Consider the following 57180-nt stretch of genomic DNA (forward strand, 5'->3'; position numbering starts at 1 on the left):
GAACGACAAAAGGTGCGCGGTTGGATTAAGGCTTGTATAGAACGTGGCGTATCAAATGGTGAGTTGCCTGATTCTGTTGATATCCAGATGCTTGTAACCTTATTTAATACATTTCTTCAAGGAATTTCGATACAAGCCCGAGACGGTGTTCCATACGAGATAATTGACGCTGCCATAACTCAATTGATGAGTATATGGGATACGTTGTCTGTTAGCTAAGCCAAGCGTTTAGAGGATAAACAGCAAAAAAAGGGATCTTCAATCGAAGATCCCTTTTTCAGTACCGATAATAAGCTTTATGGTGCGACAAGAAGTCGCTTTTATATAGTGTGGCCGATGCCCCTAACTTACCCAACTTAACTAGTGTAAGTATATGGCATAACGTATATAAAGGTGAATTACTTTTGAGACGTATATAAAGGTTTATTTTTTATGTTTAAATAGACGGTTTTTTATTCGATTCTACACCGTCCATAAAGGTGTACCTTTTTGGAGAAGTTAAGTAAAAAATAAACCATTTTACCATTTGCTTATATATAATTAATTTTGATAAAGAACGTAACGTTAAAGATACTTATATATGGTTAGTAACCAAAATACTAAACATAGATTTCATCATTTGAATTGGACGATTTATAGATAAATTCATTTTATTTCTTTTTTATATTTTTTATTGAAATTGGAAGAATTATTATTGTTCAGTTCATTGAATGTTAGGTTTAATCGAGTTTTCACGGCATATAGATTGAGTTGTTCGAACTTTTAAATATGTAATTTGTAGTTTAAATTTACTCTTTTCTATATCAAGCCTCAATTAATTTTAAGATTTTGCGATATACGTTTTAAGAGAAAGTTTGTTAGTCCTAATGAGACATATAGATCAATTATTTTTTAAAAAATGGTAAATAAGTTGCAAAAGTAGTAAAAACCCAACTTTTGTTATAAATAAATTATACTATATACATTTTACTTATTAAACCAGTAAACTTTTTACAATTATAATAGATAATATTCAGAAGTGGTAAATATTTTTCATATATTGTACAATATTTATAAAAGATCGAAAAAGAGGTGAGAACATGAACGAATTTAATTTTTTTGAGGAGTTAGAGTTCCTAACAAAACTTAAGGTTGGGATAGGAGAAACATCTGAAATAACTGGTATTCCTCAAAGACAATTAAGATATTGGGAAAATAAAGGTATTATCTCAAGTCTACCTCATGAAAAAGGAAATGTTAGAAGATATGACTATACAACTATAAAAAAGATCCTTCTAATTAAAGAGCAATTAGATGAAGGTTATACTTTAGAAGGGGCCATAAAAAAAGTCAATAAACGTATAGAATATGTAGAGGAGATGTTTGAAAAGATTAAGGAAAAAGAAAACCAGGATGATAACCAATTTATGTAAGCGTTTTACTCATTTTTCACATAAAAGGTTTGTATTCACTACCTTTTATGTAGGAGATGCATTTATCTAATTCCTTCTCAAATTTACTATTTGAGGAGGTTTTTTATTATAAAAATCATTCTAATAATAGATATGTCTAGATAGATTTATAGAATTCTGGTTAGCTTAGTGCCCTTTTTGCTTCTATAAATCTACGCAAACTCTCGTATAAATATGTATTTCTCTTTTCCACTATTTCTACAGCTTCAGTTAACTCATATCCATCTTTTAAAGCTTCTTGTATAAGTAATACCTTCTTTACATTTATATAATCATATCCAGGAACGTTATCCTCACGTAATGTAGATAAGATAAAACCCTTTTTTTCCCAATTTTCTAATGTACTTTGTGGAATACCTGTTATTTCTGATAGTTCACTTATATGAAGATGGATTCTTTTAAAAAATTCAATCTTTTCAACATTGCTATTTTCATTATCTTTTCTAACTTTTTCTTTTATTTTCATAAATTTATCCCCCTTTAATACAATTATATAACTTTAGTATTATTTTTACAATAAATATAGTTTACTTTAAATAAATGAACTTTATTTTCATAAATTGACGATTATATATAATGATTACGAATAAAAAAGAAAATATTTAAATTTATTTAAATTTACCTCTATATTTTAAAGATAAATTAAAAAAAATAAAATATATTTAAATATATTGAAAAATATCTACTTTGATTGTAGAATATTTACAAGAAAGCTAGGAGGTGTATTATGGGAGTTAAAATTACATCCATTGGTCGATATCTTCCAGAAAAAGTATTAACCAATGATGATCTATCTAAGTTCATTGATACTTCGGATGAATGGATTAGTTCAAGAACTGGTATTAAAGAAAGAAGAATTGCTTCTGAGGAAGAAACTACGTCCCATTTAGCAATCAAAGCTGCTAAAAAAGTTCTTAATAAAAGAAGGCTGGATTCTAAGGAGATTGATTTAATTATTGTTTCTACTATGATGGGGGACTCCCCCTTTCCTTCAGTAGCATGTAAAGTTCAAGAAGCAATAGGAGCTACTAACGCAGGAGCTTTTGATATCTCTGCGGCTTGTTCAGGTTTCGTATATGCTATTGAAACCGCATCCCAGTTCGTACAAACAGGTTATATAAAAAAATGTTTAGTTATTGGGGCAGAGGTTTTTTCAAAGTTTCTAGATTGGGAAGAGCGATCTACTTGTGTTTTATTTGGAGATGGAGCAGGAGCTATATTATTAGAACACAGTGATGAGAACACTTTTTATGGAGGAGTTCTAAGAGCTGATGGCTCTGGAGAAAATCTTTTACATATGGTAGCAGGTGGAACATATAAACCTGCTTCAATAGAGACTGTAAATAATAGAGAGCATTTTTTAAGAATGAAAGGTCTTGAACTATTCCAAGCCGTTGTACCTATTATATGTGATGTGGCGTTAGAAACTTGTGAAAAAACAGGAATGGAGCTTAACGATATTGATTTAATTATTCCACATCAAGCTAATGTTCATATCATTGAACAAGTGGCCATGACTTTAGATATACCTTTTGAAAGATTTTTCATTAATATCGAAAAATATGGTAACACTTCTGCGGCATCTATTCCTATTGCTTTATACGACGCGTTACGAAAAGGGAAAATAAAACCTGGATACAAGATTATGATGATTGGATTCGGAGCTGGATTAACATGTGCTGCAAATATTATTGAGTGGACAGACAATTGTGTTTACTAAAGATATCCAATATAACACACTAAAAAAATGTGTAAGTGCAAAAAATAATATTGGAATCGATATCGTATGTATAGAAGATATAAAGTCCTTCTTAGTCGATCCCGTTGGCATTATAGTTACTCAAGATGAGTGGGAAGAGATAGAAACGTCAGTAAATGTCTTAGAGAGATTAGCTGGAAAATTTGCAGCTAAAGAGGCTGTAATGAAAGCTCTCGAAACAGGTATGGATTATTTACAATTTACAGAGATTGAAATTTTAAATAGCTCGTCCGGAAGACCCTATGTTTATCTTAGTGATAAGGCATTAGAACTATGGGGTAAAACTGAATACCAAAAGTTAAATGTAAGTATAAGTCATCACAAATCATATGCAGTTGCAGTTGCAGTTGCAGATTAAAGGAGATTTTCAAATGAATTTAGAGGCACTGGTATTTCAAAATAAACGTGGACAAAATTTAGTCGGAATTATGCATCATGCCCAAGGAGAGGGACCACATCCATGCTTAATTGTATGTCATGGGTTTGCAGGTACCAAAACAGGGGGAAGCAGAAGGTTTATAGAGTTTGCTCAATATGCGGTTGAAAGAGGTATTTCAGTGTTTAGATTTGACTTTGCTGGATCAGGAGATAGTGAAGGTGATTTAGTAGATTTAACTTTAGATAACGAACTAGAAGACTTAGAAGTAGCTTTTTCAACAATTCAAGGTATGGACAAAGTAGACAGTGAGCAATTAGGTATTTTAGGCCATTGTATGGGAGCTGTTACTGCAATTCGTGCTGCTAGTAGAAATAAGCATGTATACAAAACTATTGCTTGGGCACCGTTCTCTGATATAGATGGGGCAATTTGTCGTTTGATTGGAGAGGACGCATACAGTATTTTACTAGAAGGAGAAGAAGCTGATTTCTTATATAATAATCAACTCTTTCAATGCGGACCAAGTATTGTCGAAACTTCAAAAGGTATAAATATGTTTAAAGAAATTCAACAAGTAAATAATCCATTGTTAGTTATTCATGGAACAGAGGACGCTACTGTCCCTTTGAGTGAAGTTGATACTTTGATGAATTCTGTAAAGGAAAATCCAAATTACACATACGAGGTAATTGAGGGAGCTCATCATTCTTTCCCATACCACAAAGAAGAATTATTTGAAATTACTACGAACTGGTTTATTAATAATAAAGGAGGTTTTCAAAATGAAAACAAAAGAGAAAGTTTCGTTTGAAGAATTTAAAAAAGTAGTAGCAGAGCGATTAAAGATTTCCGAGGAGAATATCTCGAGGGATGCTTTATGGGTTAAAGATATTGGAATTAGTTCGGTAGACTTGGTTAAAATTATCATGCTTGTCAGACAAAAATTTGGAGTCAAGATACCAGCATCGAAAATAGGCACTATTAAAACTGTAAATGATATCTATATCTTAGTTGATGGAGAGTGATTAAATGTCTGCTACCTCTTCAATATTAAATAAGACTACCCTCCATAACAAGAAGTTAACTGACTACAAGCTTGTAGCTATCGACATGGATGGAACAGCATTAAATGAAAAATATCAATTGAATAGACGAACTATAGAAACTATTCAGAAAGTAGAAGATAATGGGTTAGTTATTCTTTTAGCAACCGGAAGAATGTTAAGTGCAGTAACTGAACATCTGAACTTATTAGGAACCTCGGGGCTTGTAGTATCTCATAATGGAGCTTTAGTTAAAGACGTTCATAAAAATCAAACATATTTACACAATAAAGTTTTGCCTGAGGTGGTTAAAACTACTCTTCTACTTTATGAACAATTTAAATTTGTACTACATTTTAATATTCAAGATGAGGTGTTTGTGAAACACCCTAGTACTGTAAGTAAAAGGTATGCAGAAGAATTAGGTATTACTTTAAACTACAGTTCCCCTTCTTACTTAGATATTATTGAAAATTCAACTTCAATATTACTTATGGAAAGGAAGAAAGTCCTTGAACATGTTTTAATGCAAGTTCAGGCTACCCATCCTAATGAGTTTGATCATGTTTTAATACAGGATCGGAAGATGTTTGGATGTTACAATTCCTACCTAATAATACTTCTAAAGGAAAAGCTGTTTTAGAAGTTGCAGATCAACTTAACATAGATAAAAGTGAAATTATTAGTTTTGGAGACAGCTATAATGATTTAGAGATGATTAGTTCTACTGGATTAGGTGTAGCGATGGGAAATGCTTGTGACCAGTTAAAAGAAGTAGCTAATTATATCACTAAGTCTAACAAAGATGACGGGGTTGCATATGTTTTAGAGGAGCTTATTAAAAATGAACAAGACTGAATATGTCATTATGTTTCCAGGTCAAGGTTCTCAACATATTGGGATGGGGCAAGACGCTTATAAAAATAGTGAGATTGTTAAATATATATATGAAACAGCTGAATCTATTGTGAACTTCCCTTTGAAAAAGTATATGTTTGAAGGACCAGAAGAAAAATTAAAGCAAACAAATATTACGCAGCCGTGTTTACTTACTAGTAATATATCTCTTTATGAAACTTTGATGCATAAAGTTAGTGATGAACCCTCATATATTTGCGGACATAGTGCAGGAGAATATGCAGCATTATACGCAGCTGGAGTACTGTCTTTAGAGGATTCTTTAAAATTAATTATGCATCGAGGAAAACTAATGCATTTAGCTACTAAAGGATCTATGTTGGCAGTTTTGAACGCTACAGATGAGGAAGTAACTATGTTATGTGAGAAATCATTAGTTACCGGAGGCACATTATCTCCAGCTAATTGGAATTCAAAACATCAAACGGTAATATCAGGTGATATTCATTCAATAGAAAAAGCCTTAGATTTAGCATTTGAAATGGATATAACTGTTATACCTTTAAGTGTATCTGGAGCTTTTCATTCTAACTTAATGAGCTCTGTAGTTAGTCAATTTTCTGAATATGTAGAGGAGGTTGAATTTAAAAGTTCGAAAATTCCTATTATACCAAACGTTACAGCTCAACCTATGGAAAATTCAGAAACGTGGGAGTCACTTATCTTAAAACAATTAGTATCACCAGTTAAATGGAAACAGACGATTAAGTACTTATACGAAAAAGGAATAAGAACCTTTGTAGAGGTAGGGCCAGGAAATGTACTGTCAAAATTAGTTTCAAAAGATTATCCAGATGTGTCCGTGCTAAATGTCAACGATATAAATACAGCTAATAATGCAGCATTATTCTTAAACGAAAAGAAATTTCAAATATCCTGAAAGGAATGAAAATATGCCGTTTTTCACTGTAAATTTATGTTCAAATGTATCTTCTATTTTCAAACAAAAAACTATTTATCATGTTACGAATGTCACCTCAACCTTTTTGAACATACCGCCTGATAAAATTCAAGTCTTAATCCAAGAATTTCCTAGAGAAAATTGGGGAAGAGCTGGTACATCATTAACAGAAGAAAATTTCTCAAAAGAAAGCAGAGCAATTAATTGGGAAACAAAACAATCTTATTACTCAGGTGATAGTAGTAAAGAAGAAAATATGACTATTGTCACAATTGATGTGTGGGACATGTACACTCAAGAACAAAAAAATTCATGGGTTGAACATCTAACTGAAGTATTTGTTAATTTACTAGAGATTCCTAAAGATAATATTTTAATACTCATAAGGGATATGCCGGCGGGTAATTGGGGACAAAACGGTGTTACTGGTGCACATGCGAATTTTCTAGAGGAAAGTCGATTAATCTTTGGAAAATAACAACCATCAAATTACTTTATAAAAGTTAAAACTAAAATAGGGAACTTAAGGTAATACCTTTAATGCTTTTCGGATTATAAATAGTAAGCCTAGGTGTATACCTGGGCTGTTTTTATGAATATGGAGGAGACATAAGATGTTAAACAACACTAATTTAGAGAAAAAAGCATATGTAATAATTTCAATGACTGCTAATCCAGCCCAACAGGATGCATTATTAGAATACAAAAATGTTGCTAAAAAGGTCAGAGATGAAAATGGAGCCCGGGTTTTACTAAAAAAAGATGTTCATAAAGATGTTATAGGTAATTTTAATGGTGAGTCTATTCGTATCTTAGAGTTTCCCTCAGAAAATAATATTCATAATTGGCTTAACGATCCAAGATATATTAAAGTCAAACCTCTTAGAGATAAAGCATTTTCATATCTTTCGCTTACTATACTTAGCAATACTTAATAAAGCAGAAATTTCTTTTCATAATAAATTGAAACTTAACTACTAGAAGGGAAGAGAATCATGGAGACAAAAGATATACAAGAATTAGTCAAAGTTTTTGATCAATCTTCTATTGATGAATTAGCATATAAAACCGATAACACATCAATTACTTTAAAAAAAATAAAACAAGAAGTTCAACCTAGTGGCACTGAAGCAACGAATAATATTTTGCCTCAGCCAGTTTTAGAAACAAAAGATTCACCTAAAGAATTATCTCTAGAATCCAAAACTGTTAGTCCAACTAATAGAGAAAATTACCATGAGATACTTTCACCTATGGTCGGTACTGTTTATATATCCGCTTCTCCAGAAGCAGATCCTTATGTGAAAGTAGGAACAAAAGTAAGTGAAAAAACAATTGTATGTATAGTAGAAGCTATGAAATTATTTAATGAAATTGAAGCTGAGGTTGCTGGAGAAATTATTGAAATTTTAGTGGAAGATGGACAGTTAGTAGAATACGGACAACCACTATTTTTAGTAAATATAAAATAGGGAGAGAGTTTAATTGATTAAAAAGTTGCTTGTAGCTAATCGTGGCGAAATTGCTGTGCGAATCATTCGTTCTGCTAAAGAAATGGGCATTGAAACTGTAGCTATCTTCTCTGAAGAGGATAGAAAAGCTTTACATGTCCAATTGGCAGATGAATCTTATTGTATTGGTCCGGCTTTAGCTAAAGATAGTTATTTAAATACGGTTAATATAATGAGCATAGCTAAATTATCAGGTTGTGAAGCTATCCATCCCGGTTATGGTTTCTTATCGGAAAATGCTGATTTTGCTGAAATGTGTAGGGAATGTAATATTATATTTATCGGCCCAACCCCTGATACAATTAAGAAAATGGGTGTAAAAGATATAGCTCGAAAGACAATGATTGATGCAGGCCTCCCCGTTACATTAGGGTCTGTTGGAACAATTAGTGACACTAATGAAGCATTAGAAATAGCTAATGATATAGGATACCCGGTAATTATTAAAGCTACGGCTGGGGGCGGTGGAAAAGGCATCAGAGTTGCTTATAATAAGGAAGAACTAATTAGTGGGATTCAGGTTACTCAACAAGAAGCTGAGGCTGCCTTTGGAAATCCGAATGTATATATAGAAAAATATATTACAGATTTTAGACATGTAGAGGTTCAGGTATTGGCTGATAATCACGGTAATGTCATTCATTTAGGAGAAAGGGATTGTACTATTCAGAGAAGGCTTCAAAAACTAATTGAGGAAACCCCTTCACCTGAAATAAATGATGAAACTAGAGAAAAAATGTGTGAAGCTGCTGTAAAAGCTGCTATGTCAGTTAATTATTCTGGAGCAGGCACTATAGAATTTATTTATGATTTACAAGAAAATAAGTTTTATTTTATGGAAATGAATACTCGTATACAAGTAGAGCATGCTATTACCGAAGCTGTTACTAATATAGATCTTATTAAGGAACAAATACTTATTGCTTCAAACGAAAAATTAAGATACAAACAATCGGATGTGTTAAATAAGGGATGGTCTATAGAATGCCGAATTAATGCTGAAAACCCCGAAAAGAAATTTATGCCATCAGCTGGAACAATAAAAGAATATTTTGCTCCAGGTGGATTTGGAGTGCGCATAGACTCTGCTGTATATCCCGGTTGCACCATTTCTCCTTACTATGATTCTATGATAGCTAAAGTTATAACACATGGTGAGAATAGAAAAGAAGCTATTGATCGTATGAAGAGAGCGTTAGAAGAATTCATCATCACAGGTGTAAAAACTACTATCCCTTTTTATTTAAAAATACTAAATAATGAAAAATTTGTTTCAGGGAAGTTTAATACAAAATTCTTAACCATAAATGAGTTAGAACTGAAATAAGCAATTTCTTTTACTATTTAGGTGTTAAAAGGGAGTGAATATTTTGATTAAAAATATGTTTATAAATAAAGATAAGTCTAAGATAAAATCTCTGTTAAAAGATCAGACGGATGTCCCTGATGGAATAATTACTAAGTGTCCCAAATGTAAAAAGATTACTTATCATAAAGAGTTAATTAGAAATTTGAAAGTGTGTAATGGATGTGGATATTATTTTCCAATGACTTCTACAGAAAGGATAGAATTCATTTTAGATCAAAATAGTTTTATAGAATTCGATGCAACAATGGTATCTGATAATCCTCTTAACTTTCCACAATATACAAAGAAATTAAAAGAAGATCAGAAGAAAACTAATCTTAATGAGGCGATAATCACAGGAGAAGGTGAAATTCAAGGAATTAGTGTAGTAATAGCTGTGATGGATTACCGTTTTCGTATGGGAAGTATGGGTTCAGTTGTAGGAGAGAAAATAGCACGAGCTATGGAAGCAGCAATTGAAAAAAAAGTTCCTTTTATTATATTTACAGCTAGTGGTGGAGCTAGGATGCAAGAGGGATTTGTTAGTCTAATGCAAATGGCCAAAACTAGTTCAGCAGCAAAATTATTAGACGTATATAAAAACTTATCCATCTCGATTATGACTTCTCCTACTACGGGAGGGGTTTCAGCAAGCTTTGCATCTCTAGGAGATTACAACTTTGCAGAACCAGGATCTCTAATTGGATTTGCTGGAAGAAGAATTATCGAACAAACTATTAGAGAAAAGTTACCTGAAGACTTTCAAACTGCTGAATTTTTGTTACAACATGGACAATTAGATCGGATAATTAGTAGAGATGAAATGCGCAATACGTTAGCGTCTATTTTAAGTCTACATCAGGGAGGAAATATCTAATGGATTTTTTCTTTGACTTTGAACGTCCTTTAATGGAGTTAAAAAGCAAAATTGTTGATTTAAAAGAGTTAATGCAAGTAAAGAACATTGATGTTTCTAAAGAAATAAAAACACTTGAACAAAAATTAGTTGCATTTGAGAAGGATATATATAATAAAATGACTCCATGGGATAGGATTCAGGTGTCTCGTCACTTTAATAGACCCACAACATTGGACTATATTAATGAGATATTTACTGACTTTTATGAAATGCATGGGGATCGTACTTATGGTGATGATCCAGCTATCGTGGGGGGGATTGGAAGATTTGAAAATTATCCTGTTACCATTATAGGCCATCAACGTGGGAAAGACACAAAAGATAACATTTATAGGAATTTTGGTATGCCTCATCCAGAAGGATATAGAAAAGCAATTCGATTAATGAAACAAGCTGAAAAATTTAAAAGACCAATTATTACTTTTATTGACACAAAAGGAGCATATCCTGGTCGTGAAGCAGAAGAAAGGGGACAAAGTCAAGCAATAGCAAATAGCTTATTTGAGATGTCAGCTCTAACTGTTCCTATCATTAGTATAGTAATTGGCGAAGGTGGAAGTGGTGGAGCTCTCGGAATAGGCCTTTGTGATCATTTATATATGCTTGAAAACTCTACATACTCTGTCATATCACCTGAAGGAGCTGCAGCTCTCTTATGGAAAGACTCTACTAAAGCTAAACGTGCGGCAGAATCATTAAAAATAACAGCATATGATTTGGAGAAATTAGGATTGATTGAGGGTGTAATTAAAGAGGTTCAAGGAGGAGCTCATAAAGATTTAAAAAAGCAATCTTTAGAAATCAAAAATAGCATTAAACTTTCAATAGAAGAATTGAAAAATTCAAATGAACAAGATTTGATTAAAAATAGGTATTTTAAATATAAAAGTATTGGATATTATAGTTTTAGAAAAGATGTGAAAAAAAGCTCTAAAGTATTAGTTATGAGCTAGTTTGAATAAATCTAGTGTCTTATTAAGAATTTTAATAAAAAGTATGTGTCTTCTGTTTAATTATTATGTTTTATAGAGAAAAAGGAGAATATAATGAATAGTGAGAGATATCAAAACGGGTGGAGAAATCTAAGTTCTATTGATGGAGAAAGTGGAACTAAGGTTATTGAAGGTCTTAAGGACATAGCCCCTGATCTAGGTAGATATATAATAGAATTTACTTTTGGCGATATATATTCAAGAGGTAACTTATCTTTAAAAGAACGTGAAATGATTACTATATCATCCTTAACAACACAAGGGGGATGTGAAGATCAACTTAAAGTTCATATTAATGCTGCATTAAATGTTGGAGTGGAACCTGCACAAATAACAGAAACTATTATACAATGCATTCCGTATGTGGGGTTCCCTCGTGTTATTAATGCTATAAATGTTACTAAGAAGGTTTTCCAAGAACGAAGCTTAATTTAATGAGACGCTACTTAAAAAAGTTGCCCAAATAGCAACTTTTTTGGGTGGCGTTTTATTATGTGAATAGTTTGTATAGATATTTTAAGTTAAAATACAGTCATTTCTGTAATATGGTTACAAATGAAAGGGCGTTTCTAATGTTAGTAGTTTTAGTATCAAGAAAAAAGAAGTCAACGTTAGCCGACTTCTTTCTTCTATACAGGGATCAAATTATAAGTTTATTGTTCGGATCCATTTTCTAATAACCAGGTATCATGTAACCATTTTTCTGTTACACGACCACCATTCCAAATTATTTCTTGCTCAAAAGTAATAATTTGGTTATGAGGTCCAACGATTACCCAAGCATAAGTGTCATCATCCTTCTTGTAACACTTATATTTCATACCAATAACTTTAATTTCTTTTCCATTTTCATCAAAAATAATCTCCTCGTGGGGTTTAATCCATAAATTTTCAAGTTTATTAAATAAACCAGGTTCAATTTTATTTAGAAAATCCTTTGATACTTCTTTTGTTTGGCGTGGTGATGGTAGGGAGCCTTCTGAAAGAGATTTATCCATCCATGTAAAGCCTAAGATTTTTTCGGTATCTTTATCAACTGTGATAGAGTAGTGTTCCCCATTCAATCTATTATTTTGTCCATCACTTTTTTCAAAGCGAAAAATTAGAACATTACTATTATTTTGCTTTTTATTTTGAACATTTTTTAATTCGTAATTCTTAGGAATTGATAAGGATTTTAAAGTATGATCTAACGTACTTTGATAATCGGATACACTTAAAACGCTATTTTTTTCTGTTTGTTTCACAGTTTTCACCTCATGAGATTGAGTTTTTAAATTAGGGTTGTTCCTATAGTTTTCTATAAAATATATAGATATGCCTAAAACTGAAAAAAGAAAAATTAAACATATAATTCTTTTCATTTTTTCAACTATTCAGCGCTTTCCTTTTTTATTAAGAATGATACAATTAAGCCTATTCCTAATAGCATAGCTAATACTTCAAATGTTAAAGTATAGCTTCCTGTTTTTAATAGGTTAACGCTTATAACTGGACCAATAGTAGCACCTATAAACAGAATAAACATATAAAGTGAGACAGCTACTCCACGTGCTGCTCCACCTAGTTGTCCTACCAAGGAGATAAGAGTTGGAACACTAATAGCAATTCCAGCGACAAAAACCACACTCATAATAATAAGGAATATTAGGTTTGAACTAAAACCTAACAAAGATAGGCCTATCACGGCTAGGGCGAGCCCTCCATGAAGTACTTTTTTTACGCTGAATTTTGCTACTAATCTGCCGGCAAAAGGAGCAAGTAACATACCAAAGATTCCAACAGAACGAACGTATAGGATATCCTGGCTGTCTAGACCAAATTCTGAACTGCTCAAGTAATTTCCTAAAGCTGTATACATACCTACAAAAGAAAGTAAAAGCATAATTGTAATAATGTAACATAAAACCAATGATTTCTGAGTAATTACTTTCCCCATAGTTTTAAAGGGAGCAAGAATATTTCCTTTATTTTCAGTAACAGCGCTTCTTGGGATAAAAAATATTACCAAAAGTGTAGTTACTAAATAAATTGCTCCTAACAAATAAAAGACATAGTTCCATCCAAATGATTGACTAACTAAGCTACTAATGACTTGACCTACAATACCAGCCATTAGAAATCCTGAACTTATAAAACCAATTGTTGTTACTCTCTTTTCTATTGGAAACATTTCAGCTACATAAGCAAGTACAGAAGGAGCAAAAGTTGCTGCAGCAATCCCTTGAATTCCACGAAGCGTAATAACAAAGTTCAAATTATCAAAGGCACCTATAATGGGAGTAATTATTGTTAAACTAATTAGACCTGTTAAAATGATTTGTTTACGACCATATTGTTCAGATAAAGCTCCGAAAAATAGAAATCCAATGGCATAACAAAAAGAAAAGGAACTACTAACCCAAGTAGCTTGTGCTGAGGATACGTTAAAAGTATGTGAAAATATTGAAACTAAAGGAATTGTAATATACAAGCTTGATACAACAACCAGACCACACCAGAAAAGAATTATAGTCATCATAGAATAGTTCTTTTCTGAAGCAGCATGATTTATTTTATTGGCTATTTCCGCCATATGGAGAGTCCTCCTTATAAGTTTAATTCATCTTTCATATCTGGTAATACAGCAAGAAAATTGCATAATCCGCTGGCGGGAATCGCCAGCATCATTGCTTCTTTTATTTCTTCTTTAGTTGCCCCTGCTTCCAGAGCTTTTTGGATATGTACCTTAATTGCTGGTCCATAACGGGTAGATGTAAGAATGCCAAGATATACTAGTTGCTTTGTTTTTTCATCAAGAGCTTTTCCACTAACTGAGTTATATAATTCTCCAAAAATTTTAGCTGTTTCGGGAAAATCTTCTTTGAATTCTTCAAATGCAGGATTTTTTGACATTATTTAAATTCCTTTTGAGGAATAACTGTATTTCGGCTCTTCCCTAAAAACTCTGGATCAGTTGCAATTGTTCCAGCTTGAGCCCAGTTGTACTGAGGAACATCATGCAAAATAACAGTTACCTTATCAGGAGGCATATTTAATAAATCCACTGTCAAATCTGTTAAACCTTTCACCCATTTTTGTTTTGTTTCTTCACTAAATCCTTCCCAAACATTAATATTCATTACTGGCATAACGACACTCCATTCTACTTGTATTTAATTCACGTTAATTATAACAAAGTTACAAACTAAGTCAATGAGTTACACTTAAAATTTGTAATTATGTTTAAAATGTTGTAAAATGGTTACAATCAGAAGTGCAAAGAAGGTGAAAAAATGAATAATGAAAACACAGCAGAAAATGTTTTACTAGACTTTGATTTATTGAGTAAATTGGTAGTAGGAATTGGGGAAGTGTCAGATATGACAGGAGTTCCTACAAGAAAAATTCGTTATTGGGAAGAAAAAGGTATTATTGCTTCAGAGAAAGATACAGAAGGTTCTACACGCAGGTATAATTATGTTAATATAAAAAAAATCTTGCTTATTAATGAATTATTAGAAGATGGTTATACATTAGATGCTGCAGCTAAGAAAGTAGAAGTACGTATGAACAGTATAAATGAAACTTTTACTAAGCTAGCTAAATACTTGGAATCAGAAGAGTAGTTAACCCCTGTACTTTAAAAGAATATAAGAGTAAATGAAGAAGCCACCCAGATCTGGATGGCTTCTTCATTTATACGTTAAATTTTATAAATTATAGCGATTGTTATATATGATCCTAAATCTAGAACACTAATTCTAGTCCAAAAAGAAGAGGTGACGGAAATTTTCCGTTCTCACTTAGAGAATGTGGTTAATACGCTCTTGGCGAGCGAATTGACAGCTTTGTTGGACTACGAAAAATATAATCGTATTGGATTTAATACAGGGAATTCACGAAATGTTTCGTACGAACGGACGCTGCACACAGAGTTTGGAGAACTTCATCTCGTTATTCCTTGTGATCGGAATGGCGACTTTAAGAAAGAGACTGTGGCTCCTTATAAAAGAGCCGTGGAAGTCTAAGTATCCAAAAGTGACAAAGCCATTGCTCAATAACCCTTATTTGTTCACGTTTTATAGCTTTCCTAAGTCTATTTGGCGTAGTATTTATTCTAACAATCTCATTGAGTCGTTTAATAAACAAATCAAGAAATATAGTACACGTAAGGAACAGTTCCCCAACGAAGAGTCACTTGAACGCCTCCTCGTTTCTCAGTTTGACCAGTATAATCAGCGCTTTGCAACAAGATGTCATATTGGTTTCGATCAAGCTCGCGCAGAGCTACAAATGATGTTTAAAACAAGCTAGTGGATAATGTCTATAAGAAAAGAAAATTCGTATTTACACAAAATTATTAACGGTCCCAATTAGATATTTAAAATATTGGGATACATATCACATTTTTTGTTACTCACTACGTTTTTTTTGATCTCATAAATCTAAAAAAGAGAAGAGCATAAGGGGTTTTTGCCCCCACAGACTGTGTGGGGCTAGGCAAAGCCTAGCAAAACGATGGGGTCAAGAAAACCGTCTTGCTGTGGACCTGCTGTGAACCTAAAACCACTCATGTTAACCTGCTGTGAACCCCAAAAAGCGCGAAATTCGGAAGAAAAATAGGGCATGTGAACCTACTGTGAACATGCCTTTTTTCAATTCATGACCAAATCATGTTCTTTTTTATTCAACTTTTTCAGCTTTTCTTGCAAATTTTTTTGTTCATCTTCATAGAGCTGAATGCTTTTACCACTGGACTGAATTGTATCTTTTTGATCGTAATTTTTGATTCTGTCTCGACTTTTCTATAGCTTTTCATTTTCTTTTTTATAAAATCTTTTTCTAACTCATGTGAACATAAAAAAATAAATATCGACGTCTTGTGAACGTGTACTTTTTTAGAACTGTAATCTCTTATAGAATAAAATGGATTCATAAATCATAAAAAAGCACGCATAAATCACTTGTATAGTAATCAAAAAGAAATGGCCGTTTTGACCATGAATGTACGAAAAAAACAAAAAAAGTTTGCTTGCTTCTGTCTTGTTTTTTTCAAAAAACACTTAAAAATGAAGGGGCCCTTGAGGGGACATTTATCAACTATGAAGGGACGGTGAAGGGGTTCCTAGCACAAATATTGTAATCGCTGAGGGGTCCGTGAAGGGACTACCCCTTAATTTGAGGGTACGTTGAGGGGGTTCCTTGAAGATTTTGCATGATATCATGTTTTTGCTAGGCTCTGCCTAGCCTATCACACTCTGTGATAGCAAAAACCCCTTATGCTCTTCTCTCTATTTTTAAAAGGGCACCACTATTTTGGGAATTTCAAATAAAATATGGAACTTAAAGAAACCTGATCAATCATGACAGCAATTTTCAAAGAATTAGGTTCACACATGAGCTATTTTTAATAAACAATTCGACCGAGAAAGACCTCTTAAAAATTCAATTAAAGTCCAAAGTAATACGATGGAACGTTGTGTAATTTCTATGGAAAACTTAAATGATATGTTAAAAGAATTGATGAGGAGGTATGGGGATGATGAATAGAAAGGCCGGATGATTTCACTCGATATCGTCACATATTAATACATTCAGGGTTACATGCTTAAAAACAAAATTAAATATCCTGGCGACGCTATATCTGACATTTGTAATCGATTCAAATATAAACAAAAAAAGAATGGAACTGCACTAATTTTCTCATAAGTAAGCTCACCACTTGAGGGTCCTAATTTTCCAATAGGACCATTTCCCCCTCACACATTAATAAAAAAGCAGCTTCTACATTTATAAGTGGAAGCTGCCTTTATCATATTTTTGGAATTTTGCATAGTGTCATTTTTTATAGTCTCTTTTTAGAAAAAGGACTATAAAAAATGGCACTACCCAGAATGCCCATTTACCCTTAACATTGAAATTGTACTAATTCACTAAATTTCCAAAAATAACAAAAACTAAACATCATAACATACTTTAGAATACTTGAGGAGGGGGAACTTTTTTCCCCTCCCCTACTCTCAAAGACTCATATATGATAAAGGTGATTCCTACAACAATATAGGATTTTTCGTAGCTAAAAATACTTGTTTTGATATATTTTGCTAATTTTTATTGAATTATGAGACTAGTTAACGCTATAATAAAACTAACAAAAACGTGCGGATAGAAAAAAGACTTCAACTGTTTAAGTAGTGTGGTACCACTCTTAAACCGTTCCCCCTAATAGAGGTAGGGAAAACACTTGTCGAAGTCTCTTGTTAATAGAGTTAGTTTTGTACAAAATAAAACTTATGGTTTTATTTTATACGAAATTGACATCTATTTCAAGGGCTTCGTTCATCTAAATCAAGGCATTGTTTTCCTTTCATCAGGGAGACAGTGTCTTTTTTGTGTTCCTTAAAGGAGAAGATGAACAAATGACAAAGCTCTTTACCTGCTATTTACAAGATATAAATACCTTCAACGGACGATTCAAATGGTTATGGAAAGAAAAACCGACCCTTCGTAAAAGGAAAGAAGCGTTTTTAGAAACACTTCGTACGTACTTTAAACAACAACAAGTAGCCTTACATAAAGTATTCCCTAAAAAACGGATGGAAATGTTAGATTACGTGATTTATAACCTTGTTGCTACAGGTATTCAAGCCATTCACTCAAAAACACTTATGCAAAAATTTGATGTATCCCAAAGTACCGTTTCTCGCTTTGTAAAATCATTAAAGGAAACACCGTTTATGATCGTGGCACGTTATATCAAAGAAGATACAACAGGTGCTCATCCTGATAGCTATGTGTTTATCCTTAAAAGCCATACAAATTTTGATCAAATTTGTGATGAAATCTTTTTTGCTCATGACACAACAGGTGTACAAACACTTCAACAAGAAGAAATGACAACTCCTGTGACAACTCCTGTGACAAGTCCAGAACGTGCTGAAAACGTTGATACATCAAGCTTGGAGGACGAAAAAGCATCGTCCCCCTTTATTAACCTTGATTTACCTAAAAATCATTTAAATAATCATTTAATATCTGCTTCACAGTCATTTACTTATATCAAAGGTGTGCCTAAAAAAGTAAATCATGTGTACGCAGGTAAATATGGTCATCAACTAAAAGACTTTTATGCGCGTATTCAAAATGCTGCAAAAGCCGTAAAACGAGATACACAGATTGAGATTGTGAAAGAACAAGTTCATGAAGTCGCTTATACAGCCATTGTAGGCTTAGATAAATATGTTCATGAGGCGAATCATAAGGGTACTACCCTATCACTGGATGACATGTGCCGTCTTGTTTATCAAATTGCTTACAATCAATTTACTAATCTACTTAAAGGCAATACAGAAGAACAATCATCTGAGTCAGACATACATACTGAAGCTGAAACAGCAGCGTTATTTACGCCTAAACATATCATCCGTAAGGAATTGGTTCCTGCTTGGTTACAAGCTGAACAGGAGCAAAATCAGTGTACACGAGAAACAACTATTCCTCTGGATCAACAGCTTGAAATGATTCAATTAAAGCAAGATTTAGGGCAAGAACTAACGCCAGAAGAAGAAACCTTACTCCAAGAACACAGTACTACGTACAGTTCGTTCGAAATGGCGCAATTGAAGCAAGATTTAGGACAAGCCTTAACACCAGAAGAACAAGCACTACTGCACCAACATGACCAGTTAAAAGGCTCGATTTCTTAATCGAAGAATGTAGAAATCCCTTAGAAGCTGATATTTTAATAGAGTATGTTTATTTAGATATATGTTCTAAATAAACAATAACTATACATCTACGTAGGAGGAGATTACGATGCCCCATAAAATGACCCTAACAGGATCTGCGACAGGACCCTTACGAGAATACGATCGCTACGTTGCCTTTGATATGCGAGAAAAAGGTTCACCTTCTGCGCCTAAAGGCCTGAAGAAGAGTACCTTTATTTCGTATACCGTGTTTGTTGCCAAGAAAGCCTTTAATAAAACCGGACTGACAAAAAAGAGTATTATGCATGAAAAAATCTTAATTCAAGGGGAACCGACGTTAGATATTCCAATCGACGAGTGCCCTGGGGAAATTGGTATCATCTGCTTTCAAATTACCGTTCTTCCGAATAAAAACGATAAAGAAACTAATGAGCCAAAAAATAAAAAAGAAGCGAACCAAGAGGGTTCTGCGCCTTCTGAGGTACAAAAGAACAGTGAATATAACAAGCAGGAAGAAAAACAAGATCCTGTTTCTCAGCCTGTAGCAAAAGAAGCGAAAAATGTACAGCCAGAAGTGAAAGAAACGCCTATTCAGGAGAAAAAGGCTGCGCCAAAACAGAAGCAGCTAGCCACCCAACCAAAAGGTACACAGGATGTCGTGAGCTTTGATGAGATTATCGTTCCTGAAGCCTTCTTAAAGACACGACCAAACCCTGAAAAAACACAAAAGGTCATTGATTTTGTGAAGCGTACAGGATACTTAGATGAGCCGTTAACGATTGAGAAAGGCTCTAAGGTCCTAAAAGATGGCTATCGTCGTTATATTGTGGCCAAAACCGTTAAAATGGACAAAGTTCCGGTGATATATGAGTACCAAAAACAAGAAGGTTAAGACTTGATTGAAGAGTCTTTTAATACGAAAAATAAGTAAGGGTAGGAAGTTTAATGAATAAGCCTACTACTTTAATAGATATTGGAATAACAAGAACATCTCTAAAATGTTGTTAAGAAATGGTTTAGAGTTCTGAAAACATGGGGTAAAGTTAAACATATCTTTTTGTGATCACCTGTTCAATATGTTCGATCTCTCCGTGAAAGCCAGTTATCTTTATGGTGACTGGCTTGTCTTTCTGTAATTAAGTCATACGGGTAATTATAGCGGTGTATATGGCTAAGACCCTTATTCCCCCAAGGGTTTAGCTAATACACCGTTATTTTTCGTTGAGATACTTACCATTGATTCTCTCAGCCATTACCCTTGCAATTTGGGCAATGCGCGTTAGAGCATGAACAACCCCTGTAGGCTTGATGCCAATGTAACTGTCACTATGCCCATAAAGGCTTTTTTAAAATAAGCCAAAACGCTTTTTCCTTTTTGATTCCGGTTTTTGTTCCAAAATTCTTTTGTTTTGTTCTTGAATTTGCTTGTAGCTTTCAATCAACAACCTGTCGCGTGCCTCGGCTCGTTCATTTTGTTCATCTAATTTCTTTTCTAACTGACTTATATCTGAATTAGGATCACTTAGCAATTCAATTTTTTCTTCCATTATACGATTTCGCTCTTCACTTGCTGCTAACTGTGCTTTTGTCGATTTTAATTCTTTCATAACTTCGTCCAAGGTCCGTGCTAAAACCATATTAAATTGTTCTTGTCTTTCGTTGAAGCTTTCTTGGTTTTCTTCTTTTTCTAACAATCTATCAATTTTCTTTTCTAATCTGCTTTTTTCTTCTATTTTAACAAAGACTTCTTCATCTCCGTTTTTCCACGATAGAACTTGATCCCATGAGAAGTTCTCTTCTCTTACTAGTCTTAATATTTCTCTTAGTTCTTCAATATTTTCCTTTGTGTACTTTCTATAGCCTGTACCATCGTCTTTTGAGCGTTCGGTTTGAATATTAAAATGGTCTGTATATTTTCGAAGAAGATCTGTACTTACATCTAAAATTTTAGCAACTTCGCCGGGTTTGAAATATTTTTTTTCATGTTTTTGTTCCAAGAAAATCTCCTCCTGTTTTTGAAAACGGAAATGCTGCATCCGTTGGTAGAGTAAGAAAAAATGAAACGGAATAGAACTTATTTCGGAAATCATTCCTGTTATTTTCTTCTCATTGTTACCAGAATTGTTTATGTATTAAATTTCTTATTTCGTTCAGTTTGTCTTCTTTAAACGAAATAAGAAAGGAACGTTGTTTTCTTTTTTTTGTAGGGGTAATCTTAATAACTCTTTATTAAATAATAATAAAATGATTATGAAGAAAAGTTCTACTAGCAAAAAAAAGTTTTCCTGCTCTATTCCAAGAAAATCGTTTCCAGTTTTTAAAAACGGAAATGCTGCATCCGTTGGTAGAGTAAGGAAAAATAAAAACGGAATAGAACTTATTTCGGAAATCATTCCTGTTGTTTTCTTCTCATTGTTAATGGAATTGTTCATATAATGTATTCCTTATTTCATATAGTTTATCTTTTTTAAACGGAAAAAGAAAGGAACGTTGTTGTCTTTTTTTGTAGGAGTAATCTTAATAACTCTTTGTTAAATAATAACAAAATGATTATGAAGAAAAGTTCTACTAGCAAGAAAAAGGTTTCCTGCTCTATTCCAAGAAAATCACCTACTGTTTTTAAAAACGGAAATGCTGCATCTGTTGGTAGAGTAAGGAAAAATAAAAACGGAATAGAACTTATTTCGGAAATTATTCCTTTTTTTTCATTTTTTTATTCCGGAAATGTTTACGGAATATATTCTTTATTGCGTTCCGTTTATCCTTTTAAAACGGAAAAAGAAAGGAACGTTATTCCTTTTTTATGTAGAATTATTAATCTAGTTGAACCTATAGTTCAACTTAATCTTTCGGTTTTTTTCTTCAATTAATTAAGTCTATCTTAAGTTTAACTTAATTAATGGAGAAGAGGGTGAATGGCAAAATAAATAGAGAGTTTAGAATAAAAGAGGTGAAAAGCCATTTATCAATTGAAAAGAGAGGGAAGATTATTTGCAACAAAATGATATAGAACTTTAAGTTTTGGCACCAAAACTTAAAGTTGGCCGTAATTAATCTCCTAAAATTGGACATACTGATACTATAAAATGTTAAACATTTTATAGTATCAGTATGTCTATTTCTGAATTTTTTATGTAAAATGATTGAAACCATATCATACCCATAACAAAGACCGCCCATTACTTATCAGTGTATAAGGCGGTCTTAACTGTATTCATGCTATATGATTATGACAAAAATATCGACATTATTCTAAATAACATTCCACTTTGTTTTATTATCTATTGCATAGCCATCATAAGAGTCAGAGATTCCTTGTTAACTAACAGCTTTTATAACATCTTAATATAGTCTATGAATCTTTACCTGTCCAATATGTGTATTTTATTCTTCAAAATGAGTATTTTTCTTCTCATTTTAGGCAAATATACTTTTAGGAGGGTGATTTAAATGTTCGGACTGGGTAAAAAGAGAAGTAAGTTAGGTAAATTTCTTGATAAACATAGTATTACTACTACAGAATTTTCTAAGGCCTGTGGAGTTAGTCGAAAGACAATAGGTATAGTTTGTAATGACAAAAATTATATTCCTCGACAAGATATAATAAAGAAGATCTTAAAAACAGTCCGTAGAATAGATAGTAGTGCTAAAATAAATGATTTTTGGGATGTATAAATAGATAGTGATAATGTTAATTACATATTGGTTATTATTTATCTATTAAATAATTCAAAACCTAACTAATTAAGTTAGGCTTTGAATAGCAGCTTAATTTAAAGACATAGGGTTATGTTAAATTGATTGTTATTCCACTAGAAGAAGTGCTGGATTTTGTTTTTGCATCATGCTGCTTATTGGGACTTTTATATTTCTTCATCAATTCATGAATACTTGCCACTTGAATAATTCGGAAATGATCTGAAGACACTGCATAGCGAATAGGCGTAACCAGGATAACGGAAGGGAATATGGCTGCTCGATTCCCTGGCTGCCAATGCAACGTTTTCCACTCATCTGAAAAGAAATACGCCTCATATAAATTAATCTTCGCTTGCATTTTCTGTTCTGAATACTGATTTCGTTGAATTTCAATCCAAAACGGAGATCCTTTAAAGATACAAAAAAGATCGGGTTCAATGCCTCCTTTTCGTCCTGTGGGCTTATCCTCGACAATCACCTGTTTAGGTGCACTATACGTACACATTTGTTTATAGATATCTAGAATTGAAAGGAAATGTAATATCTTTTGAGAGTTCTTTTTAATCTTCGCATCCACAGGTAAATACACCGTTGGAGAATACTGCTGTGTGCGTTCAATCAGCCCTAACCGATATAAACGTACCATCACACTATTACACGCATTGACAGGCGATTTCTGCTGTTTAAAGAACAGCTCTACTAATGAGTCGCGATCCACAGCTCGAAACTGATTGATAAACCTAATGATGTCTTTATCACGCTGAGATAACCGAAAGCTCATCGCTGTTCCTCCTTTTCTAATAATCCAAAGATAGGCTGTGATACGACCTCCAGTTGAGGTTCAGGATCTTTTACCCGTGTTTTATAAGGAGAAAGCATTTCCTTACAAGCCTCTTCATGTAAGAAATACGCTTGAAACTCTTTTACGTCATCAATTTTAATTTTCATCCGGCCTCTGGCTGCAGCATCGATTTCTTCTGCACCTATCACTCCGGCTACTTTTGCATTGGTTGCATCGGCCTGCCTTCCAGAAATTCGTACCCGTAAGTTGGCTTTTAATGCTGAGTTTAATAAATCCGCATCTGGTCGCTGCATGGCAATAATCGTATGAACGCCTAGTGCACGCCCTTGGCTCGCAAACTGTTGAATCATCTCTACAAGCTCCGTTTCTCTCTTCACTATGGACATTTCATCAATTACCACAACGATACGAGGCAGCTTAAATGGAAGCCTGCTGATGTGAGTCACGCCGTGCTCTAATAGTAAGTCGCCTCGTCGATACATTTCAGCTCGTAATAACGCAAAAGGTTTTCTCATATCTTTCGCTTCAAAACAAAGCGCATCAACGTGATCAATTCCATGAAATAACCCTAAATCAGCTCGTTTAAGGTCCACTAAGACTAAACGTAAGTCTTCAGGAGAGGCATACTTCACCCATGTGGTCAGAATCACGCGCATTAAGCTGCTTTTTCCAGCCCCAATTTCGCCAGAAATTAATAAGGTTTCTAACTCCGCAAAGTCCCATGAGACGGGGTTTCCATAGATATCTTGACCAATGCAGACTGGAAGCTCCATTTTTTTAATATGATGATGGATGGCTCCATAGCTGTATTCAAGCATCTTAGGCAGTTTTTTGTGATGGACCGTGATACTAAAATTCTTCAGACTGCCGGTTATTTCGATATTGCTGCCTAATACTTGCCGTAAGACCCACCTTTTTTTGTTTAAAAGCTCAGGATCAATGCCATTTAGTAAGGAAAAAGTGTACCGAGTGTACGTATGATAGTTATCGATTTGATGAATTTTCGGAAACAGATAGGAAGTACGGTCTCCACGTTTAACCATCCGGTAAATCTCTGCCGTACGAAACGCTTTAATCAATTGGCCACGTAATTTGAGTTTTTCAAACATGAACATTCCTCCTCAAAACATAAAAGTCGCAAAAAAATAAATCAAGGCGCTATAGAAGGTGACAGGAAAGATAAAGCGCATCACCTTTGCGAACTGATCAACAAGATCAATGACACCCCATCGTTCTAATATTCGTTCGATAATGGCCATTCCTAAGACAATGCCTCCTATGGTCAAAATAGTGGGGTCAAGCATGGCTAGTGGACTAAATGGAACAAAGGAATAAGCCTTGAAGGGACGAGGTCTCGCAAGAGATGATTGGAGGGTTAAAGGAAATATCTTTCGAAAAGAAAACCTTTGTGTTTTTCTCATGTTGATACCTTCTTTCATTCATTCAATTTTTGGCCTTTGATTTAGGCATAATTTCAGCTCAATGCATCCGGTCGCCCCCTTCGCCTCTTCGGCTCAGCTCCCTTACAGGTTCCATGAAGGGCGTTACTAGGCGTATACAGCTTGTATTAACGTACTAACGTTACTGAACTAGATACTGATTAGGTAATGAAGTCGTAATTCTTTAGATACTATGTAGCTACTGCAGGAAGCTTGCCTGTCCACTCAAAAAATAAAAAAGAACCCTTACTGCAGTAGGTAAGGGGTAGATGGTTATGTAAGAGGTGCTGGGTTTTTATGTGTTAATGGTTGTCTCAAAGTTCTATTTTTTCATAACATGATGTAGAAAATTATTCATAGAAAAAGGGAGAATGGATTTCCATTCTCCCTTCAGCCATCAATTATAAAGTTGTATTAGAAACGTCCTCCGCCAAGTTGTTGCTCAGCCATTTGTACAAGACGCTTTGTGATTTCGCCACCTACTGATCCGTTTGCACGTGAAGTCGTATCAGCACCAAGGTTTACACCAAATTCGCTAGCGATTTCGTATTTTAATTGGTCGATTGCTTGTTCAGCACCACGTACTAATAATTCGTTGTTGTTGCTGCTTTTGTTGTTTGCCATGTTGTGTCACCTCCTTGTTTCTTTTAAGTTTCCTAATTATAGTAGGGGTGTATACATGGTAAATAGTGGATGGATAGTTCCTCATCTGATTAACATACTAAACCTTAGAAGCAAATTGCACTGTAAAAGTGGAATATCTGTTTCACTTCCTTGTGATAAAGATTAAGCACTTGCCATGTATAAGAAAAAGGATGACAAACAAGAATGTCATCCTTTTTCTTATTTTAAAACCCATTTTAATAAATTATTTTTTTAAAGTACTCATATAAGCTACAAACAAGATGTTTAGTTAAGAAAACAAGGATATCAAATGAGAAGGAGGGATACTGTAGATTACCAGCCCTTTATTTTCAACCGTAGTAAGATGAGAATATAGTAAACAGATAGATAAGTTATGCTATAATAGTGATGGGAATAATACGTGAATCATCTAATGTATTCAACGTAGCAAAAAGCCACTTGTAATATACAAGTGGCTTTTACTTATTGGAAATCTATATACTTTTATTTACATTGATTAATTCAAGATAGAAAAAAATACATATAGACGAGGTGTGAAAAATGATTAATCTATATACGACAACCAGCTGCGTTTCTTGCCGAAAAGCAAAAGCTTGGCTTGAGGAACATCAAATTGATTATATTGAGAGAAATCTATCGTATGAACCTATTACAGAAGATGAAATTAAAAATATTCTTAGTATGACAGAAAAGGGTACAGATGAAATTATTTCTACAAGGTCAAAAATCCCTCAAAAGTTAAATATAGAGATTGATGCACTGTCGTTACAGGGTCTGTATGATTTGATAAAGAGCCATCCTTTTATACTTAAACGCCCTATTATCATACAAGATCGTAAAATACTTCAAATCGGATATAAAGAAGAAGAGATAAGAGCTTTTATTCCTCGGAAACTTCGTACTTTCACGATGACAGAATAGGCAGTAATAGGTGATCATTAGAGGATAATAGAAGAGCAATCAACGGCTGCCTTAACTTCTAAAGTAGATTGTAATAAAAGGCATCGGCAGTGTAGTAAGGTATATATTTCAGATTCTAAAAATGAGTAAACACAACTACATCTACATAAAAAAGAGAAGGGTAAAAGCCCTTCTCCTTTCACTATATATTCATCTATGCTTACATATTCTTTTTCATGCCACTTGGAGAAATGGATAGTTCCAGCTCTTGTTTAACTATATCAATTAATGCTTTCACAACTTGTTTAGTTAACATACCAACTTTACTTTATGAGTTCTTTATTTTTTAACATTTCATTCCATTCCATCGTTTTTCTTCTGCCTCAGGCAAATGTATGTTGAACTGATCTAGTGTTCGAAATACAATATGATTGATTATATCATCTAGGGATTGGGGATGGTTATAAAACGCAGGCATTGGAGGAAGTATAACGGTCCCCATACGGGATAAAGCCAACATATTTTCTAGATGAATATCGTTGAGTGGTGTTTCCCGCGTCACTAATACTAGCTTTTTACGTTCTTTTAAAATTACATCTGCGGCGCGAGTAATTAGATTATCACCAAGACCTATACGAATTGAAGCTAATGTTTTCATTGTACAAGGGACAACAATCATACCATCAACTTGAAAGGAACCACTGGAAATCTTGGCTCCTAAATCTTTATTTGAATACGAGTAATTTGCTAGCTGTGAAACTTCTTTGGCTGTATAAGGTGTTTCCTCTTGAATAGTTGCAGCCGCCCATGAAGATAAAACCAGATGTGTTTCAATATCTGTATCTTTAAGAAGCTGTAAAAGACGAACACCAAACATAGCTCCTGTTGCTCCAGTTATTGCTACAATTAATTTCATCTTATTTATCCTCCTTTTTATTAAAAAATCTTTTTGTGATTCCTATAAAGGTATAGCTATTTTTATGAGAAACAATCAAAATCCGTATTTATCCCAATTCTTAATGATACGATCACGTAACTCTTCAGGATAACTTCTGAATGATGCTTCAATGGGTTGCTCACCTTTAGAGCAATTGTTTAAAGGTAATAAACAATTATAAATGACCTTCGTAGTAAGCCCATCACTCTTTTCTTTTTCATCTAGGTATGCAACAAGAGGTAAGACGTTCTGATCAACCATAGCTTGTCTTTTCTCTGGATGATGACGAGTAGCCATAGCCCACACGACTTGATTAATATCACTTGGATTTATATCATCATCTAGAACAATTATTTTGGGCACGTAAGAACCAGCTCTAGTTGCAAAAACTGTTTTTCCAATTTCATGAGCCAATATTTCATTATCATTCCTTTGTTGACTACGATCTACAGTAACAACAAGCCAATGTACGGCAGACTCTAATGGTATAAAGCATTCCTTAATAGGTAAGCCTTGTTTTCGTAGCGCATTTTGAATGCTTGCAGCAATAGCAATGCCCCAATTGGTGTGATTTTCTTCAGGTGGAATACCGGCTGCGGTTACTGGCATTATTGGATTATGTCGATGTGTCATTGCAGTCACATGAAATCGTGGTACTGGTTTTTCATGACCAACCCATGTATAACCAGCGTATTCACCCATTGGACCTTCTGGAGTCATCTCTTTTAGGGAAGCAGTTCCTTCAATAACAATCTCACTTGAAGCAGGTACTTCTAAATCACTAGTTTCACATTTGACAACATCGATTGGTTTCCCATACCATCCACCAATCATTTCACCTTCGTTAACATTATCAGGAAGAGGATACCCTGCTATCATGGCGATACCAGGATCTACACCTAGACATAAGGCAAACGGCATCTCTTTACCTATCTCTTTCCACTGTTTGTATATCTTTCCGATATGTTGAGATGCTATAACAACGCCAGCCATTGTACGAGGACCCTCAAGCATAACACGTGAAATAGACCAGTTAACCCAAGAGCCATCAGGTGTACGGACGATAAGAATACCGTAAGTATTAATGTAACGACCTCCATCTCCAACATGAATAAATGGTACAGGCAGTTTGGTAAGGTCAATTTCATCATTAAATAATTTATTTTCCTTACACTCACCGTTTGTAACTAAGCGAGGGGGAATAGGATTAACGTCGGGAAGATGAGACCAGGCTTCGACTAGCTCAGGGCCAGGAGTATTTATTGATAACCCAAGAGAGAGAGCTGCTCGTATAAATGGATGTTCCTTATTTGGGCTCATACCTACTGGTGCACCTAATACTTCAAATCCTGGTGTACTGTCTTTAATGTTTTTGAAAAGTGGTGCCGGAGAAGGCAGTTCATAAGCTCGTCGAATTATAGCGCTCATTTCTAAGTTCCAATCTATCTCCTGATTAATAGGAACTATTTCGTTATATTCTTTCAAAACTTCTAGATATTCGCGAAAACTTTTTAATGGTTTCATGCACAGTGTCCTCCTTAAAAAATAACGATTATTTGCTAACCCTTTACCTTACCTATTCATTCTAATCCTGTGTATAAATATATGTAAAATATATATAATGATAGGCGTGCATATAAAAAATATATGGGTAGTAAAGGACGCTGAAAGCATGGATTTAAAGAAACTAATTTATTTTGTAACAATTGTAGATGAAGGACAAATTACGCGCGCAGCTAACCGTTTACACATGGGGCAGCCACCATTAAGCATGCAATTAAAAGGATTAGAAGATGAGTTGGGAGTAATACTCATTAATCGTAATAACAAACAATTTGAATTAACCCCTGCAGGAAAGACATTTTATAAAAGAGCGAAAGAAGTTTTAAATTCAATTGATGGAATGGTTACAGAAGTAAAGGAGCAGCGAGATGGAAAAAGAGGGAAACTTTCTATAGGGACAGTAATGTCATGCGTACCTTACCTTCCGCCGGTTTTAAAGAAATTTAAGGATAAGTATCCTCTTATCTCATTTCAACTTTTGGAGGACGATTCACAGAGAATTGAAGAGCTTCTACAAAACAAAGACATTGAATTAGGCATTGTTCGATTGCCATTACAATCTAAAGAAATGGCTGATATGAGGAACCTTTCAATCCACCATATACAATCAGAACCTCTTGTAGCTCTTCAACCTTCTAGTGGCGCTTTTTTTAAGGGGAAAATGATATCTATAAAAGAATTAGAGAATCAGCCTCTTTTAATCTTACGAGGCCAAGGTGATTACAATGTTTTTCACAGATTTGTTGAGATATGTAACAGCTTTGGATTTAATCCAAAAATTGTTTGTGAAAGCCCTGATGTGACAACCTTGATGACTTTAGCAGATTCAGGATTAGGAATTGCAATTGTTCCTAAAATAGCTCTACAGATAAAAATGTCTGAAAGCTTATCTTCGGCGGAAATAATTCCAAACATAAACTCTGAAACTGCCCTTATATGGATAGAACATCGATATTTATCCAAAGCCGCACAAAATTTTAAAGACATTTTAATCAATCATATAAAATAAAGGGTGTTTCCTAAATAATAACCAATAACTTTAGAATAAAGTTTGTCCAGTTAAGAATTACTGGCTTCACAACCTAATTAGATAAATAATCATATTAAGAAGAGAATGGTTTAAAAATAATTTATTAAACCATTCTGTTAACACATGTTAGTACATGAAGGCTATATAAAGCGAACATCAATTAGCTCACTTAACCTCATTTTATTTTTTAAATCAAATAATTCATCTATAAAAATAAAGAGGTACCCCAGAAACGCTTCATCGGATGCATGTACCATATCTTAAAGTGAGTATCAATGTGTTGAATAGTAGTTAGGTTTTCTGTGCTCAATAAACGGGAAAGATAAAGTTATCTATCACCAAAGGGGAAAACACTATGGATAAAATGACTCAAGAATTACATGATTTTTTATTACAACATGTGAATGAAATGGCTCAAGAGTGGTTAGATTCTCGAGAGATAGAAGAGAATTCTGTTTATACAGCTGATGCTTCTTCAGAGGTAACTGAATACCTTCGAGAACAAAATCACTATTTTACCCGTACGATAGTGAAGGTTCTAAAGGATGGATCTTTTAAAAATCTTAGTGGTTGGGCCCAAGAGATTGCAACCAAACGAGCTCGCTTAGGGAATCCTCTTTACCAGAGTATCCGTCATTTTAAAACGTTTCGTTCTATTTTTCTTAACAAGGTTGAAGCATTTGTCAGCCTCCATCAGTCTAGTATTACACAACAAGATATTATTTTATGGAACAGAACTTTAAACGAAGCCTTTGATCGGATGATTGAACTCTTTACCATGTATTATGGGCAAGTAGCAGAGGCGCAAGTACATGCTCAAAAAATGCTAATTTCAGAACTTAGTACACCAGTTATCAGTATTTCAGATACAGTTGGTGTCCTTCCCATAATTGGTCAGATTGATGACTATAAGAGCAATGACTTTGTAGAAAGAATTATGGTGCAGGCTAAAGATCTTGAATTGTCTTGCCTAATCATTGATTTATCAGGCGTACCTTCCATTGATACAATGATGACCAATGAATTGTTTCAAGTGGTAAACATGTTAGAATTGCTAGGAATCGATACAACGATCACAGGTATCCGTCCAGAGATCGCTTTAACAGCTGTTCAATTGGGTATAGACTTCAGTAAAATAAGAACCTATGGAAAACTAAAGGACGCAGTAAGTAACCTTTTGGATGTAAGTTAAAAGAATTATAGTAGCAGGAAGACTACCAATGGAAGGTAGTCTTCTTGTTGTTGGATAGAAAGCAGAATGTTTAACATATCACAGCACCACTAACTTTTGAAAGACCTTCGTGTAAGGAATTGATTATAGATGGCTATTCTGTACGAACATAAATGAAATTTGATTCATAAAGACTTAGCCTTGCCGTGGATAGGCTTGCGATTGAATACGATGGAAAATAGTATCACTCTTTAATAGCGAAAAAAGCACATGATTGAAAGAAAGATGCTTTTTTGAGGAAACAATAATATAAATTAATGCGAATCAGTGGCAGCAATAGTGCAAATTGTATACCTCAGGTTTTAAAAATACACCTTTGTAATAACCATAATCTCTCAGCCTGTGCTAGTCGCAAACCTAGTGCTAATTCATTTGTACCATTCATTAATATAAAACTTAAATTTTTAAGGAGAGAGAAGATGGGAACATTATTTAATCCAACACCACGAAAAGATTATTTTGATAATGATGCTGTTAAATTTCTTGATCCAGTAAAAACTCTTGCAAGGATCATGGCCTGACAGTTGAAGAGACCTGCCGTATTTTAGAACTATCTATGAAAATTGATGATTATGATCGCAAAGGTGAGCAATTAGCAGGATTGGGACCATTAATAAAAGATTTAATTGATGAAATTTCTATGCTAAGAGAAAAGTTATAATATGATAAATTAGAAAAAAGGTTAAAGCACAGTTAAACTAAAAAAGAGAAGGTTTTTAACCTTCTCTTTTCCTACAACATCAATGATTAAGCTTTTCTAGTGTCATTAATAATAGTTATTAATGACAATTTATATATAATTATCGATTCTTAAGCATCTTATCGTTATAACCAAACAGCCATGTCAGAATAAATGATACAGCAAAGGCAATCAAATTAACGAAAATATAGATAAAAATCTGATTATTCAAGTACAATAATAATCCTGGAATAGCTGTAACAGACATTCCTGTTGCTTTTAGATGAAAAATTGAGGCTAAGAATCCCCCTACTGCTCCTCCTATAAGGCCCATTATAAAGGGTTTAAAGAACCTTAGGTTTACTCCAAATATAGCCGGTTCTGTAATTCCTAAAAAGGCTGAAAATGCTGATGGGAATGCTAATGCTTTCACTTTTTTATTTTTAGATTTCAATCCAACTGCTAGCGTTGCAGCCCCCTGAGCTACGATTGCGCTAGTAATTAATGGATTGAATGGATTAAATTTTGTATCAGCTAATAATTGAATTTCAAGTAAATTAAATATATGATGAACGCCAGTAATTACAACAACTTGTTGTAGGCCACCAATAATAATACCAGCTAAACCAAACGGTAAGTCTAAAATTGCTTTTGTGCCTGTTAGAATTATGTTTTCTAATGAATGAAAGACTGGTCCGATAGCGAAGAGACCTAATGTAATCATGATCAATAATGTTAGAAATGGCGTGAGTATTAAATCAATTGAATCGGGCACTTTTTTACGAATCCAACGCTCTAATTTTGCCCCTATAAGACCTACAAAGAAAGCTGGTAAAACAGAACCCTGATACCCTACAACTGGAATAAATCCAAAGAAGTGAATAGGATGTGCGGCTCCTGAACCTACTGCATATGCGTTTGGAAGTGCTGGATTTACTAACATTAATCCCAAGACAATTCCTAGAACAGGACTTCCACCAAATACTTTAAAGGCTGACCATGCAATTAATGCTGGTAAGAATGCAAAAGCTGTATCTGTGACAACTTGTGTAAACATTATAAAGTTTTCAGGGATATCATTGGGTGTATAACCCAACCAATTTAACACTGCTTCTTGCGTTAGTACCCCACGTAAACCCATAAATAATCCGGTTGCAACAAGAACTGGAATAATCGGAACGAAAACGTCACCAAAGGTTCGGATAGCTCGTTGAAAAGCGTTGCCTTGTTTCTTAGCTTCTGCTTTTACTTCGGATGTAGACGTGCCTTTAATACCCAACTCATTCACTGCTTCATATACTTTATTAACAGTTCCTGTACCAAAGATAATTTGGTATTGTCCTGAATTATAAAATGCACCTTTTACTTTCTCTATATTTTCGACTGTTTCTTGATTTACTTTTGTTTGATCATGTACCATAATACGCAATCTTGTTGCACAGTGAGCAAATGATGAAATATTTTCTCTTCCACCTATTGCCTCAACTACTTTGCTAGCTATGTCTTTGTAACCCTTTTCCACTTGATGATAACACCCCTTTGGTGATGATAATATAATGAAATTGTAATAAGAAAAAAACTAATATTCCTGATTCGATCGTGACTATATTTCTTGCTATCTATAAAAGATATAGCCTGAACAAATAGGAACCGGTTCCAAAAAATTTAAAAACAACATATACATAATTAAATGTTTCCTTTCATAGGAGCCCATTTCGTTAAATAAGAAGTCAACTTGGAACCGGTTTCTTTCGCTTATTATAGTTTATGAAATAAGAAAATGTCAACGCTTTCTTTTGTTAGTCAGGGATTCTAAATTCCAGATTTTCAAAAACAAACATAGCTATATAAAAAAGAAGGTACTTGAAGGGCGTCATAACGCATGTAGAGCTTGTATTAACGCGGTAGCGATACTGAACTAGATACTAATTAGGGAATGGAGTTACAATTCTTTAGATACTATGTAGCTACTTCAGTAAGCTTGCCTGTCCAATCAAAAAATAACAAAGAACCCTTACCGCAGTAGGTAAGTGGTAGCTGATTATGTAAGAAGTAATGGATTTTTATATGCTGTGGATTGTCCTAGTTGCTTTCCTTCTTAAAAGATATCGAGCGACATTTAAACATCGTCGTTAGCAAAAAGAGTAAGAGCTGTTTGGATAAAAGCATCTGTCGCTTTGGATATATCTTTCATATCTAGCACTGCTATATTGATATCTCTAAACGTATCTGGTTTTAATTCACGAAAAACAACTTGGTCTGGCAACCACCAAATATTTTGTTTCGTTGTAATGGTAATTCCTAACCCTTCTTGTATCATACTTAATCTTGTCTCTATATAATCCATTTCAAACCGTACTTTAGGAGTCAAGTTATACTCTTTGAATAAGGCATGAATCTGTACTTCATAACCGCATTTTCCAATCAGTAGATCTTCACCTTGTAAGTCAGGAATACCTATTGTTTCTTTCTGAGATAAAGGATGGCTTGAGTGCATAAGTATAATCAGTTGATCTTTCATTAAAGGTACGGTATCAAAATCTTCATCAGGAGGAATAATAATTCCTACATCAATGCATTATGCTTGAATTAAACCATATGAATGAAATGATAAATACGCGTAATACTATGCGTGAAAATATGATGAATATGACACGATATAGATAAATAAAAGGAGAGCAACCAAATGGCTGCTCCCTCTTAGCAAAACAAACACGTAATGTCTGTATGTGTGAACTCATTATAGATAACGCGGCGATTAATGTTAATCTTGATGAATAATTGACATCGAAAAACCTTCTACTCCTGTCAGGTGGAAGGTCATTCGTGTGATTGAAATGTCATTGTAGACCCTGCGAGAAAGGTAACACATTTATTCATTGCCAATAAGCCCATAATTTTAACAGGTTACATAGGAAAACCCTCTATCTTATAGATAGAAGGCAAGATAGAAACATACTATAAACAAAGGTAGATGACTTAGATAACTTTACATTTATTTTTATACCCAAAAGGAAAGAACTTAAACAAAAAAACCCTTCTACTCATAGAAAGTAGAAGGTCACATGGATCACATACTGCTAAAAAAAGTTAGTCGATTATAGATTTTAACCAAAAAAATGAAATTCAAACACCTTACATAAAAAAACAAATATCAGTATGTAAAATACATTGTATTTTCGTTAAATTTATAGTTCTATCATTTACCTATAACGTAGGCAAACGGGGTCTTTAACTACATAAAAATTATTGTGATGCAAAGAATTCTGCAATCTATTTTAATGTGTTATCTTGGAGATTTGGAATAAGCTATATCGTATTAGCTTTAAATTTCTAATCGTTTTTTAAGAACCTTCTAAAAAGATGTTAATTTTCGACTGATATATTACAACAATAATAGATGATGTCTCAAACAAATGTTTAATGAAAAGCGTAATTACACTGTCTGTATTTAAAGAATACATAGATATTGAAGAGTAGGCTAAAAAGAGAAAAACTTATATCATTTTTGTCTATTTTGTAGCATTAAAGTTTAGAGGATTTATGATAAAGATATGGTGTTGCTCAGAATTGATATGGCACAATTAACGTTTATTTTACGGGACTTACCTTATTAGTTGTAAATTTCAGCATTTTTCATAATAAGTAATAGGAAGGAAAATGAAGAATGAAATCAAAAGGTATTGTACGAAGAGTAGATGAGTTAGGGCGTGTAGTTATTCCAATTGAGATACGACGTATTTATGATATTAAAGAGAAAGCTCCTGTGAAAATTCACATAAATGAAAATGCCGACAAAATTATTTTAAAGAAAAATAGGCATTTACTAGAATATATGGTAACTGGTAAAATATCTCTGCAAAACAGATTGTATTCAGGTGGAATAGTGTTAAGTACAAGAGGAGCAGAAATTTTATTTGCTGTATTAAAGAAGAAATATCGAAATACTTTTCAACGAACATAAAAATTAGCTAACTAAATTAGAAAAGGCAAATAAATGATTATCTATTAGAGCTTTAATTTTCATAAAAATATACGAGTGAAAATATATTCACTCGTATTTCTTTAAAACAATAGCTGCATTATGACCTCCAAATCCAAATGAATTAGATAAACCAGTATTTATTTTCACCTGGCGAGTAATAGCTGGTACATAATCTAAATCACATAATGGATCGGGATTTTCTAAGTTAATTGTTGGAGGAACTATACCCTCCTTAAGACTCATTGCCAAAGCAATTGCTTCAACTCCACCAGCTGCTCCTAACATGTGACCAATCATAGATTTATTAGCTGTTATTGGAATCCGATAAGCTTGTTTCCCAAACAGTTCCTTAATAGCCTTTGTTTCAGAGATGTCACCCACCTTTGTACTTGTTGCATGGGCACTAATAACATCAATCTCTTCAAGGGATATGTTTGCATTTCTTAAAGCTGCCCTCATCGCAAGATAAGCACCCTTACCCTCTGGATGTGTAGCAACCATATGGTATGCATCTGAACTTGCACCATATCCAATGACTTCTGCATGAATTTTTGCTCCTCTACGCAAAGCGTGAGATAAAGATTCTAAGATTAGAATTCCAGCTCCTTCTGACATGACAAACCCATCGCGGCCTTCATCAAATGGGCGACTAGCTTGAGTAGGATTGTCATTTCTTGTTGATAATGCTGTTGCATTGCCAAAACTGGCTACTGATAAGTCTGTTATAGCTGCCTCTGTTCCACCCGCAAACACAGCGTCAACTTCCCCAGAACGAATGAGTCTAAAGGCTTCCCCAATAGCTGTATTCCCAATGGCACAGGCAGAAACAGGCGACATAGAAGGGCCCATTGCATTCCACTTGATGCTAATTTGTGCTGCAGCAGCATTAGAAATCATACCTGGTACGAGAGTTGGGCTGACTCTCTTTGGCCCCTTCTGTCTAAGTGCATCAATATTTTCAATTAAGGTTTCAATGCCGCCTATACCTGAACCTACGTATACGCCTAACCTTTCTGGATCTATATGATTGAGATCTAACTTAGAATCTATCCAGGCTTGTTCAGCTGCAGCTAAAGCAAATTGGGAAAAGCGATCTAAACGCCTTGCTTCTTTCTTTCCTAAAACTTTATCCGCATCAAAATCCCGAACGATTCCTGCAATTTTTGCCTTATGGTCAGTAATGTCAAATGTATCTATAGAGGAGATACCGGACTCTCCTTTAATTAGGTTGCTCCAAAATGTTCCGATGTTATTTCCTATAGGCGAGACTACTCCCATACCCGTAATCACAACTCTTTCCACTTTTCATCACTCCAAATCAATAATATACTTGTATTTTACAGTCCTTTTATCCTATTACAAGGGATTGTTTATCCTGGTATAACTACTACTAGGGTAAATTGGTATGATGAGGAGTTTTAGAAATGAATGATAAAACTAGGCTTGAAGCTTTGTCTACATTCTTAAAAGCTAAGCGAGCTCAAATTAAGCCAGAGTCTATTGGGTTACCAGCTGGAACCCGAAGAAGGACACCCGGATTACGACGAGAGGAGGTTGCACAATTAGCAGGGGTAAGTACCACTTGGTACACATGGTTAGAGCAAGGAAGGGATATAAAAGTTTCTTCTATTGTGCTCGACTGTATTTCTACAGCTCTACAACTAAATAGCGATGAAAGAGATTATTTATATGATCTGGCATTAGAAACAAAGTCAGAAATTATTCATCCCAAAAATGATCAATCAGAGCTTAGCCCTTCTTTAAAGCGAATACTAGCTGAATTAACCTATTGTCCGACTATCGTTACAGATCGACATTGCCATATTGTGGGCTGGAACTCCGCAGCAGCTCATGTTTTTCTAGATTTTGAACAAATCCCCAATGATCAAAGAAATCTAATTCAATTAGTGTTCACCCGAAAAGAATTAAAAGCATTAGCTGTCAATTGGGAGCATTTTGCGAAAGGTTTTCTTGCTATTTTTCGTACCTATTATGGACACTATTTAGGTGATGAATGGTACAACCAGTTTATTAAAGAGATGAGTCATTTACACCCGGAATTCCAGGACTTATGGAAAGCAAGCCAAGTGAGTAAAGCTCCCGAAATGGTTATTGAATTCAGACATGCGAAAGCAGGAAAAATGTTATTTAATTTGACTTCCCTCCAAGTTCAAGGGGATATGGATTTACGATGTAGCATCTATACACCAGTAGAGGAAACGGATACAGAAAATAAATTAAAGCGATTAATGAAAAGAATTTCTATAGAAAAATTATAAAAAGAGGCAGTTAATATGTTCTCCCTTGATTTATATGCAATTTATATATTAGTTCTATGCGGCTTTAAATATACCAACAGCTATTACTTTAAGGGAGATAGTATAAAAAAAGGATAGCTAAAAGCTATCCCTTTTTTTATGTTTTCTTTTTTATTATGAAGCCAGTCTTTTGCATTCTTCTGCACACTTTAAGCAAGCTTCTGCACACTTTTGACAATGATCATGATTATGTTTTTTACACTCATTTCCACAAGCTTCACAAATCGTTGCACATACTTGAGCTAATTCAGACACAAATGGTGTATTTCTCCCTAGGGCTTGTTCTAAATAAGCACAAATATCAGCGCACTCTCGGTCTAAGCGAATACATTCGGCCATCATTTTAACATCATCTTCTTTTAGGCATGCGTCATAACAGTGATTACATGCCGTCATGCATTCATGTAACGTTTTAATAACAGACTGATAATCTTCATGTGACATATTAAATCTCCTCCTTCAATTTTATCTCTCTTTATTACAATAGACTTCCTGTTCTTTTGTTAAACTTACAAATTCATAGATGGAAATTTTTTATTATTTAATTTTAAATTCTAAAGAGGAAACAAACTGCAAGGTAGCAACAGATTTTTTGATTATTAGAATGTCTTTATTGGCACGTTATGAGAAAGATAATATAGGTTGCCAGAAGAGAAGAATTTATTTCTATTTCAAAAGAAGTTTATCCCCTGCTGAATACCCAAAAGGTTATAAGCTTATAAAAGTTCTCTTACCACCGAATAGCTATTATAAAGGACGTTTTTTTATCCCTTGTTAAGGGAATTAAAGAAGAAGTTTAAAGAATAGAAGGTGTTAAGATGTCACAAATGAGCAGAAAAGAAAACTATGGAGAGATTGAAATAGGTAAATACGAGTTGTTCTTTAAAAAGAGTTATAAAGTTATAAATACGATTAATGACTTCTTGATAGGTATCTGGTTCCTAATTGGCAGTATTTTATTCTTTTATGAGTCATTAAAAAACATAGGGGTTTGGTTATTTGTACTTGGAAGTGTACAATTACTCATTCGTCCGACGATTAAACTAGTACATGATTTTCATTTACGAAGATATTTAAAAGAAGGTTATCGTAATAAGTAATCTGCCTTATAGAGAACTATATTTTGAACTCTACATATATTCATATTCACATTTTTAGAAGTAGGGGGATATAACTAAAAATTATATGCTAACTACTGAATCATCTCCAAAACTGTCCTTCAAAAGGACTACATGCAATAAATTGTAAATATAAGTGTCTCTTACAAAAAAGGTTAATCAATTATATTACCCTAAATTAGGGCAGGTGCGGCATAAGCAAAGGTATTTAAATCACTATAATCAAAAAAATAAACGAATGCTAGTGCAAATAACACAGTACGATGAACCTTTGAAATAGGCAAGCGATCTAGACGATCCGAATAATTGATAACGCTTACATTATTAGTAATCATCTTGTTCCTCCTAATTCTGGTAGAATGAAATTATTAACAAAATGCTAGTAATAAAGTTGCTTTGAAGTAAATTTACTATTATTTTATTTAATGTATAAAGTTCAGTATTTTACTACGTGCCTAGCTTAATTTTCTATACAGTCTTAGCAGGAGGTGTTTTTAATTAATCTCAAAAAGAAGACAGAATAGCCTCTAAAATATAAATATAACCATTAATTAAACGTGCTGCTCACGGAATAACAGCAGCAACTGTAAAAATACATTATAAAATCTAAGTTTATATATTAAATGTTTAATTTTGAATCGCAGCCTTTGAATTTTTTCTTGCGTAGATGGCTGCAGATTCACCTGCTAACTTTCCGAAAACTGCCCCTGACATCAACCCTGATCCACCAGGATAATTCTCATAGAAAATTCCACCAATCATCTCACCGGCAGCAAACAGTCCATTTAAAGGCTGTTCCTTCTCATTTAGCACCTCACCTATAGGGTTAACCTTTAAAGCTCCAAAAGAGAATGTAATTCCACAAGTCACAGGAAAAGCATAAAAAGGACCTTTCTCTATAGGTAAAGCCCAATTTGTCTTGGGTGGAAAAATTCCTACAGTTCCTTTTCCATCTTTTTCGGTAGGGCTGTATTGACCTTCTTGTACGGAAGAATTATACTCCTTAATTGTTTTTAAAAACTGTGCTTGATTGACCGGCAGCAATTCTACTAATTCCTCAAGACTATTTGCTTGGTAAATAGTCGCTTCTTCAAGATCATATTCTTTACGAAGTAAAGGCCGTACTTGCGAATCATATATTTGATAAGCCACATGACCTGGCTGTTTTAAAATTTCTCGGCCATACTTTGCATACGTATAATTTCGGAAATCAGCTCCCTCATCGACAAACCTTTTTCCTTCTTTATTGAGCATAATACTATATGGATAGGAGTGTTTTTTGAAGATATCACCAGGCTTGGTGAAACCACCCACCTTTGGAGCATTATAGTCTGTTCCAATAGAATGACAACCGGACCATTGTCCATTTTTTTTAGCCCCAACATCTATGGCCATTGAAATACCATCCCCCGTATTATACTCTGTACCTCTAACAATAGCTTCTTCCCACTCTTAAAACTACTCTGGTTTTTCCATTAGCTGCATCTGGAAAATTTGCGTTTCTTGAATACCTGCTCTTTGAAGTTCTTCTTTAAATGATTCTCTTTCTTTTAGCTTAATGATTCTCTTTGAACCGTCACGTAACGTGTACACTCTAAAATTGTACATGAATGTATCTCCACTTAAATAAATGATTCCTGCCTCTGTTATGTAGTGGCCTTGCTTATAATATGTAAGATAAACTTGTTTATTCGTATGTAATGCTTCAATCATTGCCACTCTAGGAGTATAGCTTTAATAATTTTCCCCACCAAAAATTATTCTCCTCAACAAAATATTCTAATTGCCACTTTTGTGTTTCAATAGCTTGTTTGCTAGTTGGTTTATCCCATATGGGATAAACTCTAATTGCCATTTTACCTTTTGTGGTAGCCGTTTTAAGGATTTTCTGTTTTAAAAGAACTTCTTTTGGAAAAACGAATTGTCCAAATCTTTTTGTACTAGTGAAGGTATTAATAACCAATAAATCGGTAGCTTTTCCATATGAAAAGGCTTGGTTTTTATGAGCCTCATCTTTTTCCCAAAAGGATACAAATTGCCCTACCTTATTAGGTGTAGTTTTAGCCACCCTAAATCGTACAGATTTTGAATTTAGCTGAAATATACCAGCGCCATAATCAGAATTCTGGGTTTCTTCTCGAATAGCTTTTATAACGAAGTGATTTGGTTCATAAAAGTTCTCATTTACATATGTTAACGCCTTATAAAATTCATTCATTATTTTTACCCCTTATATTTACAGTCCTAAGCTTTATTAAAATTGTTTGCTGCCGTTTCTCCCCGAGGTTAATCACTCTTTTCTAATTGTCTCTTATTAGATTACCATAAATAGTGTTCTTTTTTTCCTCTTGGTTATGAAAGTAATGGGTAGTAAAGATAAGCAAGTGAAGATTTTGAATAAAATTTGATATTTCTTCGGGGGGTGAACCTTAGAAAATAGCTGCCAATAATTAAGATTTACTTATCTATCCATTCATATTTAATATCAGGAAGGTTTTCTTCGTTTTCACATCCTCTCCCGATGATTCTAAACCCGTTTTTTTCATAAAATCGTTGTGCATTTTTATTTACTTCAAATGTACGTAATGTTAACCTTCCATTTGATTGTGCTTTAACTTTATCAAGTAATACTTTTTCTATTCCCATCCCTTGATAATCTACATGAATATATAGTTGGCTTATCTCGCTATCATTATAAGCAGCTATTCCTACTACTTGTTTATCTATAAAAGCTAAATTAATTTGATATTGCTTAGGTAATATGTGATTTAGAAAATAAATGTGATTTTCAAAACTGTGTATTTCTTTTTGTTTAATGGCTTTTTCCTTGCTATCCCGCCACATTTGTACCGTTTGCTTAGCATATTTAGGTTTATAATGAATAATCTCGAATATAGGACGGTTCATACATTCTCTCCCTATCAACCATAGTTTTATCAATATTTTTATAGGTATCAAAACACCTTCTTAACATATAGTATTATTTAAATTTTATATAAAACCAACATCAATTAGTTCACTTAACCTCAATTTATTTTTTAACTCAAATACTTCATCAATGAAAATAAATTGATCCCCCAGGGAATCAACAAATTGGATGAATCCTGTATCGGTTATATGATGCCCGTTCTTATAATATGTAAGGTATACTTGTTTATTTGTATGTAGTGCTTCAATCAAGGTGAAATTGATTTGCTCCATTTGCTCTTCTGTTAAAAGAGGTTGAGGTACTTCTAGTTGCTTGTTTATGACTTCCTGTAATCCTATGTATTGCTCTGGCATACTGGCGAAAGGACGCCATTTTTTCATTCCTCTATAGTGGTCCATGTTATCTCCTCCTTTAGGCTTTGTGGCCACCAATAAGGCCGTTTCGGTAACGAGCTGTTGAATGATCCAGATAGCTTGAAGCTCGTAGCACACTATTCTTGCCATAACGCAGCCGAATGTCATCAATTGTTTTGGCAAGAGCATAGGCTCTCTCACGTTGGTCAATATCCTCAAATAAGCTCATTTGTTCTTCTTCTTGAATGCTAATGTTTGATAACGAAATCCCAATGGAGCGAATCGGCATTCCACTATCGTGTGTATGTAAAATGGTTAAACAATATGGAAAGATATCTTGGCTTAAGTTCGAAGCTCTCCCCATTTTCTTTTGTCTGGAGAAGCCTCCACCTGTTTGTTTGCTGTAGCCAATGGATAAATGGACCGTTTGAGCCACCACTTGATGCATCCGTAAGCGAAAACATACATCATCCAATAGCTCTAACAGCAATAACTCCACTTCTTTTCGGCTTGTATAATCTCGAAACAGAATTTGACTCTTTCCGAATGATCGAGAACTAGAAATGTATACATCTGAAATACGACTAAAATCAATCCCATTGGCATGTTGGTGTAACTCTTCCCCCATGATGCCAAATTCTTTTTGTAACATCTCTTTTGAAGAAAGAGCGAGTTCTTTTATGGTATAGATGCCTAAACGGTTTAGACGTCTTTCTGTAGCTGATGAGATTCCCCAGAAATCCTTCATTGGATGAATCGACCATAACTTAAAGGGAATATCTTCATATCGCCAATAAGCAACTCCTGTTGGGCTGTGCTTTGCTTCATGATCTAAGCTGACTTTCGCCAGTAAGAGATTAGGACCGATTCCTGCGGTAGCTGTCAGTCTTGTTTTGCGATAGATTTCATTAATTATTCGATGAGCTAGATCCTCTGGTGTTTCAGCAAATAAATGCAAAGAAGCCGTCGCATCAATAAACAACTCATCAATGCTATATGCATGAAAGTCTTCAGGAGCCACATACTGTAACACCAAACTCGAAATATAGTTCGAAGCCTTGATATATCTCTCCATGGATGGATTCACCACATGGATATCTTTCCTTTTAGGAATGTCAAAGAGGCGACTTCCTGTCTTGATCCCTTCTTTCTTTAATAAAGGTGTGGCAGCTAACACAACAGATCCCGACCGTTTGATATCTCCTACAACCGCAAGCTTAGTTTTTAACGGATTTAACCCTCGTATGACTGAGGAAACCGAAGCAAAAAACGATTTCATGTCTATACAAATAATGACTCTGTTTGGTAGCTGCCCATAATCCATTGAAAGTACTCCTCAATAAAGAACGTTTGTTCTTCATTATATACGAACAAACGTTCTTTATTCAATGGAATATCATCCCTTTTCCCGATTATTGTTACTATAATACTGTTAGTCGAGGAAATAAGAAAAGAAAATATATTTATTCATCTACTTGAATTTCCCACTCAATATAGACAAACTAAGAATTTAATTTGCACTAAAAACCCCGTATTTACTATGTTAAGAAATCCAAGACTAAGATTTACTCTAGGGGGGGTTACACAACATGGTAAAATGTAACTGGGTGATAAAATGAGGGAATTAAATCATTATATAAAAAATACTGAAGCGCTTAAGGGTACTAAAGATGCACCAAAGATTGAGGTACTTAAGGGCATTGAGGATTTACCAAAGATTGAACTACTTAAGGGCATTACGGATTTACCAAAGATTGAACTACTTAAGGGCATGAAGGGTTTACCAAAGATTGAACTACTTAAGGGCATTACGGATTTACCAAAGATTGAACTACTTAAGGGCATGAAGGGTTTACCGAAGATTGAACTATTGAAGGGTATTACGGATTTACCAAGGATTGAACTACTGAAGGGTATTACGGATTTACCAAGGATTAAAGTACCTGACGTTGTTAAAGCTGGACTTAAATTAAATATTCCAAAGATAAAACCGGGAGAGGTAGACTACGAATCTTTTTATAAGGGCTCTGAAAATATTGGGAAATGGGGATGGACTGTTCCATTTTCTTTTGGTCTTGTTCATGTGAAATACTTCGAAAACGATAACCTTACTAAAGAAGACGTCGATACGTTTTTTTATGATTATTATTCTTCTAATAATGACGAATTTGACAAAATGACGAATAGTATTCTTAAAAATAAGTGTATCTATCAGTGGCATGAAGCAATAAAACAAAGTGTTTATGCGCATAAAAACAATATGTTTATTTTATCGATTAGTACGCTAATACCTGTACTGGAAGGAATTCTATCAACTTTTGAAAGTAATAAATCTAATATTCGGATGATGAAGGTTTGCAAAGATATGCTTAATACAACCGATGATGAAGCTTTGGTTGATAAAATAATGTGGACTTCTTGTTATCATTTTATTTCAGCACTTTATAAAAAGTCAGATTTCTCTAAAACAGAACCTGAGATAATAAATAGGCATTGGATATTACATGGAAGGACTGCTTTTAATAGTTCAGAAATTGACTCATTAAGAATTTTCAATGCTATTGAGACAGTCTCAGGTATAATGAAGTTTCATAATAGAGAAAAGAATAAAAATAAACAAGATAAATAGGATAGGGTACCAGGGGAAGACTTAGATCTTTTATTAAGGGTTTAGTAAGTGATGAAGAATATGATGACCAAAAAGTAATTGATTTATAATAAAGTTACAAGATAAAATAAGTATCTCTTTTTATTACTAAAGGGGAGACTTAAAATGTATCAAATGAGAATTTTTACATTAAGGGACGGTACGAAAAGGAAAATAAAGATCGAAGAGGGAATGCCCCTTCAAGATGAGTTAAAAAAAGCAGGAGTTACAGAATCAGATATATTTCAAATGCAATTAGTAATCGAAGATGATAAAATGTAATTCTAGTTGGGGTAGCGTCAGGAAAATGCGGATTTACAACGCTAAGCACATTTTCAAGACGATTCCCCCGTTTTTAACAACGTTAAGAAAGTTTTAGTGGTCTTAAAGAATCTAATGAGGCCATTTTCTCCGAATTAAAATAGTATTCTCCTAGCAAATTAGTATGTTCCCAACCTAGGGGTGACATATGGTGCAATAATTCTTCATTAAAACTACCTGACCTTTTTTGATATTCAACTGCTTTTGTTAGATGTAAAGTATTCCAGATACTGATGGCATTGATGATTATGTTTAAGGCACTGGCTCTTTGCAATTGATGCTGTATGGTTCGTTCCTTAAGCTCGCCTTGTTTTCCGAAGAAAATAGCTCTTGCAAGCCCATTCATCGCTTCTCCTTTATTCAATCCTTTTTGTATCTTTCTTCTTAATGATTCATCTGAAATATTATTTAAAATAAAGATCGGGTTTTCTATGCGGCCCATCTCACGTAAGGCTGTAGCCAAGCTGTTTTGTCTTGAATAAGACCCTAGTTTCCCCATAATAAGCGATGTTGAAACTGTTCCTTAAAAATCATGCAGGAATGAATTATGCAGTAAAGCTTTATAAAGAGGGAGATATGACTGTAAATGAAATTTGTGAAATTACAAATGTGTCTAGAGCCTCATTATATAGAAAGCTATCGAAAAGGAACAGTTGATGAGTTATACCCAAAATTGAAAATATATAATAGAAAATAAATTTCATATAGAGGTGGAATTACATGCCTAAAATTGACAATATGTTAGCAATTATATGGATGCTTCGTTCAGGTGAAAAAATTACTGCAAAACAAATTTCAGAAAAGTTAGAGATGAATATAAGGACTGTGTATCGTTATATTGATACAATTTCAACAAGTGGCGTACCTATAATTTCAGAACCAGGACATAACGGTGGATATACTTTATTGAACAATTTTATTGAGGCTCCTCTTTTTTTTGATTTTGAGGAGCAAACTTCACTATTTCACGCTGCTGTTTTTGCAGAAGAAGCCGGATATTATGGAGGTGAAGCACTAAATAGGGCCATTTCAAAACTAAGTAATTACTCAAATCAAGAGCAGGAAACAAAGATAAACCAACATTTAACTAGTCTTGAAGTAATAAGTCGATTAAGTTCTCTCTCTATGGAATCTTTTTTGAAGGAGTTGGAGCAGGCCTTAGCTGACGGGTACTCAGTAAAAATTCTTTACCATAAAAGTGGCGAAAAGCAATTAAATTATAGATTGGTCGATCCGTACAGAATTATCTATTGGAATAATAAGTGGTATGTGATTGGATTTTGTCATCTTAGGAATGATATCCGTAGTTTTAGAGTAGATCGAATTGAAAGTCTAATGCTAACCGAAAATAAGTTTAACCGGCCAGAAAATTTTTCAGCACGTGACTTTTTTATAAAAAATCTTCTTCCAACTATAGAAGATAAGGAAGGGATTATTTCTTTGGTTATTAATGGGGATAAAAGTGTATTGGCTGATATTTGCCAACATTGGTTTTTAGGACATTATTTACAAGAACGGACTTCAAATCAAGCAGTTTTTCTTCTTGAAAAAGATATGATACATACATATGTACCTTATTTACTTTTACCGTACAATAAATCTATTAAAGTTATTGAGCCAATAAGTCTTAAGAAAAGACTTATTGAAGTTCTGTCGGAATTAATAAAATTTCATCAAGTATGATAACTTCCCTGACGTTAACTGTCAGGGAAGTTATTTTATAATAGCTATATCAATTGTGATTGGAGTGTTATTGGATGCAAACAAAAAAAGTTTTTCTATATGTATTTAATACAATGTCGGACTGGGAATATGGATATTTAATTGCTGAACTAAACTCAGGAAGATATTTCAAAAAAGATTTAGTACCTTTAAAAGTAATTACAGTAGGAGCTAATAAAGAAATGATTACTACTATGGGAGGACTGAGCATAAAACCAGATATTTCTCTTGATGAATGTAACCTTGAGAGTAAAGATCTTTTAATTTTACCAGGAGGGACTACTTGGAGTGAAGAAATTCATCAACCTATCTTGGAAAGAATTGGCCAAGCTTTAAAGATTGGCACTATTGTTGCTGCAATTTGTGGTGCAACTGAGGCCCTTGCGAATATGGGATATTTAGATACTAGAAAGCATACAAGTAATAATTTAGAATACACTAAAATGGTATGTCCTAACTATAAAGGAGAAAAGTTCTATGAGGTGGGATCTGCGGTATCTGATGCGAATTTAGTTACTGCATCAGGAATAGCTCCTCTGGAATTTGCGATGGAAGTACTGAAAAAATTAGATGTATTTGCACCAGATACATTACATTCATGGTATAACCTAAATAAGACTCATCAACCTGAATACTTCTTCCAGTTAATGAATTCAATAAATAGCTGAGCTAAAAAATCAACTTAGCAGTTTTATATTAGTTCAAATAAAAATAATGAAGTAACTGAAAAGCTCACTTTCTCTATTTTGTTTTGCAGAGAAGTTGGGCTTTTTAATTCGGAATTTTCTTAGCGTTGTAAATCCGCATTTTCCTGACGCTACCCCATGCCCATCAAGCTAATATTTTGAAGTACCCCCAAAACGAAATTTTTATCTCCTGATAGTTATTTATGAAAATTAAATTCATTTTTTCGTTTTGGGTAACAGCCAATTTCTTAAGTTGATGGATGTGTGTTGCTACCCCAATAAGTGCTAATCGTTGATTGTATTGAATTTTAAGTGAATCTATTATGTTGCTTGACATGGTTAAATGCTATAATAGTAAATTATGGATAAAGGATATGCCTTATATGTTTAGAGAGGTGATGAATTATGCTTAATAAGCCGAGTGATTATATTGAAGCTGGTTTGAAGCTGGAGTTGGAAGAAGATTTAAAATACTTATTTAATTCAACAGCTGATATAAAGGTGGTACCAAAGGGTACAATTGTTTTAAGGCAGGGGCAAAGAGTTTCTTCACTGTATTATATTCATAAAGGAATTATGAGAGGATATTATATAGATGCTGCAGGGAATGATGTGACAAAATGTTTTGCAGCTGAAACGGAATTTGCCTGTGCAGAGGGTTTATTAAGAGTTGAAGAAGCTAGATTTAGTGTAGAAAGCCTGCAAGACAGCATTTGCGTAGTTATTCCGTATAATTCCATAGACCAAGGTATGAAGAAAACTAATCAAATGAAGGTTATATTCACTAATTATATTCAGAAGATTCTTGTTGGTATGCTAAATCGAGAACAGGCGTTACTTATGAAAGATGCACTGGAAAGGTACATGGAGTTTAAAAGAGAGTATTCTTCTTTAGAAAGTAGAATAAATCAATCATATATTGCTTCTTATATTGGAATTAGAGCAAGCTCACTTAGTAGAATTAAGAGAAGTATGAAAATAGAATAAACGTTTTTAGGAAACATCAAATAAAAGTATTTGGTGTTTTTTTATTGCAATTTACATATGTCAATTACAACAGGCTATTATCGCATTATGATAACTGGTGTAATCACTGATTTAGGAGGATTTATTTATGAAGAAAATTTCCTTAGTAACAGGTGCAAATGGTCATTTGGGTAACAACTTAGTAAGGGAATTATTAAAAAGAGGAGAAACTGTTAGAGCAAGTGTACGAGATTTAAATGACAAAGAACCATTTATAGGCCTTGATTGTGAGATCGTCTACGCCGATTTGAGGGATAAAGACTCACTTCATAAAGCACTTGATGGAGTGAATACCTTATATCAAGTAGCTGCTGTATTTAAACATTGGGCACAAGATCCTGAAAAAGAGATAATTATTCCTAATGTTGAGGCAACTCAAAATATAATGGAGGCTGCTAAAGAAGCAAATGTAAGAAAAATAGTATATGTAAGCTCCGTAGCAGCATTGTCATTGGACAAGACAAACTTAAAGGGTAAAATTGATGAAACTACATGGCTTGAAAACAGTCATGGAAATGCATACTTTGATTCAAAAGCACGAGCTGAAAGAACAGCTTGGGAGCTGGCAGAAAAATATGATTTAGATATGGTTAGCGTTCTTCCTGGTGCAATGATTGGTGGAGAGTTTTTAAAGAAAACTCCAACCATACTGGCCTTCGATAGTATTCTTTTAGGAAAGATGAAAGTTAACTATATAAGTGAAATGACGCCAATAGATGTAACTGATGTTGTGAAAGGTATGATTGCTGCAGCGGAAAAAGGTGTAAGGGGTACAAGATATATCTTGGCTAATGAAGAGCCTGTAACTTCAGATGATATCATTAAAATTGCAAAAAAATTTATTCCTAATCTTGAGATACCACAAAAATATACTAAAGAACAGTTGTTAAATTTAGCTGATAAACTTGAATTTGAAGCAAAGGAAAAGAATACTCAGCCATCACTACTTAGAAGTCAAGTAGAATTATATTATGGTGGAATAAATAGACACTATGACCTTACTACATCAAGACAGGATTTGAATTTTAAGCCTAAGTTGGGTGAAGTGGCATTAGAAGAGTATTTTAAACGTTTTTTTGCTAGCCTAAGAAAAAAATCCTTATAATGAATCGGCTACACTTAACTGGACAATAAAATAAAGGTCAAGTAGACTTACCGCCAATTCTGGGCATACTTCTAACTCACATAAGTGAACAGTCCCAGAAACTTTATATGGGGTCCCACCACATCGCCATCAAGTTAAGACGAATTTGTATCTATATAACGAAAAAAACGCTATTCTTTTTGTAGAAATATACAAAAAGGATGGCGTTTTTGATGAATCCTATCATTTCAAATGAACTGAATCTTTTCGCACAAGGGCTACAATACTTTTTATCTCCAGTAGTCCTACAAGATATCGCCAAACAAGTTGGCTTTGTACAGCGATCTAGTAAGTATCAAGCAAACGAACTCATTGCCCTTTGCGTATGGCTCAGTCAAGAAATAGCTAGCACATCACTTACACAATTGTGCAGTCAGTTAGAGGCTTCCACTGGGGTACTGATGAGTTCAGAAGGACTGAATCAACGCTTTAATCCAGCAGCTGTCGCATTTCTTCGAGAAGTCTTTACTTCTCTTCTCACACAAAAACTCTGTTCAAATCACTCGCTTTCTGTACACATGATCTCTACTTTCAATCGTATCTGTATTTTAGATGCGACGGTGTTTCAACTGCCTGATCATTTCGCCACTGACTATCAAGGTTCAGGTGGGAGTAGTAATACGGCAGGCGTGAAAATCCAATTGGAATATGATTTACTTAGTGGTCAATTTCTTAACGTGCAGCTTGGACCAGGAAAAAATAATGATAAAACATACGGTACCATCTGCCTTGAAACCGTAGAGGCGGGCGATTTGTGTTTACGTGATCTTGGTTACTTCGATTTAGGAGACTTACAAACCATTCATGATAAAGAGGCTTACTATATCTCGCGGTTGAAGCTGAATACACGCATTTATATCAAGAACCTTGAGCCAGAATACTTCAACAATGGCACGTTAAAAAAGCAAACAGAATACATCCAGCTTGATATGATACAAATGATGTCTAGTCTAATCCCTGGTGAAACGATGGAAATCCCCGAGGCATACATTGGCCAAAATCATAAGCTACCAGCACGTGTCATTATCCATCGTTTAACCGATGATCAAACGCAAACACGCCTGAAAAACCAGGCGATACGTGAAAAGAAAAAAGGCATTGTCATGAAGGATAAAAGTAAACGTTTAATGGGCATGAATGTATATATCACGAACACGTCGCTAGAAGAAGTACCGACGAACTACGTGCATTCATTGTATTCACTTCGTTGGCAGATTGAGATTTTGTTTAAAACGTGGAAGCCATTCTTTGAAATTGATGAATGTAAAAATATTAAAAGAGAACGCCTAGAGTGCCATTTATATGGACAACTCATCGGCATTCTCCTCTGTTCTTCTACGATGTTTCAAATGCGACAGCTTCTGCTTGAAAAGAAAAAGCAGGAGCTGAGTGAATACAAAGCGATTTATATGATTAAAGACTATTTTCCATTACTGTTTCAAGCGATAGCCGTTGGAACAGAGGAACTTTTGAAAATTCTGCATCGCCTTTATCAGCTGCTTAAAAAGAACGGTCGTAAATGTCATAGATATAAGAAGATGACCGTCTTTGATATTCTAGGGATTGTGTATAAAACGACGGTGAAGCATAGACAAGCTGCCTAGCGAAAAAATCGCGTTTTAATAGGCTTCTTTAGCATGCCTACTTTTCTATCACTTGCTAGTTTTGAAACAAGGATCATTTTGTATCTAGTAATTTACTTTGTTAGCTTGATGGGCATGGGGTTTGCCCAGATAAAAATAGTAAATCTCCTGACTCAACTGCATGTGAGTATGGACCAACAGCAACGGCACCATCTGCATTAAAAGCCTTTCGTGGCATATGAAAATTCCTCCTTTAAAACTATTGCTTTTCAAAGATAAATTTAACATATGATTTAAAGATATTCTTTCATGAAATTGTCATAAGGTTGGATGTTTATAATAATTTTGAAAATCTTTGCCTCCAGTCCTCTGCCAGAGCTTCAACCCCTAGAATTCTTTCAATGGATACTTTATCTTTTTTTTGATGAAAAAGAACTTTTGTAGCAAAAAGCACGGATATCCCTTTTGAATCTCTTTCTACAAGCCCTATTTCCGAATTGAGCGTAATGATTACTTCTTCCAATACTCGGAAAAAGTACCCTGTTAGAGAGGTTTCCACTACTTTCTTTAAAAAAAGTTTCTCCTCATTGTATTTAGAAATAGTGGCGCAAGGAACTCTTCCCTGGGTTACTTGAATAACAGTATCTCCTATCTTGTATATATCTCCTATACACACTTGTTCTTCCATCATTCCTGTTGCCGTGATATTCTCCCCAAAAGCTGGTGGATTCAGCTTCTTATTGAACATGTCTTCCCAATAAGAATAATGCTCAAATGGGTATAAACATACTGCACGATCAACGCCACCGTGAAACTTGTGGTTTGCAACATCGTCACCAATGAAACCTGACTTTTTTAACTCAACAGCTTGTACAAATGATTTTCCTATTGCGGAAATTTCTTTTTTACTATTCCAATCGTATTCTTTGGGTTTTCCAACAGCTAAATGAATGATTTTACGGGCCATCGTAAATTTACCTCATTTCTCTCTAATCTTTACAATTAACTTTTATTCAACTTTATATCCAAATTAATAATAAAGTATCTTATGCTTTATTATTAATTTGGATACTAGTGAGAAAGTTTCTATCGATCGTTGGATCATTTAATTTATTTTATAATAATAAGTGCCCTTGCAAATTGTATGTGCACAACCCGTCATGAATACATCACCCTCCTCTGTCCAAGAAATTTTCAAGTCGCCTCCAGCTAAATGTACGGTTACTAACGTGTTTTTCTTCATATAATTGTTTAAAATTGAGGCTACAACAGTTGCGCAGGCGCCTGTCCCACAACCTTGAGTGACTCCACTTCCTCGCTCCCATACTCGATACTGTAGTTCTGTTTCATTTAATATTTGTACAAATCCAACATTAATTCCATTAGGAAAACGGCTATCTGTTTCAACAATGGGTCCTAATGTCGTAAGAGGTGCTTTTTCAATATCATCTACATAAAAAATAATATGAGGATTTCCCATTGATACTAGAGTTGCTGTATACGTATTACTACCAAATGTTATCGGCTCTGCTACTACTTCATTTTGCTCGAAACCAAGCATAGGTATATCTTTTCTACGCAGTTTCGGCTTTCTCATGTTAATAGTTACCTCTAAAAATTGATTACCTTGCGTATGTACATGTACTTGTACAATTCCTGAAAGAGTCTCAATGGTAAATCTCTCTTTATTTACTATCTTATTGTCGTAAACATACTTAGAAACACATCTTAATCCATTTCCACAATTCTCTGCTTCAGATCCATCACTATTAAATATACGCATTTTCACATCAGCTTCTGTCGATGGACAGATTAAGATTAATCCATCGGAACCAATACCTGTATGAACATTAGCAATAGATACAGCAGTACTCGTAAGATCTTCCTCAGCAATTGATTCATTAAATAAATTCACATAAATATAATTGTTACCCAAAGTGTGCATTTTTGTGAACGTAAATTCACCCATATTACCACCTGCTATATTTTATTTTTGTCTAAATTTAGGGATTTACCAACTAACAAAGATTCATTATATTGAGATCGATAATAACTAGCCTATCCTACCGTAGTTAAAGATAGAGAAAAAGATGCCCACAGGCATCCAAATAGTAAATATTAAATAGATTAGCAAGGAAAGCAAACAACATCCTTTTTTGTTTTTCTTGCTTGATATTACAAATAAACTTTTGATTATCGTCAAATTATGTTATCCTCTTGTGCCTTAATTAGGCTTAGTAACCAACAATTTTAATCCAAGAGCTATAAATACAATCCCTGAAACTTTGTCTAGAACGATATTAAACGTTTTGTTGTCTTTAAGCGTTTTGGTTGCCAAAGTCGAAAAATATGTTACCAATGAGTACCACAGTAGCACGATTAAGGCGAATGTTGAGCCTAATACTAGTAATGCTAATGATCCGTTCTCACCATTTGTGGAAGCGAATTGAGGTAAGAATGATAAATAAAACAGAATGTTTTTAGGGTTAGCAACATTTGTTATAACACCTTGGATATAGTGCTTTCTTAAAGGTACATCTGAAGTTTTCTTAATATCTATTCCTTTACTTTTCTTAAGAAGAGACTTAATCCCAATATATATTAAATACAATCCACCTATAATCTTAATAGCCGTAAATAAAGTAACAGACTGAGATAAAATAAGGGATAATCCAACCGTAGAAAGAATGGTGTGCACAAATGCACCAGTTGCCACACCGGCAGATGCAGCCATACCACTTGCTCTTCCATTTGAAATACCTCTACTTAATACGAATACAGCATCTATACCAGGTGCTGCTATAAAAATTAGTGCAGATATAACGAATAAAGTAAAATCATGGATGCCAAACAACTCAATCAACTCCTATAACTTGTAAAATCTTGCTTTATTTCCTCTTCAATTAGCAGATATAAAGAGTGTATGAGAATATTGACTATAATAAAAGGGACAATTTTTAAAAAGTGAATGAAGTCAGAGCGAAGTTAGTTGGTTATAATAAGCTTATTAGAATGTTGACCTTGGAAGATGTAAAATTCAGCGAACTAGGTACAGACAGCAGGAGGTAAATATGTTAGAGTTTATTCCTTTATTAGATAAGAACAGCAAAGTTCCTCTTTATGTTCAGTTATACCAATATATAAAACAGAAAATAGAAGAGGATAAAATTCCTGAAGGATCTATTTTACCTTCTATTCGATATTTGTCGGGGCAATTAAGAGTTAGTAAAAATACAGTAGAAGGTGCTTATCAACAATTAATAGCAGAAGGATATGTAGCAAGTACAGCGAGAATTGGTTTAAAGGTACTTCCATTAGAAAAAACTATTCTCTCTGCTCCTTTACAAGAGCACACAAAAAAAAACAAGGAACCTTTAGAAAATAAGGGAGAAAAATTTTATTACGATTTCAAATACGGAGATATAGATGTTAATTCCTTCCCTCTTCACATTTGGAGGCGCTGTTTAAATAAAGCTCTAATGAATGAACCTGAGCAATTATCGAATCCGGGAGAAAGAAAAGGAGATATCGGTCTACGTAAGGAATTAGCAAATTATTTATTCCAGTCGCGAGGAGTAAATTGCTCTGAAGAACAAATTGTTATTTGTTCTGGCACTCAGCATGCTATAAGCCTTATTGTCCAATTACTTTCTGCTGAAGAACATTCGGTGTCTATGGAAAATCCAAGTTATGATGGAGCTCAATCAGTATTTAATAACCATGGATGGAGAATTAATCCTATTGGACTCGAAAAAGATGGGATAGATATAGAACAACTTCAAAAGGTTAAGGCGAAAGTAGCCTATATAACACCTTCTCATCAATTTCCTTATGGTATGGTACTTCCTATAAAAAAACGATTGTTACTGTTAGAATGGGCGAGCAAAAACCATAGCTTTATTATTGAAGACGATTACGACAGTGAATTCCGATATCTGGGACAACCTATTCCTTCGTTAAAAGCCTTAGATACCAAAGAAAATGTTATTTATTTGGGCACTTTTTCTAAGTCTTTTACTCCTGCAGTAAGGGTCAGTTATATAGTCTTACCTCAAAGGTTAATGGATGTATATCAGCATATGTATGTTAATTACTATCAGTCTGTACCGTCTATCGTCCAAAAAGGCTTATCTATATTTATGAATGAAGGGCATTTTACAAGTCATATTCGAAGAATGAGAAAAGTATATCAGAAAAAGCACCAAACGCTTGTGGATGCATTAAACAAATATATGGGTGGACATATAGAGATTGTGGGACAAAAAGCAGGACTACATCTATTAGTAAACGTTAAGAATCGCTCTACAAAAGAGTTAGTGAAGGAAGCAAGAAAGGCTGGGGTAAAAGTTTATGACCCAACTTTTTATTTACTGAACGAAGGCGAAGTTAATTCATCATTAGTCATGATGGGCTTTGGAGGAGTTTCAGAAGAAAAAATAGATAAAGGAGTTCAGTTACTCCAAAAAGCTTGGTTTGCTGATGAGAATTAAGAACTAAAAATACCATATAATTAGGTATATTAAGAAGCTATGAACCCTTTAGTACTGAAGGGATTCGTAGCTTCTTTCTTTTATGTGTCGAGCTATATTATTAGTGTATATAAATAAAGGTTAATAAAATGGGCGCAATGTTCAATCTGCGTCTTCCGGAGAACTATGATTCAAATGAAGTGAGGCCTTTTTTAGAATATCAATAAAAATACGTGTCGCAGCACTTAGGTATTTATCCTTCCTGTAGATAATTCCTATATCTCGAGCAAGGTTAGCATTTACAATCGGAATAATTCTAATACGAGGATGATTAAGATACTCTAAATAAGGTCTAGGTAATATAGTTACCCCTACCCTATCTATAACCATATCAATTAAAGATTGCATGGTTGTAATTTCAAAAATTGGTTCTGGAATAAACCCCACGTCTTTGCAAGCTTTATTAATAAGCTGCCTTATAAAATATTGTTCGGGAAGCAATATGGAAGGTGTTGTTTGCAAAGCTTCTATACCTAACGTATTCTGATTCTCTAACGGGTGTCCACTCGGCACTGCAAACGCCATTTCCTCTGTATATAAAGATATAGTTTCTAATTCGTCCCCTTTCATAGGTAAAAAAACAATGCCTATATCCAACTTATTTTCTAACAATTGTTTTTGAATATCCCCAGTACGTAGTCCAAACACAGATATTTTAACAGCAGGATATAGCTGATGAAAGCTACGTAATGTGGGCGGAATGAGGTAATTTTCAACTGTTAACAAGGTGCCTACAGAAATAGTTCCTCTTTGAAGACCATTTAGTTCATCTATTGAGGTTTTGGCCTGTTCAAGTTCATGAAAAATGTTACGTGTATACTTCAAGAGTAATTCTCCCGATTCTGTAAGAGCTGTCTTTTTACCGATGCGATCAAATAAAGGTGTGCCTATTTCATGTTCTAATAAACGAATTTGTTGGCTTAAAGAAGGTTGAGAAATCCCTACTTTTTCTGCTGCTCTTGTAAAATGCAGTTCTTGGCAC

60 protein-coding genes and 6 pseudogenes (1 of these 66 only partly in view) are annotated in these 57180 nt (G+C 34.1%); 36 read left to right on the forward strand and 30 right to left on the reverse strand.

Annotation, left to right across the window (positions count from 1 at the left end; genetic code table 11):
* A pseudogene (locus ACLHDF_RS30030) lies at positions 1 to 219 on the forward strand (TetR/AcrR family transcriptional regulator); the annotation flags it as partial.
* Between the two features lie 860 nt (positions 220 to 1079).
* Positions 1080 to 1412, forward strand: a complete 333-nt coding sequence (locus tag ACLHDF_RS30035; protein ID WP_413922043.1) for a MerR family transcriptional regulator — start codon at positions 1080 to 1082, stop codon at positions 1410 to 1412.
* A 160-nt stretch (positions 1413 to 1572) separates the two neighbouring features.
* Here ACLHDF_RS30035 and ACLHDF_RS30040 read toward each other — a convergent pair whose 3' ends face one another.
* Positions 1573 to 1917, reverse strand: coding sequence for a MerR family transcriptional regulator (locus tag ACLHDF_RS30040; RefSeq protein WP_413922044.1), 345 nt, complete (start codon positions 1915 to 1917; stop codon positions 1573 to 1575).
* 261 nt (positions 1918 to 2178) lie between these two features.
* Between ACLHDF_RS30040 and ACLHDF_RS30045 the strand changes: the two genes are divergently transcribed.
* The 14 genes from ACLHDF_RS30045 to ACLHDF_RS30110 all read left to right on the forward strand — a co-directional run bounded on the left by ACLHDF_RS30045 (position 2179) and on the right by ACLHDF_RS30110 (position 11656).
* Entirely contained in the window at positions 2179 to 3171 is a 993-nt protein-coding gene (locus ACLHDF_RS30045; RefSeq protein WP_413922045.1) for a beta-ketoacyl-ACP synthase III, read from the forward strand.
* Positions 3161 to 3568: a holo-ACP synthase gene (gene acpS / locus ACLHDF_RS30050; protein WP_413922046.1), complete on the forward strand. Its 408-nt coding sequence runs from the start codon at positions 3161 to 3163 to the stop codon at positions 3566 to 3568. The genes ACLHDF_RS30045 and acpS overlap by 11 nt, the downstream gene beginning before the upstream one ends.
* 13 nt (positions 3569 to 3581) lie before the next feature.
* Positions 3582 to 4400 (forward strand): alpha/beta hydrolase, encoded by an 819-nt coding sequence (locus tag ACLHDF_RS30055; protein WP_413922047.1) that lies wholly within the window; start codon positions 3582 to 3584, stop codon positions 4398 to 4400.
* On the forward strand, positions 4372 to 4614 hold the full coding sequence (locus tag ACLHDF_RS30060; protein ID WP_413922048.1) for an acyl carrier protein: 243 nt from the start codon (positions 4372 to 4374) through the stop codon (positions 4612 to 4614). Before ACLHDF_RS30055 ends, ACLHDF_RS30060 begins: the two co-directional genes overlap by 29 nt.
* A 4-nt stretch (positions 4615 to 4618) precedes the next feature.
* Positions 4619 to 5275 (forward strand): HAD family hydrolase, encoded by a 657-nt coding sequence (locus ACLHDF_RS30065; RefSeq protein ID WP_413922049.1) that lies wholly within the window; start codon positions 4619 to 4621, stop codon positions 5273 to 5275.
* Positions 5227 to 5490: an HAD family hydrolase gene (locus ACLHDF_RS30070; protein ID WP_413922050.1), complete on the forward strand. Its 264-nt coding sequence runs from the start codon at positions 5227 to 5229 to the stop codon at positions 5488 to 5490. Before ACLHDF_RS30065 ends, ACLHDF_RS30070 begins: the two co-directional genes overlap by 49 nt.
* Positions 5477 to 6430: an ACP S-malonyltransferase gene (fabD, locus tag ACLHDF_RS30075; RefSeq protein WP_413922051.1), complete on the forward strand. Its 954-nt coding sequence runs from the start codon at positions 5477 to 5479 to the stop codon at positions 6428 to 6430. The genes ACLHDF_RS30070 and fabD overlap by 14 nt, the downstream gene beginning before the upstream one ends.
* A gap of 13 nt (positions 6431 to 6443) precedes the next feature.
* The gene (locus tag ACLHDF_RS30080) at positions 6444 to 6929 is read left to right on the forward strand and encodes a tautomerase family protein (protein ID WP_413922052.1); all 486 of its coding nucleotides are present in this window, start codon (positions 6444 to 6446) and stop codon (positions 6927 to 6929) included.
* A 136-nt stretch (positions 6930 to 7065) separates the two neighbouring features.
* Positions 7066 to 7386 carry a DUF1330 domain-containing protein gene (locus ACLHDF_RS30085; protein WP_413922053.1) on the forward strand — a complete coding sequence of 107 codons (321 nt, stop codon included), beginning with the start codon at positions 7066 to 7068 and terminating at the stop codon, positions 7384 to 7386.
* Positions 7387 to 7443: 57 nt separating this feature from the next.
* Positions 7444 to 7923: an acetyl-CoA carboxylase biotin carboxyl carrier protein gene (gene accB / locus ACLHDF_RS30090; RefSeq protein ID WP_413922118.1), complete on the forward strand. Its 480-nt coding sequence runs from the start codon at positions 7444 to 7446 to the stop codon at positions 7921 to 7923.
* Positions 7924 to 7936: 13 nt separating this feature from the next.
* Positions 7937 to 9289 (forward strand): acetyl-CoA carboxylase biotin carboxylase subunit, encoded by a 1353-nt coding sequence (accC, locus tag ACLHDF_RS30095; RefSeq protein ID WP_413922054.1) that lies wholly within the window; start codon positions 7937 to 7939, stop codon positions 9287 to 9289.
* A 43-nt stretch (positions 9290 to 9332) separates the two neighbouring features.
* Entirely contained in the window at positions 9333 to 10187 is an 855-nt protein-coding gene (gene accD / locus ACLHDF_RS30100; RefSeq protein WP_413922055.1) for an acetyl-CoA carboxylase, carboxyltransferase subunit beta, read from the forward strand.
* A complete protein-coding gene (gene accA, locus ACLHDF_RS30105) occupies positions 10187 to 11182 on the forward strand; it encodes an acetyl-CoA carboxylase carboxyl transferase subunit alpha (RefSeq protein ID WP_413922056.1) in 996 nt (331 codons plus the stop codon). Before accD ends, accA begins: the two co-directional genes overlap by 1 nt.
* 93 nt (positions 11183 to 11275) lie before the next feature.
* Positions 11276 to 11656: a carboxymuconolactone decarboxylase family protein gene (locus ACLHDF_RS30110; protein WP_413922057.1), complete on the forward strand. Its 381-nt coding sequence runs from the start codon at positions 11276 to 11278 to the stop codon at positions 11654 to 11656.
* 218 nt (positions 11657 to 11874) lie between these two features.
* Here ACLHDF_RS30110 and ACLHDF_RS30115 read toward each other — a convergent pair whose 3' ends face one another.
* From ACLHDF_RS30115 to ACLHDF_RS30130, 4 genes are all read right to left on the reverse strand, one after another.
* Positions 11875 to 12468 (reverse strand): YcdB/YcdC domain-containing protein, encoded by a 594-nt coding sequence (locus ACLHDF_RS30115; protein WP_413922058.1) that lies wholly within the window; start codon positions 12466 to 12468, stop codon positions 11875 to 11877.
* A gap of 125 nt (positions 12469 to 12593) precedes the next feature.
* Positions 12594 to 13796, reverse strand: coding sequence for an MFS transporter (locus ACLHDF_RS30120; RefSeq protein ID WP_413922059.1), 1203 nt, complete (start codon positions 13794 to 13796; stop codon positions 12594 to 12596).
* Positions 13797 to 13810: 14 nt separating this feature from the next.
* Complete coding sequence (locus ACLHDF_RS30125; protein ID WP_413922060.1) at positions 13811 to 14116, reverse strand: carboxymuconolactone decarboxylase family protein; 306 nt, start codon at positions 14114 to 14116, stop codon at positions 13811 to 13813.
* The gene (locus tag ACLHDF_RS30130) at positions 14116 to 14352 is read right to left on the reverse strand and encodes a tautomerase family protein (RefSeq protein ID WP_413922061.1); all 237 of its coding nucleotides are present in this window, start codon (positions 14350 to 14352) and stop codon (positions 14116 to 14118) included. The genes ACLHDF_RS30125 and ACLHDF_RS30130 overlap by 1 nt, the downstream gene beginning before the upstream one ends.
* A gap of 144 nt (positions 14353 to 14496) precedes the next feature.
* Between ACLHDF_RS30130 and ACLHDF_RS30135 the strand changes: the two genes are divergently transcribed.
* From ACLHDF_RS30135 to ACLHDF_RS30150, 4 genes and pseudogenes are all read left to right on the forward strand, one after another.
* Positions 14497 to 14829, forward strand: a complete 333-nt coding sequence (locus tag ACLHDF_RS30135; protein ID WP_413922062.1) for a MerR family transcriptional regulator — start codon at positions 14497 to 14499, stop codon at positions 14827 to 14829.
* 105 nt (positions 14830 to 14934) lie between these two features.
* A pseudogene (locus ACLHDF_RS30140) lies at positions 14935 to 15517 on the forward strand (transposase).
* Positions 15518 to 17622: 2105 nt separating this feature from the next.
* Complete coding sequence (locus ACLHDF_RS30145) at positions 17623 to 18909, forward strand: replication protein (RefSeq protein ID WP_413922063.1); 1287 nt, start codon at positions 17623 to 17625, stop codon at positions 18907 to 18909.
* A 109-nt stretch (positions 18910 to 19018) separates the two neighbouring features.
* Positions 19019 to 19804 (forward strand): plasmid stabilization protein, encoded by a 786-nt coding sequence (locus ACLHDF_RS30150; protein WP_413922064.1) that lies wholly within the window; start codon positions 19019 to 19021, stop codon positions 19802 to 19804.
* A 454-nt stretch (positions 19805 to 20258) separates the two neighbouring features.
* Here ACLHDF_RS30150 and ACLHDF_RS30155 read toward each other — a convergent pair whose 3' ends face one another.
* Together ACLHDF_RS30155 and ACLHDF_RS30160 are read right to left on the reverse strand one after the other, a co-directional pair.
* Complete coding sequence (locus tag ACLHDF_RS30155) at positions 20259 to 20909, reverse strand: MerR family transcriptional regulator (RefSeq protein ID WP_413922065.1); 651 nt, start codon at positions 20907 to 20909, stop codon at positions 20259 to 20261.
* A gap of 153 nt (positions 20910 to 21062) precedes the next feature.
* On the reverse strand, positions 21063 to 21344 hold the full coding sequence (locus ACLHDF_RS30160; RefSeq protein WP_413922066.1) for a hypothetical protein: 282 nt from the start codon (positions 21342 to 21344) through the stop codon (positions 21063 to 21065).
* 1018 nt (positions 21345 to 22362) lie between these two features.
* Here ACLHDF_RS30160 and ACLHDF_RS30165 point away from each other — a divergent pair.
* Positions 22363 to 22587: a helix-turn-helix domain-containing protein gene (locus tag ACLHDF_RS30165; RefSeq protein ID WP_413922067.1), complete on the forward strand. Its 225-nt coding sequence runs from the start codon at positions 22363 to 22365 to the stop codon at positions 22585 to 22587.
* Positions 22588 to 22699: 112 nt separating this feature from the next.
* Here the strand turns inward: ACLHDF_RS30165 and ACLHDF_RS30170 are convergent, their stop codons facing one another.
* The 4 genes from ACLHDF_RS30170 to ACLHDF_RS30185 all read right to left on the reverse strand — a co-directional run bounded on the left by ACLHDF_RS30170 (position 22700) and on the right by ACLHDF_RS30185 (position 25476).
* Positions 22700 to 23392 carry a hypothetical protein gene (locus ACLHDF_RS30170; RefSeq protein WP_413922068.1) on the reverse strand — a complete coding sequence of 231 codons (693 nt, stop codon included), beginning with the start codon at positions 23390 to 23392 and terminating at the stop codon, positions 22700 to 22702.
* Positions 23389 to 24522 (reverse strand): FtsK/SpoIIIE domain-containing protein, encoded by a 1134-nt coding sequence (locus ACLHDF_RS30175; RefSeq protein WP_413922069.1) that lies wholly within the window; start codon positions 24520 to 24522, stop codon positions 23389 to 23391. The genes ACLHDF_RS30170 and ACLHDF_RS30175 overlap by 4 nt, the downstream gene beginning before the upstream one ends.
* A 12-nt stretch (positions 24523 to 24534) precedes the next feature.
* Entirely contained in the window at positions 24535 to 24834 is a 300-nt protein-coding gene (locus ACLHDF_RS30180; protein WP_413922070.1) for a hypothetical protein, read from the reverse strand.
* A gap of 432 nt (positions 24835 to 25266) precedes the next feature.
* Positions 25267 to 25476 carry an alpha/beta-type small acid-soluble spore protein gene (locus tag ACLHDF_RS30185; protein WP_061860438.1) on the reverse strand — a complete coding sequence of 70 codons (210 nt, stop codon included), beginning with the start codon at positions 25474 to 25476 and terminating at the stop codon, positions 25267 to 25269.
* Between the two features lie 561 nt (positions 25477 to 26037).
* On the opposite strand from ACLHDF_RS30185, the gene spxA reads away from it, so the two are divergent.
* Positions 26038 to 26418: a transcriptional regulator SpxA gene (gene spxA / locus ACLHDF_RS30190; protein WP_413922071.1), complete on the forward strand. Its 381-nt coding sequence runs from the start codon at positions 26038 to 26040 to the stop codon at positions 26416 to 26418.
* A gap of 325 nt (positions 26419 to 26743) precedes the next feature.
* Here the strand turns inward: spxA and ACLHDF_RS30195 are convergent, their stop codons facing one another.
* Complete coding sequence (locus ACLHDF_RS30195; RefSeq protein ID WP_413922072.1) at positions 26744 to 27313, reverse strand: non-oxidative hydroxyarylic acid decarboxylases subunit B; 570 nt, start codon at positions 27311 to 27313, stop codon at positions 26744 to 26746.
* A gap of 75 nt (positions 27314 to 27388) precedes the next feature.
* Positions 27389 to 28858, reverse strand: a complete 1470-nt coding sequence (locus tag ACLHDF_RS30200; protein ID WP_413922073.1) for a UbiD family decarboxylase — start codon at positions 28856 to 28858, stop codon at positions 27389 to 27391.
* Between the two features lie 148 nt (positions 28859 to 29006).
* Here ACLHDF_RS30200 and ACLHDF_RS30205 point away from each other — a divergent pair, with 148 nt between their 5' ends.
* Complete coding sequence (locus ACLHDF_RS30205; protein ID WP_413922074.1) at positions 29007 to 29906, forward strand: LysR family transcriptional regulator; 900 nt, start codon at positions 29007 to 29009, stop codon at positions 29904 to 29906.
* A gap of 376 nt (positions 29907 to 30282) precedes the next feature.
* Complete coding sequence (locus ACLHDF_RS30210; RefSeq protein ID WP_413922075.1) at positions 30283 to 31119, forward strand: STAS domain-containing protein; 837 nt, start codon at positions 30283 to 30285, stop codon at positions 31117 to 31119.
* 839 nt (positions 31120 to 31958) lie between these two features.
* Here the strand turns inward: ACLHDF_RS30210 and ACLHDF_RS30215 are convergent.
* Together ACLHDF_RS30215 and ACLHDF_RS30220 are read right to left on the reverse strand one after the other, a co-directional pair.
* Positions 31959 to 33359 carry a sucrose-specific PTS transporter subunit IIBC gene (locus ACLHDF_RS30215; protein WP_413922076.1) on the reverse strand — a complete coding sequence of 467 codons (1401 nt, stop codon included), beginning with the start codon at positions 33357 to 33359 and terminating at the stop codon, positions 31959 to 31961.
* A gap of 597 nt (positions 33360 to 33956) precedes the next feature.
* The gene (locus ACLHDF_RS30220; protein ID WP_413922119.1) at positions 33957 to 34412 is read right to left on the reverse strand and encodes a LysR family transcriptional regulator substrate-binding protein; all 456 of its coding nucleotides are present in this window, start codon (positions 34410 to 34412) and stop codon (positions 33957 to 33959) included.
* A 1092-nt stretch (positions 34413 to 35504) separates the two neighbouring features.
* Between ACLHDF_RS30220 and ACLHDF_RS30225 the strand changes: the two genes are divergently transcribed.
* Positions 35505 to 35801: an AbrB/MazE/SpoVT family DNA-binding domain-containing protein gene (locus ACLHDF_RS30225; RefSeq protein ID WP_413922077.1), complete on the forward strand. Its 297-nt coding sequence runs from the start codon at positions 35505 to 35507 to the stop codon at positions 35799 to 35801.
* Positions 35802 to 35888: 87 nt separating this feature from the next.
* On the opposite strand, the gene fabF is transcribed toward ACLHDF_RS30225, so the two are convergent.
* Positions 35889 to 37124, reverse strand: coding sequence for a beta-ketoacyl-ACP synthase II (fabF, locus tag ACLHDF_RS30230; RefSeq protein WP_413922078.1), 1236 nt, complete (start codon positions 37122 to 37124; stop codon positions 35889 to 35891).
* Between the two features lie 122 nt (positions 37125 to 37246).
* On the opposite strand from fabF, the gene ACLHDF_RS30235 reads away from it, so the two are divergent.
* Positions 37247 to 38101, forward strand: coding sequence for a helix-turn-helix transcriptional regulator (locus tag ACLHDF_RS30235; protein WP_413922079.1), 855 nt, complete (start codon positions 37247 to 37249; stop codon positions 38099 to 38101).
* Between the two features lie 153 nt (positions 38102 to 38254).
* On the opposite strand, the gene ACLHDF_RS30240 is transcribed toward ACLHDF_RS30235, so the two are convergent.
* Positions 38255 to 38584 (reverse strand): four-helix bundle copper-binding protein, encoded by a 330-nt coding sequence (locus ACLHDF_RS30240; RefSeq protein ID WP_413922080.1) that lies wholly within the window; start codon positions 38582 to 38584, stop codon positions 38255 to 38257.
* A 374-nt stretch (positions 38585 to 38958) separates the two neighbouring features.
* Between ACLHDF_RS30240 and ACLHDF_RS30245 the strand changes: the two genes are divergently transcribed.
* Positions 38959 to 39240: a YrhK family protein gene (locus ACLHDF_RS30245; RefSeq protein WP_413922081.1), complete on the forward strand. Its 282-nt coding sequence runs from the start codon at positions 38959 to 38961 to the stop codon at positions 39238 to 39240.
* A gap of 194 nt (positions 39241 to 39434) precedes the next feature.
* Here ACLHDF_RS30245 and ACLHDF_RS30250 read toward each other — a convergent pair.
* The 7 genes and pseudogenes from ACLHDF_RS30250 to ACLHDF_RS30280 all read right to left on the reverse strand — a co-directional run.
* Positions 39435 to 39593, reverse strand: a pseudogene (locus tag ACLHDF_RS30250) (MFS transporter); the annotation flags it as partial.
* A 292-nt stretch (positions 39594 to 39885) separates the two neighbouring features.
* Positions 39886 to 40710: pseudogene (locus ACLHDF_RS30255) on the reverse strand (FAD-binding protein); the annotation flags it as partial.
* A gap of 6 nt (positions 40711 to 40716) precedes the next feature.
* A complete protein-coding gene (locus ACLHDF_RS30260) occupies positions 40717 to 40971 on the reverse strand; it encodes a hypothetical protein (RefSeq protein ID WP_413922082.1) in 255 nt (84 codons plus the stop codon).
* A gap of 7 nt (positions 40972 to 40978) precedes the next feature.
* Positions 40979 to 41476, reverse strand: a complete 498-nt coding sequence (locus tag ACLHDF_RS30265; protein WP_413922083.1) for a MepB family protein — start codon at positions 41474 to 41476, stop codon at positions 40979 to 40981.
* A 239-nt stretch (positions 41477 to 41715) separates the two neighbouring features.
* Positions 41716 to 42165 carry a GNAT family N-acetyltransferase gene (locus tag ACLHDF_RS30270; RefSeq protein WP_413922084.1) on the reverse strand — a complete coding sequence of 150 codons (450 nt, stop codon included), beginning with the start codon at positions 42163 to 42165 and terminating at the stop codon, positions 41716 to 41718.
* An 84-nt stretch (positions 42166 to 42249) separates the two neighbouring features.
* On the reverse strand, positions 42250 to 42585 hold the full coding sequence (locus ACLHDF_RS30275; protein ID WP_413922085.1) for a YolD-like family protein: 336 nt from the start codon (positions 42583 to 42585) through the stop codon (positions 42250 to 42252).
* A gap of 13 nt (positions 42586 to 42598) precedes the next feature.
* Positions 42599 to 43864 (reverse strand): DNA polymerase thumb domain-containing protein, encoded by a 1266-nt coding sequence (locus tag ACLHDF_RS30280; protein ID WP_413922086.1) that lies wholly within the window; start codon positions 43862 to 43864, stop codon positions 42599 to 42601.
* Between the two features lie 291 nt (positions 43865 to 44155).
* Between ACLHDF_RS30280 and ACLHDF_RS30285 the strand changes: the two genes are divergently transcribed.
* Both ACLHDF_RS30285 and ACLHDF_RS30290 read left to right on the forward strand, forming a co-directional pair.
* Positions 44156 to 45169: a hypothetical protein gene (locus ACLHDF_RS30285; RefSeq protein ID WP_413922087.1), complete on the forward strand. Its 1014-nt coding sequence runs from the start codon at positions 44156 to 44158 to the stop codon at positions 45167 to 45169.
* Between the two features lie 144 nt (positions 45170 to 45313).
* On the forward strand, positions 45314 to 45469 hold the full coding sequence (locus ACLHDF_RS30290; RefSeq protein WP_413922088.1) for a hypothetical protein: 156 nt from the start codon (positions 45314 to 45316) through the stop codon (positions 45467 to 45469).
* Between the two features lie 82 nt (positions 45470 to 45551).
* On the opposite strand, the pseudogene ACLHDF_RS30295 reads toward ACLHDF_RS30290, so the two are convergent.
* A pseudogene (locus ACLHDF_RS30295) lies at positions 45552 to 46031 on the reverse strand (Tn3 family transposase); the annotation flags it as partial.
* Between ACLHDF_RS30295 and ACLHDF_RS30300 the strand changes: the two are divergent.
* From ACLHDF_RS30300 to ACLHDF_RS30325, 6 genes and pseudogenes are all read left to right on the forward strand, one after another.
* A pseudogene (locus tag ACLHDF_RS30300) lies at positions 46019 to 46165 on the forward strand (helix-turn-helix domain-containing protein); the annotation flags it as partial. The pseudogenes ACLHDF_RS30295 and ACLHDF_RS30300 overlap by 13 nt on opposite strands.
* A 63-nt stretch (positions 46166 to 46228) precedes the next feature.
* Positions 46229 to 47191 (forward strand): helix-turn-helix transcriptional regulator, encoded by a 963-nt coding sequence (locus ACLHDF_RS30305; protein ID WP_171777095.1) that lies wholly within the window; start codon positions 46229 to 46231, stop codon positions 47189 to 47191.
* Positions 47192 to 47265: 74 nt separating this feature from the next.
* The gene (locus ACLHDF_RS30310; RefSeq protein WP_413922089.1) at positions 47266 to 47898 is read left to right on the forward strand and encodes a type 1 glutamine amidotransferase family protein; all 633 of its coding nucleotides are present in this window, start codon (positions 47266 to 47268) and stop codon (positions 47896 to 47898) included.
* A 423-nt stretch (positions 47899 to 48321) separates the two neighbouring features.
* Positions 48322 to 48903, forward strand: coding sequence for a Crp/Fnr family transcriptional regulator (locus ACLHDF_RS30315; protein ID WP_413922090.1), 582 nt, complete (start codon positions 48322 to 48324; stop codon positions 48901 to 48903).
* Between the two features lie 127 nt (positions 48904 to 49030).
* A complete protein-coding gene (locus ACLHDF_RS30320) occupies positions 49031 to 50047 on the forward strand; it encodes an NAD-dependent epimerase/dehydratase family protein (RefSeq protein ID WP_229523309.1) in 1017 nt (338 codons plus the stop codon).
* Positions 50048 to 50259: 212 nt separating this feature from the next.
* Positions 50260 to 51690 (forward strand): IS4 family transposase, encoded by a 1431-nt coding sequence (locus ACLHDF_RS30325; RefSeq protein ID WP_413922091.1) that lies wholly within the window; start codon positions 50260 to 50262, stop codon positions 51688 to 51690.
* A 100-nt stretch (positions 51691 to 51790) separates the two neighbouring features.
* On the opposite strand, the gene ACLHDF_RS30330 is transcribed toward ACLHDF_RS30325, so the two are convergent.
* The 4 genes from ACLHDF_RS30330 to ACLHDF_RS30345 all read right to left on the reverse strand — a co-directional run bounded on the left by ACLHDF_RS30330 (position 51791) and on the right by ACLHDF_RS30345 (position 54523).
* Positions 51791 to 51907 (reverse strand): RidA family protein, encoded by a 117-nt coding sequence (locus ACLHDF_RS30330; protein WP_413922092.1) that lies wholly within the window; start codon positions 51905 to 51907, stop codon positions 51791 to 51793.
* Between the two features lie 96 nt (positions 51908 to 52003).
* A complete protein-coding gene (locus ACLHDF_RS30335; protein WP_413922093.1) occupies positions 52004 to 52636 on the reverse strand; it encodes an MOSC domain-containing protein in 633 nt (210 codons plus the stop codon).
* Between the two features lie 138 nt (positions 52637 to 52774).
* A complete protein-coding gene (dapF, locus tag ACLHDF_RS30340; protein ID WP_413922094.1) occupies positions 52775 to 53638 on the reverse strand; it encodes a diaminopimelate epimerase in 864 nt (287 codons plus the stop codon).
* A gap of 255 nt (positions 53639 to 53893) precedes the next feature.
* A complete protein-coding gene (locus ACLHDF_RS30345) occupies positions 53894 to 54523 on the reverse strand; it encodes a LysE family translocator (RefSeq protein WP_413922095.1) in 630 nt (209 codons plus the stop codon).
* A gap of 217 nt (positions 54524 to 54740) precedes the next feature.
* Here ACLHDF_RS30345 and ACLHDF_RS30350 point away from each other — a divergent pair, with 217 nt between their 5' ends.
* Positions 54741 to 56159 (forward strand): PLP-dependent aminotransferase family protein, encoded by a 1419-nt coding sequence (locus tag ACLHDF_RS30350; protein WP_413922096.1) that lies wholly within the window; start codon positions 54741 to 54743, stop codon positions 56157 to 56159.
* Between the two features lie 141 nt (positions 56160 to 56300).
* On the opposite strand, the gene ACLHDF_RS30355 is transcribed toward ACLHDF_RS30350, so the two are convergent.
* Positions 56301 to 57180, reverse strand: the 3' portion of a protein-coding gene (locus ACLHDF_RS30355) for a LysR family transcriptional regulator (RefSeq protein WP_413922097.1). The gene runs 35 nt beyond the window's last position; only the last 880 of its 915 coding nucleotides appear in the window; the start codon falls outside the window, past its right edge — the gene reads right to left on this strand; the stop codon is at positions 56301 to 56303.

The sequence above is a fragment of the Priestia megaterium genome, assembly GCF_046599315.1.
In the GTDB taxonomy this organism is placed as follows: domain Bacteria; phylum Bacillota; class Bacilli; order Bacillales; family Bacillaceae_H; genus Priestia; species Priestia megaterium_F.

Coding starts and splice junctions, on each gene's coding strand:
- ACLHDF_RS30080 (WP_413922052.1), top strand. CDS start 6,444: ATGCCGTTTTTCACTGTAAATTTATGTTCAAATGTATCTTCTATTTTC.
- ACLHDF_RS30265 (WP_413922083.1), bottom strand. CDS start 41,476: ATGAATGAATTTTATAAGGCGTTAACATATGTAAATGAGAACTTTTAT.
- ACLHDF_RS30260 (WP_413922082.1), bottom strand. CDS start 40,971: ATGATTGAAGCATTACATACGAATAAACAAGTTTATCTTACATATTAT.
- ACLHDF_RS30235 (WP_413922079.1), top strand. CDS start 37,247: ATGAATGATAAAACTAGGCTTGAAGCTTTGTCTACATTCTTAAAAGCT.
- ACLHDF_RS30060 (WP_413922048.1), top strand. CDS start 4,372: ATGAAAACAAAAGAGAAAGTTTCGTTTGAAGAATTTAAAAAAGTAGTA.
- ACLHDF_RS30045 (WP_413922045.1), top strand. CDS start 2,179: ATGGGAGTTAAAATTACATCCATTGGTCGATATCTTCCAGAAAAAGTA.
- ACLHDF_RS30145 (WP_413922063.1), top strand. CDS start 17,623: ATGACAAAGCTCTTTACCTGCTATTTACAAGATATAAATACCTTCAAC.
- ACLHDF_RS30285 (WP_413922087.1), top strand. CDS start 44,156: ATGAGGGAATTAAATCATTATATAAAAAATACTGAAGCGCTTAAGGGT.
- ACLHDF_RS30085 (WP_413922053.1), top strand. CDS start 7,066: ATGTTAAACAACACTAATTTAGAGAAAAAAGCATATGTAATAATTTCA.
- ACLHDF_RS30335 (WP_413922093.1), bottom strand. CDS start 52,636: ATGGCCCGTAAAATCATTCATTTAGCTGTTGGAAAACCCAAAGAATAC.
- ACLHDF_RS30110 (WP_413922057.1), top strand. CDS start 11,276: ATGAATAGTGAGAGATATCAAAACGGGTGGAGAAATCTAAGTTCTATT.
- ACLHDF_RS30135 (WP_413922062.1), top strand. CDS start 14,497: ATGAATAATGAAAACACAGCAGAAAATGTTTTACTAGACTTTGATTTA.
- ACLHDF_RS30120 (WP_413922059.1), bottom strand. CDS start 13,796: ATGGCGGAAATAGCCAATAAAATAAATCATGCTGCTTCAGAAAAGAAC.
- ACLHDF_RS30210 (WP_413922075.1), top strand. CDS start 30,283: ATGGATAAAATGACTCAAGAATTACATGATTTTTTATTACAACATGTG.
- ACLHDF_RS30040 (WP_413922044.1), bottom strand. CDS start 1,917: ATGAAAATAAAAGAAAAAGTTAGAAAAGATAATGAAAATAGCAATGTT.
- ACLHDF_RS30165 (WP_413922067.1), top strand. CDS start 22,363: ATGTTCGGACTGGGTAAAAAGAGAAGTAAGTTAGGTAAATTTCTTGAT.
- ACLHDF_RS30175 (WP_413922069.1), bottom strand. CDS start 24,522: ATGTTTGAAAAACTCAAATTACGTGGCCAATTGATTAAAGCGTTTCGT.
- ACLHDF_RS30245 (WP_413922081.1), top strand. CDS start 38,959: ATGTCACAAATGAGCAGAAAAGAAAACTATGGAGAGATTGAAATAGGT.
- ACLHDF_RS30170 (WP_413922068.1), bottom strand. CDS start 23,392: ATGAGCTTTCGGTTATCTCAGCGTGATAAAGACATCATTAGGTTTATC.
- ACLHDF_RS30125 (WP_413922060.1), bottom strand. CDS start 14,116: ATGTCAAAAAATCCTGCATTTGAAGAATTCAAAGAAGATTTTCCCGAA.
- spxA (WP_413922071.1), top strand. CDS start 26,038: ATGATTAATCTATATACGACAACCAGCTGCGTTTCTTGCCGAAAAGCA.
- ACLHDF_RS30070 (WP_413922050.1), top strand. CDS start 5,227: ATGTTACAATTCCTACCTAATAATACTTCTAAAGGAAAAGCTGTTTTA.
- ACLHDF_RS30320 (WP_229523309.1), top strand. CDS start 49,031: ATGAAGAAAATTTCCTTAGTAACAGGTGCAAATGGTCATTTGGGTAAC.
- ACLHDF_RS30315 (WP_413922090.1), top strand. CDS start 48,322: ATGCTTAATAAGCCGAGTGATTATATTGAAGCTGGTTTGAAGCTGGAG.
- accA (WP_413922056.1), top strand. CDS start 10,187: ATGGATTTTTTCTTTGACTTTGAACGTCCTTTAATGGAGTTAAAAAGC.
- ACLHDF_RS30280 (WP_413922086.1), bottom strand. CDS start 43,864: ATGGATTATGGGCAGCTACCAAACAGAGTCATTATTTGTATAGACATG.
- ACLHDF_RS30195 (WP_413922072.1), bottom strand. CDS start 27,313: ATGAAATTAATTGTAGCAATAACTGGAGCAACAGGAGCTATGTTTGGT.
- ACLHDF_RS30055 (WP_413922047.1), top strand. CDS start 3,582: ATGAATTTAGAGGCACTGGTATTTCAAAATAAACGTGGACAAAATTTA.
- ACLHDF_RS30330 (WP_413922092.1), bottom strand. CDS start 51,907: ATGCCACGAAAGGCTTTTAATGCAGATGGTGCCGTTGCTGTTGGTCCA.
- fabD (WP_413922051.1), top strand. CDS start 5,477: ATGAACAAGACTGAATATGTCATTATGTTTCCAGGTCAAGGTTCTCAA.
- ACLHDF_RS30290 (WP_413922088.1), top strand. CDS start 45,314: ATGTATCAAATGAGAATTTTTACATTAAGGGACGGTACGAAAAGGAAA.
- ACLHDF_RS30240 (WP_413922080.1), bottom strand. CDS start 38,584: ATGTCACATGAAGATTATCAGTCTGTTATTAAAACGTTACATGAATGC.
- ACLHDF_RS30150 (WP_413922064.1), top strand. CDS start 19,019: ATGCCCCATAAAATGACCCTAACAGGATCTGCGACAGGACCCTTACGA.
- ACLHDF_RS30200 (WP_413922073.1), bottom strand. CDS start 28,858: ATGAAACCATTAAAAAGTTTTCGCGAATATCTAGAAGTTTTGAAAGAA.
- ACLHDF_RS30305 (WP_171777095.1), top strand. CDS start 46,229: ATGCCTAAAATTGACAATATGTTAGCAATTATATGGATGCTTCGTTCA.
- ACLHDF_RS30325 (WP_413922091.1), top strand. CDS start 50,260: ATGAATCCTATCATTTCAAATGAACTGAATCTTTTCGCACAAGGGCTA.
- dapF (WP_413922094.1), bottom strand. CDS start 53,638: ATGGGTGAATTTACGTTCACAAAAATGCACACTTTGGGTAACAATTAT.
- ACLHDF_RS30180 (WP_413922070.1), bottom strand. CDS start 24,834: ATGAGAAAAACACAAAGGTTTTCTTTTCGAAAGATATTTCCTTTAACC.
- ACLHDF_RS30205 (WP_413922074.1), top strand. CDS start 29,007: ATGGATTTAAAGAAACTAATTTATTTTGTAACAATTGTAGATGAAGGA.
- ACLHDF_RS30310 (WP_413922089.1), top strand. CDS start 47,266: ATGCAAACAAAAAAAGTTTTTCTATATGTATTTAATACAATGTCGGAC.
- ACLHDF_RS30270 (WP_413922084.1), bottom strand. CDS start 42,165: ATGAACCGTCCTATATTCGAGATTATTCATTATAAACCTAAATATGCT.
- ACLHDF_RS30275 (WP_413922085.1), bottom strand. CDS start 42,585: ATGGACCACTATAGAGGAATGAAAAAATGGCGTCCTTTCGCCAGTATG.
- ACLHDF_RS30350 (WP_413922096.1), top strand. CDS start 54,741: ATGTTAGAGTTTATTCCTTTATTAGATAAGAACAGCAAAGTTCCTCTT.
- ACLHDF_RS30185 (WP_061860438.1), bottom strand. CDS start 25,476: ATGGCAAACAACAAAAGCAGCAACAACAACGAATTATTAGTACGTGGT.
- ACLHDF_RS30225 (WP_413922077.1), top strand. CDS start 35,505: ATGAAATCAAAAGGTATTGTACGAAGAGTAGATGAGTTAGGGCGTGTA.
- ACLHDF_RS30035 (WP_413922043.1), top strand. CDS start 1,080: ATGAACGAATTTAATTTTTTTGAGGAGTTAGAGTTCCTAACAAAACTT.
- ACLHDF_RS30130 (WP_413922061.1), bottom strand. CDS start 14,352: ATGCCAGTAATGAATATTAATGTTTGGGAAGGATTTAGTGAAGAAACA.
- ACLHDF_RS30065 (WP_413922049.1), top strand. CDS start 4,619: ATGTCTGCTACCTCTTCAATATTAAATAAGACTACCCTCCATAACAAG.
- ACLHDF_RS30160 (WP_413922066.1), bottom strand. CDS start 21,344: ATGAACAATTCCATTAACAATGAGAAGAAAACAACAGGAATGATTTCC.